Annotated in this window: 39 protein-coding genes (1 of these 39 cut by a window edge); 19 read left to right on the top strand and 20 right to left on the bottom strand. The window is 66.8% G+C overall.

What is annotated here, in order from left to right:
- Positions 1–116 precede the first annotated feature (116 nt).
- The 12 genes from BMZ43_RS21985 to rutA form a co-directional block, all read right to left on the bottom strand.
- Positions 117–809 (bottom strand): cysteine hydrolase family protein, encoded by a 693-nt coding sequence (locus tag BMZ43_RS21985; RefSeq protein ID WP_218189463.1) that lies wholly within the window; start codon positions 807–809, stop codon positions 117–119.
- Positions 806–1,732, bottom strand: coding sequence for an ABC transporter permease (locus BMZ43_RS21980; protein ID WP_093256509.1), 927 nt, complete (start codon positions 1,730–1,732; stop codon positions 806–808). Before BMZ43_RS21980 ends, BMZ43_RS21985 begins: the two co-directional genes overlap by 4 nt.
- Positions 1,729–2,856: an ABC transporter permease gene (locus tag BMZ43_RS21975; protein ID WP_068384219.1), complete on the bottom strand. Its 1,128-nt coding sequence runs from the start codon at positions 2,854–2,856 to the stop codon at positions 1,729–1,731. The genes BMZ43_RS21980 and BMZ43_RS21975 overlap by 4 nt, the downstream gene beginning before the upstream one ends.
- Positions 2,849–4,363: an ABC transporter ATP-binding protein gene (locus BMZ43_RS21970; RefSeq protein ID WP_093256507.1), complete on the bottom strand. Its 1,515-nt coding sequence runs from the start codon at positions 4,361–4,363 to the stop codon at positions 2,849–2,851. Before BMZ43_RS21970 ends, BMZ43_RS21975 begins: the two co-directional genes overlap by 8 nt.
- 75 nt (positions 4,364–4,438) lie before the next feature.
- Positions 4,439–5,530: a BMP family ABC transporter substrate-binding protein gene (locus BMZ43_RS21965; RefSeq protein ID WP_093256505.1), complete on the bottom strand. Its 1,092-nt coding sequence runs from the start codon at positions 5,528–5,530 to the stop codon at positions 4,439–4,441.
- Positions 5,531–5,550: 20 nt separating this feature from the next.
- A complete protein-coding gene (locus BMZ43_RS21960; protein ID WP_064307539.1) occupies positions 5,551–5,937 on the bottom strand; it encodes a VOC family protein in 387 nt (128 codons plus the stop codon).
- A complete protein-coding gene (locus BMZ43_RS21955) occupies positions 5,937–6,956 on the bottom strand; it encodes an isopenicillin N synthase family dioxygenase (protein ID WP_093256503.1) in 1,020 nt (339 codons plus the stop codon). The genes BMZ43_RS21960 and BMZ43_RS21955 overlap by 1 nt, the downstream gene beginning before the upstream one ends.
- 349 nt (positions 6,957–7,305) lie before the next feature.
- Complete coding sequence (locus tag BMZ43_RS21950) at positions 7,306–7,830, bottom strand: flavin reductase (RefSeq protein ID WP_093256501.1); 525 nt, start codon at positions 7,828–7,830, stop codon at positions 7,306–7,308.
- 4 nt (positions 7,831–7,834) lie between these two features.
- Positions 7,835–8,620, bottom strand: coding sequence for a pyrimidine utilization protein D (gene rutD / locus BMZ43_RS21945; RefSeq protein WP_017642622.1), 786 nt, complete (start codon positions 8,618–8,620; stop codon positions 7,835–7,837).
- An 85-nt stretch (positions 8,621–8,705) separates the two neighbouring features.
- A complete protein-coding gene (gene rutC / locus BMZ43_RS21940; protein ID WP_017642623.1) occupies positions 8,706–9,089 on the bottom strand; it encodes a pyrimidine utilization protein C in 384 nt (127 codons plus the stop codon).
- 5 nt (positions 9,090–9,094) lie between these two features.
- Positions 9,095–9,823, bottom strand: a complete 729-nt coding sequence (rutB, locus tag BMZ43_RS21935; RefSeq protein WP_017642624.1) for a pyrimidine utilization protein B — start codon at positions 9,821–9,823, stop codon at positions 9,095–9,097.
- Positions 9,823–10,911: a pyrimidine utilization protein A gene (gene rutA, locus BMZ43_RS21930; RefSeq protein ID WP_017642625.1), complete on the bottom strand. Its 1,089-nt coding sequence runs from the start codon at positions 10,909–10,911 to the stop codon at positions 9,823–9,825. Before rutA ends, rutB begins: the two co-directional genes overlap by 1 nt.
- Before the next feature lie 341 nt (positions 10,912–11,252).
- Between rutA and rutR the strand changes: the two genes are divergently transcribed.
- Positions 11,253–11,939 carry an HTH-type transcriptional regulator RutR gene (rutR, locus tag BMZ43_RS21925; RefSeq protein ID WP_093256499.1) on the top strand — a complete coding sequence of 229 codons (687 nt, stop codon included), beginning with the start codon at positions 11,253–11,255 and terminating at the stop codon, positions 11,937–11,939.
- Here rutR and BMZ43_RS21920 read toward each other — a convergent pair.
- Complete coding sequence (locus tag BMZ43_RS21920) at positions 11,936–12,841, bottom strand: alpha/beta fold hydrolase (protein WP_017642627.1); 906 nt, start codon at positions 12,839–12,841, stop codon at positions 11,936–11,938. The two genes, rutR and BMZ43_RS21920, sit on opposite strands and share 4 nt — an antisense overlap.
- Before the next feature lie 127 nt (positions 12,842–12,968).
- Between BMZ43_RS21920 and BMZ43_RS21915 the strand changes: the two genes are divergently transcribed.
- Together BMZ43_RS21915 and BMZ43_RS21910 are read left to right on the top strand one after the other, a co-directional pair.
- Positions 12,969–13,397 (top strand): GNAT family N-acetyltransferase, encoded by a 429-nt coding sequence (locus BMZ43_RS21915; RefSeq protein WP_093256496.1) that lies wholly within the window; start codon positions 12,969–12,971, stop codon positions 13,395–13,397.
- Between the two features lie 21 nt (positions 13,398–13,418).
- Positions 13,419–13,913 carry an ankyrin repeat domain-containing protein gene (locus BMZ43_RS21910; RefSeq protein WP_093256494.1) on the top strand — a complete coding sequence of 165 codons (495 nt, stop codon included), beginning with the start codon at positions 13,419–13,421 and terminating at the stop codon, positions 13,911–13,913.
- Between the two features lie 5 nt (positions 13,914–13,918).
- On the opposite strand, the gene eutC is transcribed toward BMZ43_RS21910, so the two are convergent.
- From eutC to eat, 3 genes are all read right to left on the bottom strand, one after another.
- Complete coding sequence (gene eutC / locus BMZ43_RS21905; protein ID WP_093256491.1) at positions 13,919–14,734, bottom strand: ethanolamine ammonia-lyase subunit EutC; 816 nt, start codon at positions 14,732–14,734, stop codon at positions 13,919–13,921.
- Between the two features lie 189 nt (positions 14,735–14,923).
- Positions 14,924–16,315, bottom strand: a complete 1,392-nt coding sequence (locus BMZ43_RS21900) for an ethanolamine ammonia-lyase subunit EutB (protein ID WP_093256488.1) — start codon at positions 16,313–16,315, stop codon at positions 14,924–14,926.
- 23 nt (positions 16,316–16,338) lie between these two features.
- Positions 16,339–17,703: an ethanolamine permease gene (eat, locus tag BMZ43_RS21895; protein ID WP_093256486.1), complete on the bottom strand. Its 1,365-nt coding sequence runs from the start codon at positions 17,701–17,703 to the stop codon at positions 16,339–16,341.
- Between the two features lie 339 nt (positions 17,704–18,042).
- Between eat and BMZ43_RS21890 the strand changes: the two genes are divergently transcribed.
- From BMZ43_RS21890 to BMZ43_RS21860, 7 genes are all read left to right on the top strand, one after another.
- A complete protein-coding gene (locus tag BMZ43_RS21890) occupies positions 18,043–19,086 on the top strand; it encodes an AraC-like transcriptional regulator QhpR (RefSeq protein ID WP_093256484.1) in 1,044 nt (347 codons plus the stop codon).
- A 947-nt stretch (positions 19,087–20,033) separates the two neighbouring features.
- Positions 20,034–20,873, top strand: a complete 840-nt coding sequence (locus tag BMZ43_RS21885; protein WP_093256482.1) for an urease accessory protein UreD — start codon at positions 20,034–20,036, stop codon at positions 20,871–20,873.
- A gap of 83 nt (positions 20,874–20,956) precedes the next feature.
- Complete coding sequence (gene ureA / locus BMZ43_RS21880) at positions 20,957–21,259, top strand: urease subunit gamma (RefSeq protein WP_007162996.1); 303 nt, start codon at positions 20,957–20,959, stop codon at positions 21,257–21,259.
- A gap of 10 nt (positions 21,260–21,269) precedes the next feature.
- A complete protein-coding gene (locus BMZ43_RS21875) occupies positions 21,270–21,779 on the top strand; it encodes a GNAT family N-acetyltransferase (RefSeq protein WP_093256480.1) in 510 nt (169 codons plus the stop codon).
- Complete coding sequence (locus BMZ43_RS21870) at positions 21,776–22,081, top strand: urease subunit beta (RefSeq protein ID WP_064307547.1); 306 nt, start codon at positions 21,776–21,778, stop codon at positions 22,079–22,081. Before BMZ43_RS21875 ends, BMZ43_RS21870 begins: the two co-directional genes overlap by 4 nt.
- 165 nt (positions 22,082–22,246) lie before the next feature.
- Entirely contained in the window at positions 22,247–23,947 is a 1,701-nt protein-coding gene (gene ureC / locus BMZ43_RS21865) for an urease subunit alpha (RefSeq protein ID WP_093256478.1), read from the top strand.
- A 183-nt stretch (positions 23,948–24,130) separates the two neighbouring features.
- Positions 24,131–24,661 (top strand): REP-associated tyrosine transposase, encoded by a 531-nt coding sequence (locus BMZ43_RS21860; protein WP_218189464.1) that lies wholly within the window; start codon positions 24,131–24,133, stop codon positions 24,659–24,661.
- A gap of 337 nt (positions 24,662–24,998) precedes the next feature.
- Here the strand turns inward: BMZ43_RS21860 and BMZ43_RS21855 are convergent, their stop codons facing one another.
- The gene (locus BMZ43_RS21855; protein ID WP_093256474.1) at positions 24,999–26,405 is read right to left on the bottom strand and encodes an L-cystine transporter; all 1,407 of its coding nucleotides are present in this window, start codon (positions 26,403–26,405) and stop codon (positions 24,999–25,001) included.
- 232 nt (positions 26,406–26,637) lie between these two features.
- Between BMZ43_RS21855 and BMZ43_RS21850 the strand changes: the two genes are divergently transcribed.
- Together BMZ43_RS21850 and BMZ43_RS21845 are read left to right on the top strand one after the other, a co-directional pair.
- A complete protein-coding gene (locus BMZ43_RS21850) occupies positions 26,638–26,967 on the top strand; it encodes a hypothetical protein (protein ID WP_093256472.1) in 330 nt (109 codons plus the stop codon).
- Positions 26,968–27,048: 81 nt separating this feature from the next.
- Positions 27,049–27,597, top strand: coding sequence for a glutathione peroxidase (locus tag BMZ43_RS21845; RefSeq protein ID WP_017642638.1), 549 nt, complete (start codon positions 27,049–27,051; stop codon positions 27,595–27,597).
- A 338-nt stretch (positions 27,598–27,935) separates the two neighbouring features.
- On the opposite strand, the gene azu is transcribed toward BMZ43_RS21845, so the two are convergent.
- A complete protein-coding gene (gene azu / locus BMZ43_RS21840; protein ID WP_017642639.1) occupies positions 27,936–28,385 on the bottom strand; it encodes an azurin in 450 nt (149 codons plus the stop codon).
- Positions 28,386–28,716: 331 nt separating this feature from the next.
- Here azu and BMZ43_RS21835 point away from each other — a divergent pair, with 331 nt between their 5' ends.
- The 3 genes from BMZ43_RS21835 (at position 28,717) to BMZ43_RS21825 (ending at position 31,184) form a co-directional block, all read left to right on the top strand.
- Complete coding sequence (locus tag BMZ43_RS21835; RefSeq protein WP_093256470.1) at positions 28,717–29,304, top strand: LOG family protein; 588 nt, start codon at positions 28,717–28,719, stop codon at positions 29,302–29,304.
- Positions 29,305–29,404: 100 nt separating this feature from the next.
- Positions 29,405–30,262 (top strand): SDR family oxidoreductase, encoded by an 858-nt coding sequence (locus BMZ43_RS21830; protein WP_064307551.1) that lies wholly within the window; start codon positions 29,405–29,407, stop codon positions 30,260–30,262.
- A gap of 64 nt (positions 30,263–30,326) precedes the next feature.
- Positions 30,327–31,184, top strand: coding sequence for a glucose 1-dehydrogenase (locus tag BMZ43_RS21825; RefSeq protein WP_093256468.1), 858 nt, complete (start codon positions 30,327–30,329; stop codon positions 31,182–31,184).
- Positions 31,185–31,704: 520 nt separating this feature from the next.
- Here the strand turns inward: BMZ43_RS21825 and BMZ43_RS21820 are convergent.
- Entirely contained in the window at positions 31,705–32,361 is a 657-nt protein-coding gene (locus BMZ43_RS21820; RefSeq protein ID WP_017642644.1) for a TetR/AcrR family transcriptional regulator, read from the bottom strand.
- Between the two features lie 55 nt (positions 32,362–32,416).
- Positions 32,417–34,318: a 3-dehydroshikimate dehydratase QuiC gene (quiC, locus tag BMZ43_RS21815; protein WP_068384253.1), complete on the bottom strand. Its 1,902-nt coding sequence runs from the start codon at positions 34,316–34,318 to the stop codon at positions 32,417–32,419.
- Between the two features lie 445 nt (positions 34,319–34,763).
- Here quiC and BMZ43_RS21810 point away from each other — a divergent pair, with 445 nt between their 5' ends.
- The 4 genes from BMZ43_RS21810 to BMZ43_RS21795 form a co-directional block, all read left to right on the top strand.
- Positions 34,764–36,161 carry an MFS transporter gene (locus BMZ43_RS21810; RefSeq protein ID WP_093256466.1) on the top strand — a complete coding sequence of 466 codons (1,398 nt, stop codon included), beginning with the start codon at positions 34,764–34,766 and terminating at the stop codon, positions 36,159–36,161.
- A 252-nt stretch (positions 36,162–36,413) separates the two neighbouring features.
- Positions 36,414–37,679, top strand: coding sequence for an OprD family porin (locus BMZ43_RS21805; protein ID WP_093256464.1), 1,266 nt, complete (start codon positions 36,414–36,416; stop codon positions 37,677–37,679).
- A 149-nt stretch (positions 37,680–37,828) separates the two neighbouring features.
- The gene (locus tag BMZ43_RS21800) at positions 37,829–38,893 is read left to right on the top strand and encodes a PA0069 family radical SAM protein (protein WP_064307554.1); all 1,065 of its coding nucleotides are present in this window, start codon (positions 37,829–37,831) and stop codon (positions 38,891–38,893) included.
- Between the two features lie 458 nt (positions 38,894–39,351).
- On the top strand, positions 39,352–40,386 hold the 5' portion of the coding sequence (locus BMZ43_RS21795) for an alpha/beta hydrolase family protein (protein WP_093256461.1). 783 nt of this gene lie beyond the right edge of the window; the window shows 1,035 of its 1,818 coding nt (coding positions 1–1,035); the start codon lies at positions 39,352–39,354; the stop codon falls past the right edge of the window.

The following is a 40,386-nucleotide window of genomic DNA, read 5'->3' as shown; positions in this document are numbered from 1 at the left end:
GGGGCTGGCCTTGGGCACCGTTGGGCTTCGCTGCGCTCAGCGCCAACCTACAAGAAACCAATGCCCTTGTAGGTTGGGTTGAGACGGCTCCATCGCCGAAGCCCAACGGACCGCGGTCAGGACCCGCTGCCAGCACCCCAGGCCGCCAGCAGATCCCGGGATTCCATCACCAGCCCCAGGTGCAGGGAGACCATGCTCAGCGCCGCCCGCTCCAGGCCTTCATCGGTTCCTCGCACCAGGTCGCGCAGGACGATCACCCTGTAGGTGCGGTTGCTGGCGTCGAAGGCGGTGTTGAGCACGCAGCAGTCGGTGAAGCCGCCATCCAGCACCACGGTGGTGATGCGCTGGTTGCGCAGCAGGAAGTCCAGGTCGGTGGGATAGAAGGCCGACAGCCGCCGTTTGTTTTCCACCCGCAGGTCTTCGGGCAGGACCTCGGTGAGCAGCTCGGTCCAGGGCGAGCCTTCCAGGGCATGGGCGTCGGCATTGGGAATCGGCCCCACGTGTAGCGGAAAGGTCCGCCGCCAGGCCGCAGGAATACCGCCCAGGTCATCGGCGCCATTGGCGCGCAGCACCGATTTCACATGGACGATGCGCACGCCCAGGGCGCGGGCCTGGCGGTGGAAGGCGTCCACCGGCGCCACCAGGTCACGGGCGCGGGGCGCCGGGCAGGGGCACTTCGGCGAGGCGTCCAGGTGGCCGCGGTGCAGGTCGATGGACAGCACCGCCGTGGTGCTCGGATCCAGATAATCGGCGAAATCCGCCCGCGCCAGCAGCCGGAGTTCTTCATAGACGAAAGCGCGCAGGCTCATCGGCGTTCCTCCCGAACATAGGCTTCGCCCAGGGCGCCGGGCTGGCTCAGGCGGTCACGCCCGGCCAGGGCGACCCAGATCATCACGCCCAGGGTGACGGCATAGGGCGCCATCAGGATGAAGTATTGCGACAGCCGCACACCGGCGGCAGCCAGCTGCGGAATCAGCGCCTCGATGCAGCCGAACAGCAGCGCCCCGGCCAGGGCGCGCCAGGGCCACCAGCGGGCGAAGATCACCAGGGCCACGGCGATCCAACCACGGCCGCCGGTCATCTCGGCGATCCACAGCTTGGTGCTGAGCACGGCGATGTAGCCTCCGGCCAGACCCACCAGCGCCGCACCGGCGAGGATCGCCAGCAACCGGTAGCCGGCCACCGAGAGACCCGCCGCATCGGCCGCCTGGGGGTTCTCACCCACCGCCCGCAGACGCAGCCCGGGGGTGGTGCGTTCGAGCCAGGCGATCACCGCGAAGAAGATCAGCGGGGTCAGGTAGACCAGCAGGTTCTGCTGGAACAGCCGCCCCACCAGCGGCAGCTCCGACAGCGGCCAGAGCGCCAGCGCCGGCAGGCCGGCCACCGGCTGGTTGGTCCAGCCCCAGAGGGTGCCGAGCAGGCCGGTGAGGCCCTGGCAGAAGAACACCAGGGTCAGGCCGGCAATCACCTGGTTGATGCGCAGCCAGATCACCATGACCGCGAACAGCAACGAGACCAGCGCCGCCGCTCCCATGGCCGCCAGCAGCGCCAGGCCGGCATTGCCCAAGGCCAGCTGCGCGCCGATGCCGAACAGCGCGCCGACCAGCATCAGGCCCTCGGCATGCAGGGCCAGCACCCCGGATCGCTCGGTGAGGATCAGACCCAGCGCCGCCAGGGCGTAGGGTATGGCGAAGTCGGGGACGTTACCCAGCCAGCTGGCGACCAGATTCAAGCGGCACCTCCCTGGCTGCGTCTGAGCCGATGGCGGATGAAGAAATCCGAGGACGCCACGCAGATGACGATCAGCGCCTGGATCAGCTGCACCATGGCGAAGGGGATCTGGTAGAACACCTGCAGATTGCGCCCGGCGACGAACAGGGTCGCCACCAGGAAAGCCACCACGGCGGCGGCCAGGGGGTTGTTGCGCGCCAGGAAGGCGATGAGGATCCCGGAGAAGCCATAGCCCTGGTAGAAGGATTGGGTCAGCCGCCCCTCCTGCCCGGCCGCCACCACGAAGCCGGCCAGCCCGGCCAGGGCGCCGGAAGCCAGCACCGTGGCAAGGATGGTGGCGCGCACCGGCACGCCGACGGCGCCGGCCACCCGCGGATTGGCGTCGACGAATTTCAGGTAGAGCCCGGCCCGGCTAAGGGCGACGAACCACCAGGCCAGCACCGCCACCAGCAGCGCCAGGGGCACCGCCAGACTCAGCCCGGGCAACAACTCCGGCAGCCGTTCGAAGGGGCGGAACAGCGGTGAATAGGGAAAGGCGTCGCGCGGGTCCTTCCAGGGACCGAACACCAGGTGCAGCAGGAAGTTGGCAGCGATGTAGTTGAGCATCAGCGAGGCGATGATCTCGTTGACCCCCAGGCGCAGCTTGAGCAACAGGGGCGCCAGCGCCCAGAGCAGGCCGCCGAGCAGCGCCGCCACCAGCATCAGCGGCAGGCGCAGGGCTTCCGGGCCGATCTCGAACAGCGACACTGCCGTGGCGCCGATGGCCCCCCAGATCATCTGGCCTTCCAGCCCCAGATTCCAGAAGCGCGCGCGAAAGGCCAGGCAGCCGGCCAGACCGACCAGGATCACCGGCGCGGCCTGGAACAGGGTGGCCTGCAGACTCTGGGCATCGAACAGGGTGGCGACCACGAATTCGTTGAGCAACTCGCCGGCCGGCACCCCGGCCAGCACCAGGATGGCGGCCGACAGCCCCAGGCCGACCAGCAACGCCAGGCCGAGGATCAGCGCCTGCCAGGGCCAGGCCAGCTGCTGGCGGATCTCCAGGGTGTAGCGCCGGCTGAACAGCGGTTGCCGTGGTCGCGGGCCATCGACCTGGGAAAGCGGAGCACTCAGGGGTTCAAGCATGATTCACCATGGCATGGCCGATCGCCTGGCGATCGGCGGGTCGCTGGAATTCGGCGACGAGGCGTCCGGCGCTCATCACTCCGATGCGATCGGCGAGGGCCAGCACCTCGTCCAGGTCTTCGCTGATCAACAACACCGCGGCGCCGGCCTCGCGGGCGGCCAGCAGCCGTGCCTGTACCTCGGAGCCGGCGCGCACGTCGAGGCCACGACTGGGGCTGTGGGCCAGCACCAGCCGCGGTTCGCGGCCGAATTCCCGGGCGATCACCAGCTTCTGGGCATTACCGCCGGAGAGCAGCGCCGCCTTCTGCCGCACCGAGCGCACGCCCTGGACATCGAATTGCGTGACCGCCGCCTGGGTCGCCTCTTCCTGGGCGCGGCGATCCAGGCGGGCGAAGCCACCGAAGCGACCGGCATGCACCGCGCCGATGGCGAAGTTGTCGGCCACCGACAGGGAGCCGGCCAGGGCGCTGCCATAGCGGTCGGCGGGAATGGCGGCGATGCGCAGGTCGCGGCGGCGGGCGCCGGCAGCCGCGGCCAGATCACCGAAGCCCTCCAGCCGCACCTCGCCTTCGTAGGGCTGCGGCAAGCCCATCAGCACGTCGGCCAGCTCGCCCTGGCCGTTGCCGCCAACCCCGGCGATGCCATAGATCTCCCCAGCGCGCAGCTCCAGGTCGATGCCATCCAGGGCGCGGCGCCCGCCACGTTCCGGGGTGCGCAGGCCGCGCACCGTCAGCAGCGGTGCCCCGGCAGCACGTCGCGGGGTGTCGGCGAGCGGCTGGGCGTCACCCACGGTGAGGCGTACCAGTTCGTCCACCGACACCTCGGCGGGGTCCAGGCTGCGCAGGGTGCGGCCGCCGCGCATCACCGTGAGGCGGTCGGCGTAGGTCAGGGCGTCCTGCATGCGATGGGTCACCAGCACCACCGCTGCGCCCTCCGCTGACAGGGCGCGCAGGGTCTGCAACAGCCGCTCGCCTTCGCCATCGGTAAGTACTGCGGTGGGTTCGTCGAGGATGAGGATGCGCGCCCCGGCCAGCAGCACCTTGAGGATTTCCACCCGCTGCTGCTCGGCGATGGACAGTTCCGCCACCCGCTGCTCCGGGCGGATGGCGAAGCCCAGGGCGGCCGCCTGCTGGCGGATACGCTCGCTGATCTCGGCCAGGCGCCGGCGATGACTACCCTGCCCCGCCGGCAGGCCGAGCAGGACGTTCTCGGCCACGCTGAAGGGGCGTACCAGCTTGAAGTGCTGGTGGACCATGCCGATGTGCAAGCGAGCGGCGTCCGCCGGACCGCGCAGCCGCACCGGGTTGTCGTCCACCAGCAGTTCGCCGGTCTCCGGCGCATAGAGGCCGGCGGCGATGTTCATCAGCGTCGACTTGCCCGCGCCATTCTCGCCGAGCAGCGCATGCACCTCGCCCCAGCGCACCAGGAAATCCGCCTGCTGCAGCGCCTGGAAGCCATCGAAGGTCTTGCCGACGCCGCGCAGTTGCAGGGCGTTGTGTCTTTTCATGCGGGTCGCCCTCTTCCAGGCATCGCTTTCGTGGAAAACGCTGCGCGGTTTTCCACCCTACCCAGGGGTGAACCGCTACTTCTGCGTCGTCACGCCCTGGACGAACCAGTCCATCTGCCACAGCGCCGGGTCGGACAGCACCTGGCCGGCGGGGACGCGCTCCTTGCCGTCGCGATCATTCAGGGGACCGGCGTAGATCTGCTTGCCCTTGAGCAGGGCTTCGCGCTCGGCGAGGATCTTCTCCTGGGCCGCCTTGGGCACGGCATCGCCGAAGCCGGCGATGTCGGTGCCGCCGTCGGCCATGGACACCAGGGCACCGTTGGGCGCGGGTTTCCAATGGCCGGCGATGACGCGCTTGAGCTCGGGCACCAGGAAGCGATCCCAGACCCACACCGAGGAACAGAGGGTGGCCTTGGGCGCGAACTGGCGCATGTCACGGTGGTGGCCGGTGCCATAAACGCCACGCTCCTGGGCGACGATCTGCGGCGTGGGGGTGTCCACGTGCTGGCCGATGACGTCGGCGCCCTGGTCGATCAGCGCAGCGGCGGCGGCGCGTTCCTTGACCGGATCGTTCCAGCTGCCGGTGTAGATCACCGTGAGGGTGGCGTTGGGATTCATCTGCCGGGCGCCCAGCTCGTAGGCGTTGATGGTCCAGTTCACCACGCCGAAGGGATTGGCGGCGACGAAGCCCAGCTTGCCGGTCTTGGAGGCAGCGCCCGCCGCCATGCCGCAGAGGTACTGGCTCTCGTAGGTACGGCCGTAGAAGGACTCCAGGTTGCGGCCGTTAGTGGTGCCGGAGGCGTTGAGGAAGGCCACCTCGGGATACTGCTCGGCCAGTTGCTTGAAGGTGTCGGAATAGCCGAAGGCGGTGCCGATGACGATGTTGGCGCCGCGCTTGATGAAGCGCTCGGCCGCCGGGCGGATGGCCGAGGCGGTCTCCGGCACGTTCTCCACGAACTGGATCTTCAAACCCAGTTCCTTCTCGATCTTGACCCGCGCCTCGTCCATGGCCTGGGTCCAGCCGCCGTCGTTCTTGGCGGTGAAATACAGCATGGCGATCTTCGGCTCGCCCTTGAGGGTGAAGCCCTCGTCATCGGCCTGCGCCACGCTGCCCAGCCCTATCAGCGCCAGTACGCACACCACTCTTCCCAGCCATCTGCTCAGCATCGTCTCGTCCTTAGCCTTGTCTACAACATGTGGTTGATACGGAACACGTTGCCTTCCGGGTCCAGCAGCACCGCCTGGTACCAGTGGTAGTAGGTTTCGTAAGGCGCCTTCAGCAGGCGGGCGCCAGCGGCCTCGGCCACCGGCACCAGCCGGTCCACCTCGGCGCGGCTGTCCACCTCCAGGTTGAGCAGGAAGCGGCAGCCCTCACTGCCAGCGAATTCGCCGAGCCCCAGCAGCTCATAGGCCTCCGGCGCGTTGAAGCCGATGGCGGTCTTGCCGGTGTCCAGGCCGCGAAAGATCGGCGAGCGGATCGCCTCGATCTCGGGAAAAGCGAACACCCGCTGGTAGAAGCCGCTCAGGGCCACCACGTCCTGGGCGAAGACGTTGACGTAGGAAAGACTCGGCATCAGGCCACCCGCACGCCGGTCTGGGTCCCGCCGAAGGTGGTCTGCTTGACGAACTTGGATCTCAGGTGGTCGCCCGAGGTGATGGGCGCATGGCGCGGCGGCGTGCCGGGCGTGGCGCAACCGGGCAGGCATTCGATGAGGGTGTCGTAGTTGGGCTGGTGGAAGAACACCAGGGACTGTCGGCGGGTATCGCAACCGGCATCCGCCGGTGGATTCACCACCCGGTGCAGGGTCGAGACCCAGCGGTCGTTGGTCCATTGCATCATCAGGTCGCCGATGTTGACCACGAAGCTGCCCGGCACCTTGGGCACGTCCACCCACTCGCCGTCGGCATTGCGCACCTGCAGGCCGCCAGGGGCGTCGTCGGGACGGACGATGGTCAGGCTGCCGTAGTCGGTATGGGCCCCCGCGCGCAACTGGCCAGGCAGCGCCGCCGCCTGCTGGTGGGGATAGCAGAGGGTGCGGAACATACTGATGTGGTGATCGATGCGGCTGTCGAAGTAGGTCTCCGGCAAGTCCAGCCCCAGTGCGAAGAGGCGCATCAGGGTGCGCGCCAGGTCGCTCATGGCGGCGAAGTACTCGGCATAGGCCTCGCGAAAGCCGGGGATGGTCGTGGGCCAGACATTGGGGGCGAAGTGCGGCCCGGCGTCGGGGCCGCGGTAATAGGCCGTGGCCGGAACATCCAGAGGGCCAATGGAAAAGGACTCCTTGAGATCCCCCGGCGCCGCCTCTTCCAGGCTGTAGGACAGGCTTTCCTCGGCCACCGCGCTGTAGCCGCGCACCTGATCCGGGCGCGGTCGATCAGCCTTGCGTTTCTCCACCAGCGGCAGGTCGAAGAAGGCTCGCGACAGGCGCGAGACACGCTCGACCAGTTCTTCGGGCACCTGATGGTGAGTGATGACCAGAAAGCCGATATCACGGCAGGCCTGGTCGACGGCCTTGGCCACCGCCTGCTTGCCGGCGGCAGAACCTTCGAAGTAGGGAGCCAGATCGATGATGGGAACACTGGACAGCGGCATGACGGACCTCACGAGTGGGACGAAAGGAGACAGCGCGACGCACGTTCACCGGGCAGGACGGCAGCAGGGAAATTGCAACCGCTGTGCCAGCTTTGGACCATTTGGTAAAAATTACAAAAGCCAGTTAAAACAGCAGGTTGAGGGCGATACTCAGGATCCGCTGGCGGTACGCTGCACCTCGAACGGTCAGTGTGCACCGGGGTGGCGCCTGGGCCGCGCTTGGCGCTGGCAGGCAAGACTCGGGGGCTGGACCGGCTTGGCGGTGTTGGACTTCGCTGCGCTCAGCCCAACCTACGGCGGTCGTAGGTTGGGCTGAGACGGCTCCCTCTTCGAAGCCCAACAGCCCCCACTAACCCAGCTCGTGATAACGGCGATCGAAATACAGTAGGCCACCCTGACCACCCGGCTCGGCCACTCCCAGCACCTCGCAGAGCAGCAGGTCGTGGCTGCCCACCGCCTGCATTCCGGCGATGCGGCAATCGCAGGCCACCAGGGCGCCGTCCAGCACCGGCGCACCAGTGGCGAGGCGCGTCCAGTTCGCCGCGGCGAAGCGTTCGGCCATGGCGGTCTTGCCGCCGAAGAGGTTGGCCAGCGTCTGCTGGCCGGCGGCCAGGACGTTGACGCAGAGCACGCCGTTGGCGCTGAAGGCCGGATGCACCGAGGCGCCGCGGTTGAGACAGACCAGCAAGGTCGCCGGGCTGTCGCTGACGCTGCACACGGCGGTAGCGGTAAAGCCGGCCAGGCCGGCCGGACCGTCGGTGGTGACGAGGTTGACCGCGGCGCCCAGGCGCGCCATGGCCCCCCGGAAGAGGTCGCGGTCGACAAGAGTGGCGGGCGTAGTGGCGGATAGGGGCACGGCATGGGCAACGGACATGGCGTTACGCCTCCAGGGCTTGGCTGAGATAGTCGAGTACCACCCGGTCGAAGGTGGCGGGGTCGGTGACACTGGAAGCGTGGCCGCCCCACTCCAGCAACTGGAGGGTGGCCTGGGGCAAGCCTGCGGCCAGGCGCTGGGACGAGGTCCAGGGCACCAGCACGTCGTCGCGGTTGGCCAGCACCAGGGTCGGTACCTGGATACGTCCCAGCTCGGCGTCCACATCGAAGGCCAGCAGCGCGCCGATGCGCCGCAGGACATTGGCCTCACCGGGGAAGTGCGCCAGGGCATGGGCTTCGTCGGCGGCCAGGCGCTCGCCCTGTTCGGCGATCCAGGTGGCCGGATAGAGAAAGATCGCCTGGGCCTGGACATAGGCCGCGGCGCCGCTGTCGCGCAGCAGCCGTTGACGCAGGGCGAAGCAGCGCGCGGTGTGCGGATTAGGTCGGCTCCAGGCGTTGACCAGCACCTGGCGACGGATCAGGCCCGGCCGTAGCAGCTCGGCCTGCAGGCCCACCAGACCGCCCAGGGCATGGCCCATGAACAGACAGTGGTCGAGTTCCAGGCGATCGGCCAGCGCCAGCAGGTCCTCGGCCATATGCTGGATGCAATAGTCGGCGGGCAACTCGGCCGGGCTCCTGCCGGTGCCGGTCTGGTCGTAGACCACCACCCGGAATCTTTCGCCCAGAGTCGCCAGCTGTGGCGCCCAGAAGGCCCCGGCGCCGCCCAGCCCGGAGCTGAGCAGCAGGGTCTCGGCCGCCGGGTCCTGGCGGCCATGGAGTTCGAAGTGCATGGGCGGTCCTTGGTGGTTCAGTGGTTGGGGCTTCCCTCACCCCAGCCCTCTCCCAGAGGGAGAGGGGGTAGGTACGGAGCGGGAGCTAGCCGACATGGGCGATGCTGGCGATCTCGATCAGGGCGTCAGGCTTCACCAGGCCGCACTGGATGCAGTAGCGCGCCGGCTTCTCGCCAGGAAAGAATTCGGCGTACACCGCGTTGATGGCGGCGTAGTTCGCCCAGTCGGTGAGCATGATCATGTTGAAGGTGACGTCGGCCATGCTGCCGCCAGCCGCCTCCACCACGCCCTGGATGGTGGTGAGCACGTGGCGTGCCTGGGCGGCGGCGTCGCCGACATGGACCACGTTGTTCTGGGCATCGAACGGCAGGGTGCCGGAGACATAGAGCACGCCATCGGCCAGGCTGCCGGGCACGAAGGGGGCGATGGGGGTACCGGTACCGGCTGGGATCACGGCTTGCTTGGGCATGGTGCTCAGTCCTTGGCGAAGGTGGTGTGGAAGTCGGCGCAGCTGGCGACCCAGCCGAAGAAGGTCTCGATGTTGAACAGCGCGGCGTCGTGGGCCGAACGGGGTCCGGCCTGGTGGCAGGCGTCGTGCAGGCAGACGCCGAAGTATTCGAGGAAGAAGCCGTCCCGGAGGGTCGACTCCACGCAGACGTTGGTGGCGACGCCGACAAACACCAGGTTGCGGATGCCACGGGCGCGCAGCAGGCTGTCCAGGTGGGTGTTGTAAAAGCCGCTGTAGCGGGTCTTGGGCACCACCAGATCGGCGGCCGCCGGCTGCAGCTGATCCACCAGGGCATAGTCCCAGCCGCCCTTGGCCAGCAACTGCCCTTGCAATTCGGGTCGCTTGCGCATGGTCTTCAGGGCATTGGACTTGTGCCAGTTGGGCGAACCCGGTCCGCCCGCCTCGCGATACTCCGGATCCCAGCCATTCTGGAACCAGACCACCTGGATACCGGCGCCGCGGGCGGTCTCCACCACGGCGGCGACATTCTCGATCACCGGGCCGGTAGCGGAGACGTCGAAGCCGGCCAGGTCCAGGTAGCCGCCCTTGCTGGCATAGGCGTTCTGCATGTCCACCACGATCAGCGCCGTCTCGCTGGCCTTGAGCCGCAGCGGTTCGGGCCGCGCCGGCAGCGTCACGGCTTCGGCGTCGCTCGCAGGCAGGGCATAGCCCGCCAGGGTTTCCACAGCGTTCATCAGGCACTCTCCTTGAGCAGCTCGACGTGACGGCGGCTCTGCATCAGCGGCTGGATGCGCTCGCCGAAGTCGGTCACGCCCTGGACGAAGTCATCGAAGGTCAGCAGCACCCCGCTGGCCCCGGGCACCTCGGCGATCTCGTCCAGCATCCGCGCCACGCTGGCGAAGGAACCCACCAGGGTGCCCATGTTGATGTTGACCGCCGAGGTCGGATCGGCCATCTGCCGCACATTGGTGTCGCTGCCGGACTTGGTGTCGGCGGCGGCCTGGGCGCCCAGCCAGGCGATGGCCTCCTCGTCGGCCCCGGCCTTGTAGTGCTCCCACTTGGCGCGGGCCGCCTCGTCGGTCTCGGCGGCGATGATCATGAACAGGGCGATGGAGGAGACCTCGCGCCCGGTCTTGGCAGTGGCCGCCTGCAGCCGCTCCACCGCCGGGGCGAAGGCCTTGGGCGTGTTGACGCCCTTGCCGAAGACGAAGCTGTAGTCGGCATGCTCGGCGGCGAAGGCCAGGCCGGCATCGCTCGCCCCGGCGCAGACGATCTCCATGGGCGCCTGGGGCTGCGGACTGACCCGGCAGTCCTCCATGCGGAAGTGCGCGCCCTGGAAGTCCGACTGGCCGGTGCCCCAGAGATCGCGCAGCACCTGGGCGTATTCACCGAGGTATTGATAGCGACTGGCAAAGAACTCATCCCCCGGCCAGAGCCCCATCTGGCTGTATTCGGGCTTCTGCCAGCCGGTGACCAGGTTGACGCCGAAGCGGCCGCCGGAGATGCAGTCGATGGTGGCGGCCATGCGCGCGACGATGGCCGGCGGCAGGGTCAGGGTCGCGGCGGTGGCGAACAGCTTGATGCGCGAGGTCACTGCCGCCAGGCCCGCCATCAGGGTGAAGGATTCCAGGTTGTGGTCCCAGAATTCGGTCTTACCGCCGAAGCCGCGCAACTTGATCATCGACAGGGCGAAGTCGAAGCCGTAGTGCTCGGCGCGCTGCACGATCTCGCGATTCAGCTCGAAGGTGGGCCGGTACTGGGGCGCGTTTTCCGATAGCAGCCAGCCGTTGTTGCCGATGGGAATGAAGACACCGATGTTCATCGCTCGCACTCTCCCGCAGTCAGGAATCGAAGCGCATCCAGATGCGCCGTTGCTGCAGGATCGGAGCAGAAAGCTTGCCAAGTCTTGAAAGTTCAAGCCAATCAAACACTTGGGGTCTGTTCGAGAATAAAGCTGGACCATTTGGTCTAGATTAGAGCACCTAGTTTGTGCAAGGCGCCCGAATCCGGGCATGAAGGCCGGCGCGCCATGCTAGAGTTCGGAGACTGACGCGCTACCTTTCGGGGTCCGCCGATGATTCGTCACCAGGAAGGTGCGAAGCTCAACGACCGCGCCTGCAGCCGGCCCGCGTCAGATGTCCAAGAAGGCCCAAGGAGCAGTTCGTGAGTCAGGCCAGTGATCTTCCGCCACGCAAGTCCCGCCAACCCAGCCCTGCCGCCCAGCAACGCCGGCAGCGCAAGATAGAAGCCAAACGCGCCCAGATCCTCAGCGCGGCGCTCGATATCTTTTCCCGCTTCGGCCTGCACGGCGCCAGTCTGGACCAGGTGGCGCTGCAGGCGGACGTCTCCAAGACCAACCTGCTCTACTATTTCAGCAACAAGGAAGAACTCTATGTCGCCGTGCTGCGTCAGCTGCTGGCGACCTGGCTGAATCCCCTGCGCACCTTCAGCGAAGACCAGGAACCCCTCGACGCCCTGCGCGACTATCTGCGCCAGAAGCTGGAGATGTCCCGCGACTATCCCGCCGAGTCCCGGCTGTTCTGCCTGGAGATGGTCCAGGGCGCACCGCTGCTGCTGCCCGAATTGCAGGGCAGCCTGCACGACCTGATGGATGAGAAGACCCGGGTGATCCGCACCTGGATCGCCGCCGGCAAGCTGGCGCCGGTGGATCCGCACCACCTGATCTTCAGCATCTGGGCCATCACCCAGCACTATGCGGACTTCCGGGTGCAGGTGCAGACCCTGTGCGGCCGCTCGCTGAAGGATCCGCTGTTCTTCGACGAGGTCCTGCAGGGCCTGGAGACGCTGATCATCGACGGACTCAGGCCCCGCGCCGGCGACCCGGCCTAGGCCGCCAGGAAGAAGTCGGCGAACAACTCGCTGAGCCTCGGCCAGAGCGGTGCCGGCAGGTCATGGGCCATGTCCGGTATCAGCTCGAAGCGGGCGCCGGGAATGGCCCGCGCCACGGCGCGACCACAGGCCGGACGCAGCAAGGGATCCCGCGCGCCGTGCACCACCAGGGTCGGCGCCTGGATGCGGCGGGCGAAGACGCGCAGATCGCCGCTGCCGAGCAGGGCGAACAACTGCCGCTGCACCCCCTCCACATCCACCCCGCGCGCCAGGATGCGCTGCACCAGCCGTTCCAGATCGGCCTCGCTCTGGCGATACCTCGGACTCTCGATGCCGCGCAGCAGGGCCTTCTGCCGGGCGAGCGCCGCCTCCGCCGGCAGATCGGCCGGGGGTCGCAGCAGCAGGCTGCCAAGCAGCTTGAACGAGGGTGGCGGCAACAGCGGCTGATTGGTCGACGAGAACAGGATGCCCAGCCGCGCCACCCGCTGTGGCCAGTTGGCGGCGAGGATCTGGGCGATCATGCCGCCCATGGAGCCGCCCAGTACGAAGGCGCGTTCCAGCCCCAGGTGATCGAGCAGCCCGACCGCATCGGCGGCCATGGCTTCCAGGCGATAGGGCACGGCGCTGGGCTTGCCCAGTTGCGCCCGCCCCAGCACCGGCCACAGTGAAGGCGGCCGTCCACCCGGCCAGCTCAGCCGCGAGGACTGGCCGACGTCGCGATTGTCGAAACGGATCACCCGCAGGCCCCGGCGTACCAGGGCCTCGCAGAAGCCTTCCGGCCAGAGCAGCAACTGGGCGCCAAAGCCCATGATCAGCAGCAGCGCCGGATCAGCGGGATCGCCCCAGTCCTCATAGGCCAGCTCGAGGGCGCCGACCCGGGCGCGACCTTCACGTATGTCCATGGCTCCCTCGCGAGACGGCTAAAGGGCCATGCTACCCCAAGGCCGCCCCGGCGAAAGCGGCAGAACCGGGCGGTCACGCAGCACTGCTGCGCTATGCTCGGACAGACCTCTTCCCGAGACCTTCGCCATGTCCGCAGCACCCCTGGTTTACCACCTGACCGACGAAGCACGCGAAGACCTGCGCCAGGCCATCGCCGCGCCGCTGAGGCGCTACAACGACAGCCAGGCGGGCCCGAGCGGTTACCGGGCCCTGGTCATCAGCCTGACCCGCGGCGGCGAAGCCCTCGGCGGCCTCTGGGGCTATACCAGCTATGGCTGGCTCTATGTGCAGTTGCTGGCGGTGGAGGAAGCCGCCCGCGGCCAGGGCGCCGGCCGCGAGTTGCTGCGGCGCGCCGAGGCCGAAGCCCTGGCCCGCGGCTGCCACGGCGCCTGGCTCGACACCCACGAATTCCAGGCCCGCGGCTTCTACGAACGCCTGGGCTACGAGGTGTTCGGCAAGCTGGCGGACTATCCGCCGGGCTTTGCGCGGTACTTCCTGCGCAAGGCGCTGGGTTGATCGGCCAGCTAGCGAGGGACCATGCACACTTTCCTATTTCAGACGCTGGGTCTGGTAGCGCTGCTGGCGCTGGCCGACAGCAGTCAGGCCGACCCTGGCATCAAGGTGATCGATGAACGCGGCTGCCTGCTAGGCCTCACCACGGGCGGGAAAATTCGGACTCAACCAACGCTGGGCTTTGTCGGCGCCAACTACGATGAGCCAGGAATGAGCCGGAAAGTGCTCTTGCAGATGGCGCAGACTGCCCTGGCTGCCGGCTGCCCGGCCGATGAACCGGTCGACGCTGGCGGCCTGACACCACTCAACGCCGCCATCCTGTTCAATCGGCCGGATCTGGTCGCACTGCTGTTGCGCTACGGTGCCGATCCGGAGCGACGTATCGAGCGTCCTGGCCGGGCCTCGGACGGCTGGAATTCCTATCTGCTTCAGGCTTTCCTGAAGCAGAAGCGGCCCCTTGATCGTAGCGCCATCGACCGCCTGCTGGAGGAGCATCGCCAGCGCGCCACTCGCCCCTGACATCGCTAGAGCGCGGTCAGGAAATTTCCCACCCGGGCGTTCTCTTCCCCGTCCTCCAGCAGGGGCACCTCGGCCTCATCCTTGAGCTGCACGCCGGAGAGCTTGCGACGATCCGCTTCGCGCATCAGGTAGAGCAGCTTGTGCGCCGCCAGGCCGTAGGCGAGGCCTTCCAAGCGCACATTGGAGATGCAGTTGCGATAGGCATCGTTGAGGCCCGGGCGCGGCCCGTAGGTGAAATATAGGCCGAGGCTGTCGGGTGAGCTGAGACCGGGGCGCTCGCCGATCAGCATCACCAGCAGCCGCGCCTTGAGCAGCCCGCCGATCTCGTCGCCCACCGCCACCCGCCCCTGCTCCACCAGCGTCACCGGTGCCCAGCGCCAACCGTCGGCCTTGGCCTGATCGGCCAGCCGCTCCAGGAACGGCAGGGCATGGCGATGCACCGCCAGCGCCGAGAGGCCGTCGGCGATGACCATGGCGACGTCGAAGCCGTCCGGATGCTCGGCGGCATAGGCCTGGAGTTCGCGAGCGGACTCCGCGGACAGCCTGCGCCCCAGATCCGGCCGCTGCAGATAGGTGTGGCGATCCGGCGCGGCGCTCCTGAGCACCAGGGTCTCGCGGCTCTGGGCGGTCAGGCCTTCATGCAGCGCCTGGTGGTCGAAGGCCAGGTGTACCGCATCGCGGGCCTGGGCATGGGCAGCCTGGAAGTCCAGCTGGGCAGCGGTGGGCAGGCTGGTGCCGGCGCGACCGAGGGCGATCCGCGCCGGGGTCAGGCGACGCAATTCGGCCCAGGGATCGGGACGGGCGGTGTCGGCATCCTTCATGGCAACCTCCTTGGTAGGTTGGGTTGAGACGGCTCCATCGTCGAAGCCCAACGGGCACGGGATGGACAGGGCACTCGGGCCTTTCGTAGGTTGGGTTGAGACAGTTCCACCGTCGAAGCCCAACAGGTACGAATCGGGCCTGGCAAGGTTGGGCTTCGCTGCGCTCAGCCCAACCTACGAAAAAACCCTTCACATCTGCGCCAACGCGCGCTGGAACGGCGCGGGCAGGCCGTCGCCGAGACGGAAGCGGCCGTCTTCCAGGCGCAGGATGCCCAGGCGGTCGAGCCAGGCGGCGAATTCCGGCGCCGGTTGCAGGCCCAGCACCTGGCGGGCGTAGAGGGCGTCGTGGAAGGAGGTAGTCTGGTAGTTGAGCATCACGTCGTCCGACCCCGGGATGCCCATGATGAAGTTGATGCCCGCCGCGCCCAGCAGGGTCAGCAGCATGTCCATGTCGTCCTGGTCGGCCTCGGCATGGTTGGTGTAGCAGATGTCGCAGCCCATGGGCACGCCGAGCAGCTTGCCGCAGAAATGGTCTTCGAGACCCGCGCGGATGATCTGCTTGCCGTTGTAGAGGTACTCGGGGCCGATGAAGCCGACCACGGTGTTCACCAGCAGCGGCTTGAATTGACGGGCCACGGCGTAGGCACGCACCTCGCAGGTCTGCTGATCGACGCCATGGTGGGCGCCGGCCGACAGCGCACTACCCTGCCCCGTTTCGAAATACATGAGGTTGTCGCCCAGGGTGCCGCGGCGCTGCGACAGTCCGGCTTCATAGCCCTCCTGCAGCAGCGCCAGGCTGATGCCGAAGCTTTCGTTGGCGCCCTGGGTACCGGCGATGGACTGGAACACCAGGTCCACCGGCGCACCGCGCTCGATGGCGGCGATGCTGGTGGTGACGTGGGTCAGCACGCAGGCCTGGGTCGGGATCTCGTAGCGCTGGATCACCGCATCAAGCATCTTCAGCAGCTCGCAGATGCCGCCCGTGCTGTCGGTGGCCGGGTTGATGCCGATCACCGCATCGCCGTTGCCATAGAGCAGGCCGTCGAGAACGCTGGCGGCGATGCCGGCCGGATCGTCGGTGGGATGATTGGGCTGCAGCCGGGTCGACAGTCGTCCACGCAGGCCGATGGTATTGCGAAAGCGGGTCACCACCCGAACCTTCTGCGCCACCAGGATCAGGTCCTGGATGCGCATGATCTTGGACACCGCGGCGACCATCTCCGGGGTCAGCCCCGGGGCCAGGGCGGCGAGACTGGTCTCGTCGGCCGCCGCACCCAGCAGCCAGTCGCGGAAGCCGCCCACGGTGAGGTGGGCGACCGGGGCGAAGGCCTGGGCATCGTGGGTATCCAGGATCAGCCGGGTGACCTCGTCGGCCTCGTAGGGGATCACCGCCTCGCTGAGAAAGTGCTTGAGCGGCAGCTCGGCCAGCGCCATCTGCGCCGCCACCCGCTCCACGTCGCTGCCGGCGGCGACCCCGGCCAGGACGTCCCCGGAACGCGCCGGGGTGGCCTTGGCCAGCAGGTCCTTGAGATCGGCGAAACGCCAGGTCTGGCCGCCCACGCTGTGCTGGAAACCGCTCATGCTACCTCCTCGGGTTGCGCTGCTCAGGCCTCGCCGAAGGCGGCGTCGGGTGCAATGTCGCCCTGTCTACGGCTGAGACCGCAGACCAGCGCGCCTATCACCATCAGCACCACGAAGACGCTGGCGATCACCGGGTTGTACCAGACCATGGCGATCAGGCAGACCACCGCCAGCACCAGGGCGATGGCTGGCACCACCGGATAGCCAGGGGCGCGGAAGGTGCGCTCCAGGTTCGGCTCGCTGCGGCGCAGCTTGAACAGGCTGAGCATGCTCATGATGTACATGACGATGGCGCCGAACACGCTCATGGTGATCATGGCGGCGGTCAGGGTCATGCCCTGCAGGCTGATCACCCCGTCGCTGAAAATGGCGGCGATGCCCACCACGCCGCCGGCCAGCACCGCCCGGTGCGGCGTCTGGAAGCGCGACAGCTTGGCCAGGCCGTGGGGCAAAAAGCCGGCGCGGGCCAGGGCGAAGAATTGCCGGGAATAGCCGAGGATGATGCCGTGGAAGCTGGCCACCAGCCCGAACAGGCCGATGCCCACCAGCAAGTGCAGCCACACGGAGCCCTCGCCCACCACCCCCTTCATGGCCTGGGGCAGCGGATCGTTGATATTGGACAGCGCCCGCCAGTCGCCTACCCCGCCAGCGAAGATCATCACGCCGATGGCCAGAGTCACCAGGGTGAGGATGCCGGCGATGTAGGCCTTGGGAATGGTGCGCTTGGGGTCCTTGGCTTCCTCGGCGGCCATGGCCGCGCCCTCGATGGCGAGAAAGAACCAGATGGCGAAGGGGATGGCGGCGAACATGCCGCCCACCGCCGCCAGCGAGAACTGGTCCTGCCCGGCCCAGCCACCGCGGGTGAAGTTGGCCAGACTGAAATCCGGCGCCACCACCCCCATGAAGATCAGCAACTCGATCACTGCCAGCACCGTCACCACCAGTTCGAAGGTGGCGGCGATGCTCACCCCGAGGATGTTCAGCGTCATGAAGATGAAATAGGCCGCCACCGCGCACAGCTTGGGATCGAGGGCGGGAAACTGCACATTGAGGTAGGCGCCGATGGCCATGGCGATGGCCGGCGGGGCGAAGACGAATTCGATCAGGGTGGCGATCCCGGCGATGGTACCGCCCCGGGGGCCGAAGGCGCGGCGGCTGTAGGCGAAGGGGCTGCCGGCATGGGGAATGGCGGTGGTCAGCTCGGTGAAGCTGAAGATGAAGCAGGTGTACATCACCGCCACCACCAGCGCGGTAACCAGAAAGCCCAGGGTCCCGGCGACGCCCCAGCCATAGCTCCAGCCGAAGTACTCCCCGGAGATCACCAGACCCACGGCGATACCCCAGAGGTGCAGGGTGCCGAGGGTCGGCTTGAGTTTCTCGTTGGTCATGACAGGCCACTCCCCTTGTAGCGACGTGATCCGAATGGGCGACCGCGATCCCGCGATGCCCGGCTTTTTCGAGCTTAAACAGGCCGGGGCCGTGCCGACTTGACCGCTCGGCACGGCCGCTGTGACCTTGGGTCAAGTCGGCGTTACTCCTCTTCCCAGGCTGCTACCCAAGGCCGCACCACCCTGGTGCGATGTCCGACTCCTCGCCCTGCGATGGGGCACATCAAGGGGCCGAATAGCGTGAAGCCCTCGACGTTATGGTCCCTGCTCTGGATCGACTGCCACCCTGGGGCACAGCCTTTGCTTCATTCATGCCGATCCCCTCCCTGGACCCACCCCATGCCCCTGGCCGCCTCTGGCTTCGCCGCCCTGACCTCAATGTCGCGCAACCTCGGCGTGCTCTCTGCCGCCGCCAGCGGGCTGGACACCGTCATCACCAGCCACGGCGGCGATGTCGATCGCATCTTCGGCACCGCCGGCATCGATCCGGAACAGTTGCAGCATCCCACCCTGAGCCTGGGGCTGGGCAACTACTGCCGGGTCCTGGAAGAAGCCGCCGCCCAGTCCGGCTGCGACAATTTCGGGCTGCACTACGGGCAGCAATTCAAGCCGCAGATGCTCGGCCTGCTGGGCTACGTGGGGCTTTGCTCGCCCACCGCCGAGGCCGCGCTACAGAACTTCGCCGCCGCCTTTCCCTTCCACCAGCACAGCACCCTGATCCAGCTGGTGGACGCCGGTGACTGCTGGCGCTTCGACTACCAGGTGCGCCACGGCGCCATCGTCGCCCGCCGCCAGGACGCCGAGCTGACCCTGGGCATGCTGCTCAACCTCTTGCGCCATGTGCTCGGCCCGACCTGGGCGCCGCGGGCGGTGCAGTTCGAACACCCCCGGCCCGAGGGCTGGCACGAGCATCGCCGGCTGTTCGACGCCCCGGTCAGTTTCGGCCAGCCATGCAACGCCATGCTGGTGCCCAAGGCCGACCTGCGCGACCGCGCCATGCCCGACCATGATCCGCTGCTCCTGCTGGTGGTACAGGATGCCATCCGCCAACTCGGCCAGCGCCTGCCGCAGCTGGAACTGCTCGAAGAGGTCCGCGCCTCGGTACGCCTGGCCCTACCCCTGGGCGAACCCAGCCTGGAGTCCATCGCCCAGCGCCTGGACCTGTCCACCAGCCAGCTGCAGCGCCGCCTGCGCGACCAGGGCGCGAGCTTCTCGGCGCTGGTCGAGGGTGTCCGCCGCGACCTGGCCCAGCACTACCTGCGGCAGCGGCTGCCGGTCACCGACCTGGCGCCGCTGCTGGGCTATTCGGAGACGAGCGCCTTTTCACGGGCGTTTCGGCGGTGGTTTCAGGTGAGTCCGCGGCAGTGGCGGGGGATTTCGTAGGGAAGGGTCGGCGCGCCGAAGACCGGCTGACGTAGATTGGTGCTGAGCGGAGCGAGGCCCAAAGCACCTGTGCTCATCGGTACCCAGCCGATTACTGAAGTCTGCTGAGACTTTTTGTTTCGCCCACCCGGGCGAGTCACTTTTGCCAATCGCGGCAAAAGTAACCAAAAACGCTTGCCCCGGACATCCGGCCCTTCGCTGCGCTCCGGGTCCGCTCACGCCAGCGCCGTTCCGGGGTCGGTCCAGATGGGCCGTCCATGGCCCACTGGACCTCTCGCCGCATCCATGCGGCTCGACCCACTCCACGACACTAGCGCTTGCCCTCCTGAACGGGGCGATTCGCCAGCCTGAAAGTGTTGGTTGAAGAACCATAAAAACCCGTAGCCCGTAGCGTGGACAACGGCGTCGCCTTGTCCACTGATAGTGTCGGTACCTTCCAGTGGAAAACGCTGCGCGGTTTTCCACGCTACAAACCTGTGAACATCCGGACATCAGGCTTGCGCCCCGTCCCCGTCAGTGAGGCCGAGTGTAGGTGTTGCGGAGGGGGATGCGAGGCAGGACGCCGAGCAAGGCGCGAGGGGCAGGAAGCCCCTTCGTGCCGTGCCCCGGAGCGGCGCCGGAGCGAGGGAGACGTAGCGAAGCGGAGTAACAGCCGCAGGCTGGCCCGAAGGGTGAGCGGAGCGAATCACCCGGAGCGCAGCGGAGGGCCGAAACGTGGGGTGTGCTTTCTTTTGCTTACTTTTCTTTGCACCGGGCGGCGATCCGCAAGCAAAGAAAAGTAAGTCGCCGGCCAGGCGAAACAGGAACCACATACAAAACTCAGCAAATAGCCCGGGCACCTATCCCGACGCCCTACATAGCGCCCCCGCTTCACAAATACCACCCACCCGGTCAGATTCTTGCAAGGGCCTCCCCAAACGGCCCAATCAGAACAATGACCACCCCCGATGACCTCTGCTCTGCCTCCTGCCCTCTTCACCCCCGCCTGGCTGGCGCGCCTGGAGCTGGCCTATGCCCGCCAGGGCGACTGGACCCGGCCGACCACCCGCCGCCACGTCGGCCCCTTGCGGGTGCAGAAACATCTGCACGCCGAAGGTCCCGAGGTCTGCCAGCACATCATCGTCCATCCACCGGGCGGCATCGCTGGGGGCGATCGGCTGGACATCGACGTCAGCGTCGGCGAGAACGCCTGGGCCCAGCTCACCAGCCCCGGGGCGGCCAAGTGGTATCGCGCCGACAGCGCAGCGCATCAGCAGATCGAGCTGCGCGTCGCCGCTGGCGCTACCCTGGAATGGCTACCCCAGGAGACCATCGTCTTCTCCGGCGCCCAGGCCCATCTCGCCACCCGTATCGAGCTGGCAGGCGACGCCCGCCTTTGCTACTGGGACATCGTCGCCCTGGGCCGCCCGGCCAGTGCCGAGCGCTTCACCGAGGGGCTGTTCCAGGCGCACCTGGACATCTGCCGCGACGGCACTCCGCTGTGGCATGAGCGCCAACGCCTGGTCGGCGCGGATCGGTTGCTGGACTCGCCCATCGGCCTGGCCGGTCAGCCGGTGTTCGCTACCCTGCTGATCACCGGCACCCTGGACGCCGACACCCTGGCGCGCTGCCGCGACCTCGCCCTGCCGGTACGCGGCGACCTGACCCAGCTGCCCGGCCTGGTGGTCGCCCGCTGCCTGGCCACCGAATCCCTGCAGGCCCGCGCCTGGCTGATCGAAGTCTGGCGCCTGCTGCGCCCGGCCCTGCTCGGCCGCGCCGCCATGCCGCCACGGATCTGGAGCACCTGAGGCCGCGACACTCTTGTAGGCGCGGCCCATGGCCGCGATGATCGACCGACTTTCCTTGACCGAACCTGCCAACCGGAACACGCATGGACCTGACGCCCCGCGAAAAAGACAAGCTGCTCATCTTCACCGCCGGCCTGGTGGCCGAACGCCGCCTGGCGCGTGGGGTGAAGCTCAACTACCCGGAAGCCATGGCGCTGATCTCCGCCGCCCTGCTCGAAGGCGCCCGTGACGGTCGCACCGTGGCCGAGCTGATGCACTACGGCACCACCCTGCTGACCCGCGACCAGGTGATGGAAGGCGTTCCGGAGATGATCCCGGAGATCCAGGTGGAAGCCACCTTCCCCGACGGGACCAAGCTGGTCACCGTCCACCAGCCGATCGCCTAGGGAGACCGCCATGAGTCTGATCGTCCGCGACGCCACGCCTGCCGACCTGCCGGCCGTGCTGCACATCTACAACGACGCCGTCAGCAACACCACGGCGATCTGGAACGAGACCCCGGTGGACCTGGCCAACCGCCAGGCCTGGTTCGACCTGCGTGCCGACCAGGGCTACCCCATCCTGGTCGCCGAGAATGCCGACGGCGCGGTGGTGGGCTATGCCTCCTTTGGCGACTGGCGGCCCTTCGAGGGCTTTCGCCACACCGTCGAGCACTCGGTCTACATCCACCCAGACCAGCGCGGCCAGGGCATCGGGCCGCGCTTGATGACAGCGCTCATCGAGCGCGCCCGCGCCTGCGACAAGCACGTGATGGTGGCCGCCATCGAGAGCGGCAACCAGGCCTCCATCCGCCTGCACGAGCGACTGGGCTTCATCACCACCGGGCAGATGCCCCAGGTCGGCACCAAGTTCGGTCGCTGGCTGGACCTTACCTTCATGCAACTGATGCTGGAGCAGCGCCCATGATCCCCGGCGAATACCAGATCCAGGACGGCGATATCGAACTCAACGCCGGCCGCCGCACCCTGAGCCTGACCGTCGCCAACAGCGGCGATCGGCCGATCCAGGTGGGCTCCCACTACCACTTCCACGAGACCAATGACGCCCTGCTGTTCGATCGCGCCCTGGCCCGCGGCATGCGCCTGAACATCGCCGCCGGCACCGCCGTGCGCTTCGAGCCGGGCCAGAGTCGCGAGGTGGAGCTGGTCGAGTTGGCCGGCCTGCGCACCGTCTACGGCTTCGCCGGGCGGGTGATGGGGAAGCTGTAGGGGTACTCCGGCTCTTCGCCTTTTACGCGCTCCCTCACCCCAACCCTCTCCCAAGGGGAGAGGGGGCTCAAGAACAGACACCGAGCCCCCGCTCTTCCCCCTCTCCCTCCGGGAGAGGGTCGGGGTGAGGGCCAACCGGACCACCTATATTCGGGATCAACACCTATGAAAATCTCCCGCCAAGCCTATGCCGACATGTTCGGCCCCACCACCGGCGACCGGGTGCGCCTGGCCGATACCGAGCTCTGGATCGAGGTCGAAGAAGACCACACCGTCTACGGCGAAGAAGTGAAATTCGGCGGCGGTAAGGTCATCCGCGACGGCATGGGTCAGAGCCAGCTGCTGGCGGCCGAGGTGGTCGACACCGTCATCACCAACGCCCTGATCGTCGATCACTGGGGCATCGTCAAGGCCGATGTCGGCCTCAAGCAGGGCCGCATCCACGCCATCGGCAAGGCCGGCAACCCGGATATCCAGCCCGGTGTCAGCGTGCCCATCGGCGCCGCCACCGAGGTCATCGCCGGCGAGGGCATGATCCTCACCGCCGGTGGGATCGACTCGCACATCCACTTCATCTGCCCGCAGCAGATCGAAGAGGCGCTCATGAGCGGCACCACCACCATGATCGGTGGCGGCACCGGCCCGGCCACCGGCACCTATGCCACCACCGTGACCCCCGGTCCCTGGCACATGGCGCAGATGCTCAAGGCCGCCGACGCCTTCCCGATGAACATCGGCTTCACCGGCAAGGGCAACGCCAGCCTGCCCGGGCCGCTGGAGGAGCAGGTGCGCGCCGGCGCCATCGGCTTGAAACTCCACGAGGACTGGGGCACTACCCCCGCCGCCATAGACAACTGCCTGGCGGTAGCCGATCGCTTCGACATCCAGGTGGCCATCCACACCGACACCCTCAACGAATCCGGTTTCGTCGAGACCACCCTGGGCGCCTTCAAAGGTCGCACCATCCACACCTACCACACCGAGGGCGCCGGGGGCGGCCACGCGCCGGACATCATTAAGGCCTGCGGCTTCCCCAATGTGCTGCCCAGCTCCACCAACCCGACGCGGCCCTTCACCAAGAACACCATCGACGAGCACCTGGACATGCTCATGGTCTGCCACCACCTGGACCCGAGCATCGCCGAGGACGTGGCCTTCGCCGAGAGTCGCATCCGCCGCGAGACCATCGCCGCCGAGGACATCCTCCACGACCTCGGCGCCTTCGCCATGATCAGTTCCGACAGCCAGGCCATGGGCCGCGTCGGCGAGGTCATCACCCGCACCTGGCAGACCGCCGACAAGATGAAGAAGCAGCGCGGCCCACTGCCCGAGGACGCCGCTGGCAACGACAATTTCCGGGTCAAGCGCTACATCGCCAAGTACACCATCAACCCGGCGATCACCCATGGCATCAGCCACGAGGTGGGTTCCATCGAGGTGGGCAAGTTCGCCGATCTGGTGCTCTGGCGCCCAGCCTTCTTCGGCGTCAAGCCAACGCTGATCCTCAAGGGCGGCGCCATCGCAGCCAGTCTGATGGGCGACGCCAACGCCTCCATCCCCACCCCGCAACCGGTGCACTACCGCCCGATGTTCGGCAGCTACGCCGGCATGCTCCACGACACCAGCCTGACCTTCATCAGCCAGGCCGCCTTCGAGGCCGGGGTGCCGGAGCAACTGGGGCTGAAGAAGCGCATCGGGGTGGTCAAGGGCTGCCGCACCGCGCAGAAGAGCGATCTCATCCACAACGACTATCTGCCCACCATCGAGGTCGATCCGCAGAACTACCAGGTCAAGGCCGACGGCCAGCTGCTCTGGTGCGAACCGGCCGAAGTGCTGCCGATGGCACAGCGGTATTTTCTGTTCTAGAGGGGCCTGTTCTAACGACGCACAGGGAATGTTGGGCTTCGCTACGCTCAGCGCCAACCTACATTGCGCGCTCCGTAGGTTGGCGCTGAGGCAGCTTCATGGCCGAAGCCCAACGATGCGCATGGCTATGCCAGGCGTAGCCAAGGCCTCTAAACTGCGACTTTCCATTCACCAAGGACGGTGATCTTGGACTATCGACGCAGCCGTGCCGCGGGTGGTACGTTCTTCTTCACGGTCAACCTCAACGACCGCTCCTCTACTCTACTCGTCGATCACATCGGCGCGCTGCGGCAGGCGATACGCCAGGCGAAAGCCCAGCATCCCTTCGACATCCTTGCCATGGTTGTCCTGCCCGATCACTTGCACGCGCTCTGGTGCCTGCCGGAGGGCGACTGGAACTATCCCCTGCGCTGGAGCCTGATCAAGGCAGGCTTCTCCCGTCAGTTACCGCCGCTTGAAACGGTGAATCTGTCGCGACGACTGAAACGCGAACGCGGCGTCTGGCAAAGACGCTATTGGGAGCACCGGATTCGGGACGAGCAGGATCTGCAGCGGCATCTCGACTACATCCATTTCAATCCGGTGAAGCATGGCCATGCGCGAAGCGCGGTGGAGTGGCCCTATTCGTCCATCCGTCGCTATGTGCGAGCAGGCGTCCTGCCAGCGGATTGGGCAGGACAGCACGATGAGGAATGGGCGGTGGGCGAGCGGTGAGGGTTGGTCGTGTTGGGTTCGCTACGCTCAGCGCCAACCTACGCGGTTCAACCATCCACGTTGTACCCAGTCAACATGGGGCACCCGTAGGTTGGGCTGAGGCGGCTCCATCGCCGAAGCCCAACACACCGCAGCAGGCATGGGCACCATTGGGGTTGGTCGTGTTGGGCTTCGCTACGCTCAGCGCCAACCTACGCGGTTCAACCATCCACGTTGTACCCAATCAACATGGGGCACCCGTAGGTTGGGCTGAGGCGGCTCCATCGCCGAAGCCCAACATGACGTAGCAGGCATGGGCACCGTTGGGCTTCGCTTTCGCTCAACCCAACCTACGGACTCAGCCGCGGCTGACCGGCGCCGCCGGGGCTTCCGCGCGGTCGTCGCGGTCGTAGGCGGCCTTGTCCAGCTGGCCCATCCAGCGCGCGGTCAGGGTGCCGGCGGTCATGGAGCCGTTGACGTTGAGCGCGGTGCGGCCCATGTCGATCAGGGGCTCGATGGACACTAGCAGCGCCACCAGGGTGACCGGCAGGCCCAGGGCCGGCAGCACGATCAGGGCGGCGAAGGTGGCACCGCCACCTACGCCCGCCACACCCGCCGAACTCAGGGTGACGATGCCCACGAGCGTGGCGATCCACAGCGGATCGAAGGGATCGATGCCCATGGTGGGCGCGATCATCACCGCCAGCATGGCCGGATAGAGACCGGCGCAGCCGTTCTGGCCGATGGTGGCGCCAAAGGAGGCGGCGAAGCTGGCGATGGCCGGCGGCACGCCGAGGCGCTCGGTCTGGGCCTCGATGTTCAGCGGGATGGTCGCCGCGCTGGAGCGGCTGGTGAAGGCGAAGCTCAGCACCGGCCAGACCTTGGGAAAGAAGCGCGCTGGCGACAGGCCGCTCAGGGTCAGCAGCAGCGCATGCACGCCGAAGAGGATGGCCAGGCCCAGGTAGGAGGCGATCAGGAAGGTGCCCAGCTTGAGCACGTCCTGGGGGCTGGCGGTGGCGACCATCTTGGTCATCAGCGCCAGCACGCCATAGGGGGTCAGTTGCAGCAGCAGGCGTACCAGCTTCATCACCCAGGCCTGGAGCACGTCGATGCCGGCCAGCACCTTCTCGCCACGGACCGGATCGTCGCGCTGCAGGCGCAAGGCGGCGACGCCGAGGAAGGCGGCGAAGATCACCACGCTGATGATGGAGGTGGGACTGGCGCCCGTGAGATCGGCGAAGGGATTCTTCGGAATGAAGGACAGCAGCAACTGGGGCACCGACAGGTCCGCCACCTTGCCGACATAGCTGTTCTGCAGGGTGGTCAGACGTGCGGTCTCCTGGACGCCCTGCACCAGGCCCTCGGCGCTCAGGCCGAACAGCCAGGTGACCAGCACCCCGACCAGGGCGGCGATGGCGGTGGTGAACAGCAGGGTGCCCAGAGTCAGCAGGCTGATGCGACCCATGGAAGAAGCCTCGCGCAACCGCGCCACGGCGGCCAGGATGGAGGCGAACACCAGCGGCATGATGCTCATCTGCAGCAGCTGCACATAGCCGTTGCCGACCAGGTTGAACCAGCTGATGGAGGTCTTGAGCACCGGGGCGTCATGCCCGTAGACGAGTTGCAGCACCAGGCCGAAGGCCACGCCCAGGGCGAGGCCGATGAAGACGCGCACGGCCAGGCTCCAGCCGGTGTTGCGGGTACGCGCCAGCAGGCCGAGCAGCACGGCGAAGGCGAGGAGGTTGAGGACGAGAGGCAGATTCACACGAGGTCTCCAGAACGGCGCCCGGCGCGGCCGCCGGACGAGAGGCGGGCGATGGTAGCAGCTCGGGCCGCCTGGGCTTAGATCGAGGCGCTATCACCTGATAACCCTGGGACCTTGGGAGGAGCGGTTCTATCGCCGGGGCGAACGGTATTTCCGTCGTGCCCGGCGCTGCTAGAGTGCGTCCCGTCGGGAAACGATGCCCGACGCTGCCAACCAGAAAAGGAGTCACCCCATGCAACGTTTCGCCAAGCTCGCCGCTTCCTTCGCCCTCGCCGCCGCCGTCGCCGGCTGCACCGGCACCGCGATGAAGACGCAGAACCTGGATCCGTCGCAGTACACCGTCGTCGGTCATGGCGAAGGCAAGGCTACCGGTATCATGCTGTTCCAGATCATCCCGATCCAGCAGAACGATCGCTTCGTGCGCGCCCAGCAGGCCGCCATCAAATCCCGCGGCGGCGATGCCCTGATCAACACCCAGGTGCAGGAAAACTGGTTCTGGGCCTGGGTCCTGAATGGCTACACCACCACCGTTTCCGGCGACGTGGTCAAGCTCAAGCGCTGAGCCCCACTCGACCGACAGGCGCCGCCCATCGAGGCGGCGTTTTTGCGCTAGGCTGGTCGCTTCTCCCCGAGGAAGCCGACCATGACCGCGACCCTGATGAAACTCCCGCTGCAATCCATCGACGGCGAAACCCTGACCCTGGAACGCTACCTGGGCAAGGTGCTGCTGGTGGTGAACGTCGCCTCCAAGTGCGGCCTCACCAGCCAGTACGAAGGCCTGGAACGCCTTTACGAGACCCAGCGCGAGCGCGGTCTGGAAGTACTCGGCTTTCCCGCCAACAACTTCAAGCAGCAGGAGCCCGGCAGCGACGCCGAGATCAAGGAATTCTGCACCCTCACCTACGGCGTGCAGTTTCCGCTGTTCGCCAAGCTCAGCGTGGTGGGTGAAGACCAGCATCCGCTCTATGCCGAACTGACCCAGGCGCAGCCCGAGGCCACCGGCGACGGCCCCTTCCGCGAGCGCATGCTGAGTCGGGGTGGCACGCCCAATCCCAAGCCCGAGGTGCTGTGGAACTTCGAGAAATTCCTGATCGGGCGCAATGGGGAGGTGGTGGGTCGTTTCGCGCCCGACGTGACGGCGGATGATCCGCGGTTGGTGGAGGCCATCGAGAAGGAATTGGCCAAGGGTTGAGGTCGGGGTGCCAGTAGGTTGGGTTGAGCGTTAGCGAAGCCCAACGGTGTTAGGGTCAACCTTCAATCTTGGTGCCCTAGCTGATTATCGAGTTTTGCTGGCACTTCTTGTTTCGCTCTCTCGAGCGAGTCACTTTTGCCAGTCGCGGCAGCGCGCCCCAGACAAAAGTAACTCGCCCGGGTGGGCGAAACAAAAGCCATCAGAGCACTCGATAATCAGCTAGTGCACCAACAAGCCCTGGCAATGGCTATGTATTGTTGGGCTTCGCTAACGCTCAACCCAACCTACATGAATCTTCTGCTCAAGAAGTCGGACTGCGACAGTCAGCCCGCCCTCTCTTATCCCCGCTGCAACACCCCGCGCATGGACCCGAAATGCCCGGGGAAGGAACAGAAGAAGGTGTACTCCTTGCCCGCTTCCAGAACGCCGGTATCGAAGGTCACCGCGTCCTTCTCGCCACCGCCCAGCATGCGGGTGTGGGCAATGACGCGTTCGTCGCCCTCGGGCAGATAGCCCTTGGCCTCCCCAGCGCTCATGCCCGCGGCGTCGACGGCCGAGGCGTCGGTGGCGCGGGTCAGGACCCAGTTATGGCCCATGACGTTCTTCGGCAGGCTGCCGTTGTGGATCAGCTCGACGGTAAAGGTCTTGCACGAAGCCGGGACCTGGATCGAGGCGCGGCTGTAGGTCATCTGGTCGCCGGCTTCGATCTGGGTGGTACAGCTGTCGGCGGCCCAGGCGCCGGTACTTCCCAGGACGAACAAAGCGGCGGCAAAAAGCGTGGATTTCATGAACCCTCCGGATGCGTGAAAGTCGCCAGTCAGACCGATGCGAGGGTGGCGGGTTCCAGCGATCATGGCAAGGGAGCCGCTCCGCTCTATCGCCTCCATCGAAACCTTTGCCGGGTCGTCGGGCCTTACCTCTAGGTACTATCTCCCTCATTATCCGCCAGCCAAGGACGCCCGCCATGACCCTTACCGCCCTGCTGCACGAGTTGTTCGCCAGCTATGCCCAGGCCGCCAGCGGCAATGCGCCGGAAGAGGCTTCTCTCGCGCGATGACGGTGCTTTGATCGCGCGTGGCGGGCAGCTAGGCTAGGCGTTTTGCCTGCCTAGGAGTCTCCATGTCGCTGAAAACCGTCTGTGTCTTCTGTGGCGCCAAGCCCGGCGCCTCGCCCGTCTTCGCGGAAGCGGCCGCGCGCCTGGGTCGTACCCTCGCCGAGCGTGGCCTCACCCTGGTCTACGGCGGTGGCAAGGTCGGCCTGATGGGTGTGGTCGCGGATGCTGCCCTGGCCGCCGGTGGCGAGGTGATCGGCATCATTCCCCAGAGTCTCAAGACCGCCGAGCTGGGCCATACCGGCTGCACGCGTTTGGAAGTGGTCGACGGCATGCATGCGCGCAAGGCGCGCATGGCGGAGCTGGCCGATGCCTTCATCGCCCTCCCCGGCGGCCTGGGCACCCTGGAAGAGCTTTTCGAGGTCTGGACCTGGGGGCAGCTCGGCTACCATGCCAAGCCCATGGGCCTGCTGGAGGTCGACGGCTTCTATGCCCAGCTGGAGGGCTTCCTCGATCACCTGGTGGCCCAGGGCTTCGTCGCCGCGCCGCATCGCGCCATGCTGCAAGTGGAAGACTCGCCGAACGCGCTGCTGGACGCTCTCGCCGCCTGGCAACCCACGGTGCCGCCGCGCTGGGCGGAATCGGCTCCGCGCTGATCTGGCTACACCGCCCGTCTCGGGTCTCGAACCCTCGCCGCTTGTGGCCTGTCGGTACTGACAGGCCCGCAAACGTTTCAAGAGCGACGAGGATTCTCCCATGACCGATTTTCCCAAAGCCCCCATGCCGGAACAGCAACAAGAGGTTCCCGGCCTGCAATCGCGCATGAATCCGGTCCCGGATTGCGGTGAACAGAGCTACAAGGGCTCCGGCCGCCTGACCGGCAAGAAGGCGCTGATCACCGGTGGCGACAGTGGCATCGGCCGCGCCGTGGCCATCGCCTTCGCTCGCGAGGGCGCCGATGTCGCCATCAGCTACCTGAACGAACACGAAGACGCCGAGGACACCGCCCGCTTGGTGCGCGAAGCCGGCCGCGAAGCCCTGTTGCTGCCGGGCTGCCTGTCCAAGCGCGAGCAGTGCCTGGCGGTGGTGGACCAGACCGTGGCCGCCTTTGGCCGCATCGATGTGCTGGTCAACAACGCCGCCTTCCAGATGACCCACGAGACCCTCGAAGAGATTCCCGACGACGAGTGGGTCTACACCTTCGATGTGAACATCACCGCCATGTTTCGCATCACCCAGGCCGCGCTAAAGCACATGGGCCAGGGTGGCTCCATCATCAACACCACCTCGGTGAACTCGGACATGCCGCGGCCGACGCTGCTGGCCTATGCCACCACCAAGGGCGCCATCGCCAACTTCACCGCGGGCCTGGCGCAGCTGCTTGGCGAGAAGGGTATCCGCGCCAACAGCGTGGCTCCCGGTCCCATCTGGACCCCGCTGATCCCCGCCACCATGCCACCGGAGCAGGTCAAGGAATTCGGTGGCAACACCCCGCTGGGCCGCCCCGGCCAGCCGGTGGAGCTGGCGCCGGTTTACGTGATGCTGGCGTCCGACGAATCCAGCTACACCTCGGGCGCGCGCATCGCCGTCACCGGCGGCAAGCCGATCCTCTAAATGCCCCCTGCGCACCCCGGCACGCGCCGGGGTTGCCCTTCTCGTCTGCATTCGGAGTCCTCTCGTGAGCGAACATCCCAAACCACCCCTCAAACCCCAACCCCAGACCTTTCCCGGCTCCGAAGCGCGCATGGATCCGCAGCCCGACAGCGGCGCCGCGAGCTACCGCGGCTCGGGTCGCCTGGCAGGCAAGAAGACCCTGATCACCGGTGCCGACAGTGGTATCGGCCGCGCCGTGGCCATCGCCTTCGCCCGGGAAGGCGCCGATGTCGCCATCGCCTACCTGGACGAGCACGAGGATGCCCAGGAGACCGCTCGCCTGGTCACCGAGGCGGGTCGCCAGGCCGTGCTCTTGCCGGGCGATCTGGCCGAGCGCCAGACCTGCCTGGACGTGGTGCAGAAAACCGTGGAGGCCTTTGGCCGCATCGACGTACTGGTCAACAACGCCGCCTTCCAGCAGGTGCGCGACAGCCTCGACGAGATTCCCGACGAGGAATGGGTGCATACCTTCAACGTGAACATCCATGGGATGTTCCGCATCACCCAGGCGGCGGTGAAACACATGTCGCGCGGAGGCTCCATCATCAACACCGCCTCGATCAATGCCGACATCGCCCCGCCGACCCTGCTGGCCTATTCGGCCACCAAGGGCGCCATCGCCAACTTCACCGCGGGTCTGGCGCAGCTGCTCGGCGAGAAAGGCATCCGTGCCAACAGTGTGGCCCCGGGCCCAATCTGGACGCCGCTGATCGTCAGCACCATGAAGCCGGACGAACCGGAGCAATTCGGTAGCAGCACGCCCCTGGGGCGTCCCGGCCAGCCGGTGGAGCTGGCGCCGGCCTATGTGCTGCTGGCGTCGGACGAAGGCAGCTACATCTCTGGCGCCATGCTGCCGGTGACGGGCGGGATGCCGGTGCTCTAAGGGTTTGCTGGGGGGCCGGGGTTTGCCCTCACCCCAGTCCTCTCTCCGAGGGAGAGGAGGTTGGCAGGTCGTAGGTTGGGTTGAGCGCAGCGAAGCCCAACGCAGGATATCCAGCAGCGTTGGGCTTCGACGATGGAGCCGTCTCAACCCAACCTACGAGGCTGGGGTGCCTGGGTTTGCCCTCACCCCAGCCCTCTCCCAGAGGGAGAGGGGTAGCTCCGTAGGTTGGGTTGAGCGCGGCGAAGCCCAACGCGGGATATCCGGCAATGTTGGGCTTCGACGATGAAGCCGTCTCAACCCAACCTACGAGGTTAAGGTGCCTGGGTTTGCCCTCACCCCAGCCCTCTCCCAGAGGGAGAGGGGTCGCCCCGTAGGTTGGGTTGAGCGCAGCGAAGCCCAACGCCAGATATCCAGCAGCGTTGGGCTTCGACGATGAAGCCGTCTCAACCCAGCCTACGAGGCTTGCTCTCTCCGATAGAAGATTGTCGGGCGCCCTCTGGGTGAGGGTCGCGCAGATGCCCTACGGCTGCAGGTAGCGCACCATCGCATCGCCGATCATGGTCTTGTGCCGCCGCAACACCGCCGGTGCTTCCATGTCGATGTCGTGGATGCGGCCGAAGGTGTGGCGGTTGGAGACGCGGTAGAAGCAGAACGAACACATCAGCAGGTGCACATCCACGGCATCAAGACCGCTGCGGATGTCACCGCTGGCTTCGCCGCGGACCAGGATGCGGCGCAGGGCTTCTAGGGCCGAGGAGTTGAGGCTGGAGATGGTCTCCGACTGCGCCAGGTGGCGACCGCGGTGGATGTTCTCGATGCTCACCACGCGGATGAAGTCGTCGTGACTGCGGTGGTGCTCGAAGAGGAACTCCGCCAGGGTGCGGATCGCCTCCAGCGGCGGCAGCCGGTCCAGCGGCAGTTCGGCCTCGTTGCCGCGCACGTCGCTGTAGAGCTTTTCCAGCACCGTCAGGTAGAGCTGCTCCTTGCTGCCGAAGTAGTAGTAGATCATCCGCTTGGAGGTATGGGTGCGCTCGGCGATGGCGTCCACCCGCGCACCGCTCAGGCCCAGATCGGCGAACTCGGCCACGGCGGCGGCGAGGATGGCCTGGCGGGTCTTTTCGGGATTGTTCTTGCGCGGCGTACGGAGCGCGGGCGCGAGCGCCGGGGTGTCCTGCATCGGGTCTGACTCTTGGCTGGGGAGAGATGCGGGTACCCACAGGTACCCGCCTGGCTCAGAATTCCAGGGGCGCCGGGCGACCCTGGCGGGCCTGCAGCATGGCCGCCAGGCGGACCGGGCTGTTGGCGGCGCCGTAGCCACTGTAATCCTTGCGCTGGAGGATTTCGAAGAAGAATCGGTCGGCGAAGGACTCGGTATAGACGTGGAACAGCTCGCCACCCTGGGCGTCACGGTCGTAGAGCACGTTGTAGTAGGCCAGGCGACTGAGGAAGTCGTCGTCGAAATCGAAGCGCGCCCCCAGGTCGTCGTAGTAGTTCATTGGGATCTCCAGCAGGGGCACCCCGGCGGCCTTGGCCTGTTCCACCGCCTGGAAGATGTCCTGGCAGGCGAAGGCGATGTGGTGCACCCCCGAGCCGCGATAGCTGGACAGCGCCCGGGCGATGGCGGTGTTGCGATTCTCCGAGATGTTCAGCGCCAGGCGCACGCTGCTCTGGCGATTCTTCAGGGCGCGGCTCTTGACCAGGCCATAGGGATCCGGGACCACCACCTCGTCGTCGGCGCTGAAGTCGAACAGGCTCTTGTAGAACAGCACCCAGCTGTCCAGGGCATCGGCGGGCAGAGCGATGGCCACGTGATCGACATGGGTCAGCCCGAGGCCACCGCTGGCGCCGGCGCTGACATCGAAGTCGGTGTCGTAGAGACTGCGGCCATCCGCGCCGCGATCGGCGAGATAGATCAGGCTGCCGTCCGGCGCCCGCACCGCCGGGATCTCCCGCTCGTTGGGGCCGACCAGGCCGCGATAGGGCTGCGCCCGGTATTGCTGGGCGCGCTCCAGGGCGGCCTGGCTATCCGGTACCCGTAGCGCCATGGCGCACAGCGAAGGGCCATGGGCCTCGAAGAAGTTGTGGCCGAAGGAATAGGGTTCGGCGTTGAGCACCAGGTTGATCTCGCCCTGGCGCAACAGGGTGACGTTCTTCGAGCGGTGCCGCCCGGCCTGGGCGAAGCCCAGCTTGCCCAGCCAGCGCGCCAGTTCGGCACCATGGCCGTCGTCCACGGCGAATTCGAGGAATTCGGTGCCTTCCAGGCGCGGCGCCTCGGGTGGAGCGAACAGCGGCGCCGCCACCGGAGTCTCGTCGCGCTGCAGCCGCGCGGCGGTCTGCTCTTCCAGATAGAGCAGGGACCTCAGGCCATCGGCGGCGGTGGCGCGGGTCTGGGCGGCGCGGAAACCGTCGTTGAAGATCTCCAGCGACAGCGGCCCCTGGTAGCCGGTCTGCAGGATGGGCGCGAGAAAACCGGCCAGGTCGAATTCGCCCTGCCCCGGGAAGCAGCGGAAATGCCGACTCCACTCCAGCACGTCCATCTGCAGCAGCGGCGCATCGGCCATCTGCACGAAAAAGATCTTGTCCCCGGGGATCTGGGCGATGCCCGCCGGATCACCGCCGATGGACAGGGTGTGGAAGCTGTCGAGCAGCACGCCGAGATTGGGATGGTCGACCGCCTTCACCAGGCGCCAGACCTGCTGCCAGGTGTTGACGTGGCGTCCCCAGGCGAGGGCTTCGTAGCCGATGCGCAGGCCGCGCGGGGCAGCGCGTTCGGCCAGCAGTTGCAGGTCGTCGGCGATCAGGCGTTCGTCGCCGAGGCTGTCGGCGGCGGTGTTGCTGCACACCAGGATGAGGTCGGTGCCCAACTCCTGCATGAGGTCGAACTTGCGCTCGGCGCGGTCGAGATTGCGCTGCAGGCGCTCGCGGCGATTGCCTTCGAAGTCGCGGAACGGCTGGAACAGGGTGATGGCCAGACCCAGGTCCTGGGCGCGCTGGCGGATCTCCCGCGGACTGGCGCCGGAATACAGCAGGTCGTTCTCGAAGATCTCCACACCGTCGAAGCCCGCCGCGGCGATGGCCTCGAGTTTCTCGGTCAGGGTGCCACTGATGGATACGGTCGCGATGGAACGCTGCATGCCGGTGCTCCTGGGTTGACGGCCACCGCGCATGCTACTGGCGGAGTGACCGGTATTCGTTAGGGTCTGGCACCGATTATTCGTGGCACCGCACGGCCCAACAATGGATTATGTACGAACCAGTTAGTTTCTGTTCGCTGATCGAACATTTGGTCATCTGGCGAATTGACCCGCCCCAGCGGCGCCTCGCACTATGGATCGCAGAGCCCAGCGCTCGTCGCTTCCGCCGCGTCGACCATAACAAGACAAACAAGAGTGTGCGTCCATGCCCCCGCTATCCACGTTATCCTGCGCCCCCCGTCTCGTCTGCAGCCCCACCGTGCTCGGTCGGCGACGGCCAGGCTAGGTCTTCCCGTCCTTTCCATCTTCGGCTCCCGCTGCCCGAGCGAGTTCGTGCGCGGCGCTGAAACCCTCCTGGCCTGACAATAAAATTCCGGAGACAACCATGGCCACTACCGCCTCCCCCACCCCCGGCTCCCAAGCCAAGAAAGCCACTGCCAGCGGCTGGATCGGCTCGGCACTGGAATACTACGATTTCTTCATCTACGCCCAGGCGGCGGCGCTGATCTTTCCGCAGATCTTCTTCCCCTCCAGCGATCCCAAGATGGCCATCGTCGCCTCCCTCGCCACCTATGGCGTGGGCTATCTGGCGCGGCCGGTCGGCGCCTTCGTGCTCGGTCACTGGGGCGATACCCGCGGCCGCAAGAACGTCCTGCTGCTGTGCATGTTCCTCATGGGCATCGCCACCATGGCCGTTGGCCTGCTGCCCACCTACCACCAGATCGGCATCCTCGCCCCCATCCTGCTGGTGGTGCTGCGCCTGATCCAGGGCTTCGCCGTGGCCGGCGAGATCTCCGGGGCCAGCTCCATGGTGCTCGAACACGCACCCTTCGGGCGGCGTGGCTACTATGCGAGCTTTACCCTGCAGGGCGTCCAGGCCGGTCAGGTACTGGCCGCGGCGATCTTCCTGCCGCTGGCCTACTTCATGCCCGCCGATGCCTTCAACAGCTGGGGCTGGCGCATCCCCTTCCTGCTCAGCGCCTTCGTCCTGCTGGCCGGTTTCATCATCCGCCGGGAAGTCCATGAGACGCCCGCCTTCGTCAAGGAAGAAGCCAAGGCCGAGACCGCCGCCGTGGCCAGACGCTCGCCCATCGGCGAAGCCCTGACCACCAGCTGGAAGGCCATGATCCTGGTGGCCCTGATGGCGCTGATGAACGTCATCCCGGTGGTGGCCACCATCTTCGGCGCCGCCTATGCGGTGCAGCCGGCCTACGGCATCGGCTTCGACAAGAGCGTCTATCTATGGATACCGGTGGTGGGCAACATCGTCGCGGTGCTGGTGATCCCCTTCGTCGGCAACCTCTCCGACCGCATCGGGCGGCGGCCGACCATGATCAGCGGTGCCCTGGGGTCGGGTCTGTTGGCCTTCGGTTACCTCTATGCCATCAGCATCCACAACCTGCCGCTGGCTTTCCTCATGTCGCTGCTGATGTGGGGCGTGGTCTACCAGGGCTACAACGCGGTGTTCCCCAGCTTCTACCCGGAGCAGTTCCAGACCCGCTATCGCGTCTCGGCCATGGCCATCGCCCAGAACATCGGCACCATGTTCACCGCCATGCTGCCGGCGCTGTTCACCCTGGTCGCCCCGCCCGGCGCCGACAACATCTGGCTGGTGGTCGGTGGCCTGGCCTTCGGCGTGACCTGCCTGTCGGCCCTGGCGGCCTATCTGTCGCCGGAAACCTACCGGGTGCCCATGAGCGACCTGGGCAAGCCGGGCGCCGTGCAGATGGACAAGCACGCCTATGACACGGCCCGTCAGGACAGCCTCAAGGCCAGCGTCTGACCCCTCGCGAGCCCTCGCCTGGCGAGGGCTCCGCCCTGCTACCTTGGTAGCCTTGCCGTAAGACATACGTTGTCATATAACTATTCAGCCGAATGCGTCGGCCCTAGCTTTCCGATAATTCAAATAAGAAAGGAATCCCTCATGTCGCCTGCACCCTCCTAGCCGTACCTCGCGCCACCGTCCTACCCGCCCTCGTCAGATGCCGCCCCCGCGCCGGCAGGGCACCCCTTACCGACAAGAACAAGGAACACCATGAGCACTCGACTCGCTTCCGGCCGGCTCGCCCGTGCCTGCGCCGCCTTCGCCGCCCTGGCCAGCACCACACCGCTGTGGGCCGCAGACGGCTTCATCGAAGGCACCAAGGCCAATCTCAACCTGCGCAACTTCTACTTCAATCGCAACTTCGTCGATCCGGCCTACACCGCGCAGAGTAAGGCCGAGGAATGGACCCAGAGCTTCATCTTCGGCCTGACCTCGGGCTACACCCAGGGCCCGGTGGGCTTCGGCATCGATGCCCTGGGGCTCTACTCGGTCAAGCTCGACGGCGGCGCCGGCACCTACGGCACCCAGCTGCTACCGACCCATGCCGGCAACGAGCCGGCCAAGGACTTCGGCCGCCTGGCGGTGGCGGCCAAGGCCAAGGTCTCCAAGACCGATATCAAGGTCGGCGAGTGGTTCGCCGTGCTGCCGATCCTCAGATCCGACGACGGCCGCTCGCTGCCGCAGACCTTCCAGGGCGCCCAGATCCACTCCACCGAGATCCAGAACCTGGAACTCTGGGGCGGCCAGATGCGCCAGAACAGTCCGCGCAACGACGCCAGCATGGAAGACATGTTCATGCAGGGCCGCGCCAATGCCACCTCCGACCGCTTCAACTACGTCGGCGGCGAATACCGGTTCAACGAGAAGCGTACCCAGATCGGCCTCTGGTACGCCCAGCTCGAAGACATCTACAACCAGAAGTTCATCAACCTGATCCACTACCAGCCAGTGGGCAGCTGGACCCTGGGCGCCAACCTCGGCTACTTCATCGGCGACGACGACGGCTCGGCCCGCGCCGGTGCCCTGGACAACCGCACCGCCTATGCGCTGCTCTCGGCCAAGCAGGGCGGCGGCACCTTCTATGTCGGCCTGCAGCGCGTCAGCGGCGACAGCGCCTGGATGAGGGTCAATGGCACCAGCGGCGGCACCCTGGGCAACGACAGCTACAACTCCAGCTACGACAACGCCCGGGAACGCTCCTGGCAGGTGCGCTACGACCACAACTTCGCCGCCTTCGGCGTGCCGGGCCTGACCCTGATGAACCGCTACATCAGCGGCGACAACGTGCACACCGGCAGCATCACCGACGGCAAGGAATGGGGTCGCGAGTCCGAGGTGCAATACGAGGTGCAGAGCGGTCCGCTGAAGAAACTGCTGATCCGCTGGCGCAACTCCAGCATGAGACGCGACTACAGTGCCAGCGGCTCCTTCGACGAGAACCGCATCATCCTCAACTATCCGATCTCGGTGTTGTAGGGCGCAGTTTCGGCGGCGGCCCGGGTGGCCGCCGCTCGCGCCGACTGGACTCGTTGATAGCCGCTCCTACAGTCCACCCGACCGCTGCACCCTTGCCCCGATCCCTCAGGCCTTATACTGTACAAAGATACAGCTTTCGAGGCCTCCACATGACCCAGCCCCAGCGCCCGCCACGGGGTCGTGGCACCGCCAGCAATCCGCACAATCGCTTCGCCGCGACCCGCAGCGAAGCTGAGCACGATGGCTGGTATGACGAAGCCACCCCGCTGACCTTCACCACCTCGGTACGCCGGGAAACCGCCAAGACGGTGATCAGCCGCAATCAGTCGCCGGACGTGGGCTTCGATCGCTCGGTGAATCCCTATCGTGGCTGCGAGCACGGCTGCATCTACTGCTTCGCCCGCCCCTCCCACGCCTACTGGGATCTCTCGCCAGGCATCGACTTCGAGACCCAGCTGATCGCCAAGACCAACCTGGCGGAGCGTCTGGAAGCGGAGCTGTGCAAGCCGGGCTATCAGCCGCAACCCATCGCCCTGGGTATCAACACCGACGGCTACCAGCCCATCGAGCGCCAGTACCAGCTGACCCGCCAGGCACTGGAAATCCTGCTGCGCTATCGCCATCCGGTGACGATCATCACCAAGAGCGCGCTGATCCTGCGCGACCTGGATCTCTTCGTGCAGCTGGCCGAGCGCAACCTGGTACGGGTCGCCTTCAGCCTCACCACGCTGGACGATGACCTCAAGCGCGTCCTCGAACCGCGCACCGCGGCGCCCCAGGCCCGGCTGCGCGCCATGCGCACCCTGCACGAGCACGGGGTGCCGGTAAGCGCCCTGCTGGCGCCGATGATTCCCATGATCAACGACCATGAACTCGAAGCCCTGCTGGAGGCAGCCCGCGACCACGGCGCCCGCTCGGCCGGCTACACACTGTTGCGACTGCCACTGGAGATCGCCGACCTGTTCGAGGAGTGGCTGCAGACGCACTTTCCAGAACGCGCCGCCCATGTCATGAGCCTGATCCGCCAGTCGCGCGGCGGGAAGAACTACGACAGCCGCTTCGGCATCCGCATGAAGGGCGAAGGCCAGTTCGCCGAGCTCCTGGCCCAGCGCTTTCGCCTGGCCCGCCGCCGCTTCGGCCTGGAGCGCCGCGAGGGCGAAGGCCTGGATTGCAGCCAGTTCGCCCCGCCGGGGGAGCAGTTGGGGTTGTTTTAGCACGGGCGTCGAACGGGAACGGATTGCCCCTCACCCCAACCCTCTCCCGAGGGGAGAGGGGGAAAAGCAGCGCATGCCTCGTAGGTTGGGTTGAGCGCAGCGAAGCCCAACAGCCTGCACCCTCACCCCAACCCTCTCCCACAGGGAGAGGGGAAAAAGCGGCACACCCTCGTAGGTTGGGTTGAGCGCAGCGAAGCCCAACAGCCTGCACCCTCACCCCACCCCTCTCCCAAGGGGAAAGGGGGAAAAGCAGCGCACGCCTCGTAGGTTGGGTTGAGCGCAGCGAAGCCCAACAGCCTGACACCCTCACCCCAACCCTCTCCCAAGGGGAAAGGGGGAAAAGCAGCGCACGCTTCGTAGGTTGGGTTGAGCGCAGCGAAGCCCAACGGGCCGGCACGCCCCCCAGACCGTCCCACACAGCTGCTAGGCTAACGGCTGTTCCTACTTCCGGAGTCGCCATGACCGCCCCTACCTCGCTCACGCCGGCCCAGGCCGTTGCCGCCGGCATCGACTTCGCCGAACTCAAGGTCGATGCCAGTGGCCTCTACTGGAGTCAGTACGATCCCGCCGACGGCGCCACCCGGCTGTGGCTGCGCACATCCGGCGCTGCACCGCGGTGCCTCACGCCGGCAGGCTTCAGCCTGCGCAGCAAGGTCTATGAATACGGCGGCGGCGCCCTCTGCCTGGGTGACCAGGGACCGCTGTTCGTCAACGAAGCCGACCAGGCGGTCTATCGTCAGCCGCGAGAGGGCGGCGCGCCCGTATGGCTGGCCGGTGGCGAGGCCTGGCGCTATGGCGATCTGCACTGGGATGGCGTCAGGCAGCAGGTGCTGGCGGTCGAGGAGGATCACAGCGAGCAGCCGCCGCGGCATCGCCTGGTCGCCCTGCGCTCGGGCGGCGAGCGTCAGGTGCTCGCCGAGGGCGCGGATTTCTATGCGGCGCCGCGTACCAGCGCCGACGGCTGTCGACTGGCCTGGATCGAGTGGGACAGGCCGCACCAGCCCTGGACCCGCACCCGGCTGCTGGCGGCGACACTGGACAAAGAAGGTCAGCCCGTAGCGCCTAGCATCGTTTCAGCCGATCCCGAGGAGTCGCTGCAGCAGCCGCTCTTCGATGAGGATGACCAACTCTGGGCGCTGAGCGATCGCCAGGGCTGGTGGCAGCCCTGGTGCGAGTCCGCGGAGGGCTTCGCGCCCAGGCAGGCACCCGCGGCGGATCACGCGGCGGCGCCCTGGCAGCTGGGCGGTAGCAGCTGGTTGCCGACCGCGGAAGGCTGGCTGGCGACCTGGCAGGAAGACGGCTTCGGCCTGCTCGGCGAGCGCCGGGCAGCTGGCGAGGTCCGTCGCCTGGCCCCGGACTTCAGCCGTTTCCGCGGCCTGGCCCTGGACGAGACGCACTGCTACTGCATAGCCGCAGCGCCGACCCGGCCCTCGGCGGTGCTGGCCATCGACCGCCAGACCGGCGCGGTGGAGATCGTCACCGGCGGGGTGGCG

Source organism: Pseudomonas sp. Snoq117.2 (assembly GCF_900110545.1).
GTDB lineage: Bacteria > Pseudomonadota > Gammaproteobacteria > Pseudomonadales > Pseudomonadaceae > Chryseomonas > Chryseomonas benzopyrenica.
Note: the sequence above shows the minus strand (reverse complement) of the source record. Positions and strands in the feature narration are given on the sequence as shown.

Coding starts and splice junctions, on each gene's coding strand:
- BMZ43_RS21805 (WP_093256464.1), top strand. CDS start 36,414: ATGAGCACTCGACTCGCTTCCGGCCGGCTCGCCCGTGCCTGCGCCGCC.
- ureA (WP_007162996.1), top strand. CDS start 20,957: ATGGACCTGACGCCCCGCGAAAAAGACAAGCTGCTCATCTTCACCGCC.
- BMZ43_RS21960 (WP_064307539.1), bottom strand. CDS start 5,937: ATGCCGAGTCTTTCCTACGTCAACGTCTTCGCCCAGGACGTGGTGGCC.
- BMZ43_RS21820 (WP_017642644.1), bottom strand. CDS start 32,361: ATGCAGGACACCCCGGCGCTCGCGCCCGCGCTCCGTACGCCGCGCAAG.
- azu (WP_017642639.1), bottom strand. CDS start 28,385: ATGAAATCCACGCTTTTTGCCGCCGCTTTGTTCGTCCTGGGAAGTACC.
- rutA (WP_017642625.1), bottom strand. CDS start 10,911: ATGAACATCGGTGTCTTCATTCCCATCGGCAACAACGGCTGGCTGCTA.
- quiC (WP_068384253.1), bottom strand. CDS start 34,318: ATGCAGCGTTCCATCGCGACCGTATCCATCAGTGGCACCCTGACCGAG.
- BMZ43_RS21830 (WP_064307551.1), top strand. CDS start 29,405: ATGACCGATTTTCCCAAAGCCCCCATGCCGGAACAGCAACAAGAGGTT.
- rutB (WP_017642624.1), bottom strand. CDS start 9,823: ATGAACGCTGTGGAAACCCTGGCGGGCTATGCCCTGCCTGCGAGCGAC.
- BMZ43_RS21835 (WP_093256470.1), top strand. CDS start 28,717: ATGTCGCTGAAAACCGTCTGTGTCTTCTGTGGCGCCAAGCCCGGCGCC.
- rutD (WP_017642622.1), bottom strand. CDS start 8,620: ATGCACTTCGAACTCCATGGCCGCCAGGACCCGGCGGCCGAGACCCTG.
- BMZ43_RS21920 (WP_017642627.1), bottom strand. CDS start 12,841: ATGGACATACGTGAAGGTCGCGCCCGGGTCGGCGCCCTCGAGCTGGCC.
- BMZ43_RS21915 (WP_093256496.1), top strand. CDS start 12,969: ATGTCCGCAGCACCCCTGGTTTACCACCTGACCGACGAAGCACGCGAA.
- BMZ43_RS21985 (WP_218189463.1), bottom strand. CDS start 809: ATGAGCCTGCGCGCTTTCGTCTATGAAGAACTCCGGCTGCTGGCGCGG.
- BMZ43_RS21890 (WP_093256484.1), top strand. CDS start 18,043: ATGCCCCTGGCCGCCTCTGGCTTCGCCGCCCTGACCTCAATGTCGCGC.
- BMZ43_RS21970 (WP_093256507.1), bottom strand. CDS start 4,363: ATGAAAAGACACAACGCCCTGCAACTGCGCGGCGTCGGCAAGACCTTC.
- BMZ43_RS21875 (WP_093256480.1), top strand. CDS start 21,270: ATGAGTCTGATCGTCCGCGACGCCACGCCTGCCGACCTGCCGGCCGTG.
- BMZ43_RS21950 (WP_093256501.1), bottom strand. CDS start 7,830: ATGTCCGTTGCCCATGCCGTGCCCCTATCCGCCACTACGCCCGCCACT.
- BMZ43_RS21975 (WP_068384219.1), bottom strand. CDS start 2,856: ATGCTTGAACCCCTGAGTGCTCCGCTTTCCCAGGTCGATGGCCCGCGA.
- BMZ43_RS21845 (WP_017642638.1), top strand. CDS start 27,049: ATGACCGCGACCCTGATGAAACTCCCGCTGCAATCCATCGACGGCGAA.
- BMZ43_RS21870 (WP_064307547.1), top strand. CDS start 21,776: ATGATCCCCGGCGAATACCAGATCCAGGACGGCGATATCGAACTCAAC.
- BMZ43_RS21965 (WP_093256505.1), bottom strand. CDS start 5,530: ATGCTGAGCAGATGGCTGGGAAGAGTGGTGTGCGTACTGGCGCTGATA.
- eutC (WP_093256491.1), bottom strand. CDS start 14,734: ATGAAGGATGCCGACACCGCCCGTCCCGATCCCTGGGCCGAATTGCGT.
- BMZ43_RS21885 (WP_093256482.1), top strand. CDS start 20,034: ATGACCTCTGCTCTGCCTCCTGCCCTCTTCACCCCCGCCTGGCTGGCG.
- BMZ43_RS21900 (WP_093256488.1), bottom strand. CDS start 16,315: ATGAGCGGTTTCCAGCACAGCGTGGGCGGCCAGACCTGGCGTTTCGCC.
- eat (WP_093256486.1), bottom strand. CDS start 17,703: ATGACCAACGAGAAACTCAAGCCGACCCTCGGCACCCTGCACCTCTGG.
- rutC (WP_017642623.1), bottom strand. CDS start 9,089: ATGCCCAAGCAAGCCGTGATCCCAGCCGGTACCGGTACCCCCATCGCC.
- BMZ43_RS21955 (WP_093256503.1), bottom strand. CDS start 6,956: ATGCCGCTGTCCAGTGTTCCCATCATCGATCTGGCTCCCTACTTCGAA.
- BMZ43_RS21800 (WP_064307554.1), top strand. CDS start 37,829: ATGACCCAGCCCCAGCGCCCGCCACGGGGTCGTGGCACCGCCAGCAAT.
- BMZ43_RS21810 (WP_093256466.1), top strand. CDS start 34,764: ATGGCCACTACCGCCTCCCCCACCCCCGGCTCCCAAGCCAAGAAAGCC.
- ureC (WP_093256478.1), top strand. CDS start 22,247: ATGAAAATCTCCCGCCAAGCCTATGCCGACATGTTCGGCCCCACCACC.
- BMZ43_RS21910 (WP_093256494.1), top strand. CDS start 13,419: ATGCACACTTTCCTATTTCAGACGCTGGGTCTGGTAGCGCTGCTGGCG.
- BMZ43_RS21850 (WP_093256472.1), top strand. CDS start 26,638: ATGCAACGTTTCGCCAAGCTCGCCGCTTCCTTCGCCCTCGCCGCCGCC.